The organism is Aeromonas eucrenophila (assembly GCF_000819865.1).
In the GTDB taxonomy this organism is placed as follows: Bacteria; Pseudomonadota; Gammaproteobacteria; order Enterobacterales; family Aeromonadaceae; genus Aeromonas; species Aeromonas eucrenophila.
Genome location: NZ_CDDF01000011.1, coordinates 1 through 53,457, shown reverse-complemented (window position 1 = coordinate 53,457; position 53,457 = coordinate 1). Strand labels below are relative to the sequence as shown.

Annotated in this window: 49 protein-coding genes and 1 pseudogene; 18 read left to right on the top strand and 32 right to left on the bottom strand. The window is 61.7% G+C overall.

Going from position 1 to position 53,457, the window contains the following annotated elements:
- Together BN1124_RS10575 and pbpC are read left to right on the top strand one after the other, a co-directional pair.
- A partial coding sequence (locus BN1124_RS10575; RefSeq protein ID WP_042641697.1) for an alpha-2-macroglobulin family protein occupies positions 1–2,773 on the top strand: 2,773 nt, incomplete at its 5' end.
- 37 nt (positions 2,774–2,810) lie between these two features.
- Positions 2,811–5,135 carry a penicillin-binding protein 1C gene (gene pbpC, locus BN1124_RS10570; protein WP_407921197.1) on the top strand — a complete coding sequence of 775 codons (2,325 nt, stop codon included), beginning with the start codon at positions 2,811–2,813 and terminating at the stop codon, positions 5,133–5,135.
- Positions 5,136–5,238: 103 nt separating this feature from the next.
- On the opposite strand, the gene BN1124_RS10565 is transcribed toward pbpC, so the two are convergent.
- On the bottom strand, positions 5,239–6,198 hold the full coding sequence (locus BN1124_RS10565; protein ID WP_042641693.1) for a hypothetical protein: 960 nt from the start codon (positions 6,196–6,198) through the stop codon (positions 5,239–5,241).
- A 190-nt stretch (positions 6,199–6,388) separates the two neighbouring features.
- On the opposite strand from BN1124_RS10565, the gene thiI reads away from it, so the two are divergent.
- Positions 6,389–7,837, top strand: coding sequence for a tRNA uracil 4-sulfurtransferase ThiI (thiI, locus tag BN1124_RS10560; RefSeq protein WP_042641691.1), 1,449 nt, complete (start codon positions 6,389–6,391; stop codon positions 7,835–7,837).
- Positions 7,838–7,938: 101 nt separating this feature from the next.
- On the opposite strand, the gene BN1124_RS10555 is transcribed toward thiI, so the two are convergent.
- Together BN1124_RS10555 and BN1124_RS10550 are read right to left on the bottom strand one after the other, a co-directional pair.
- Positions 7,939–8,331: a hypothetical protein gene (locus tag BN1124_RS10555; protein ID WP_042641689.1), complete on the bottom strand. Its 393-nt coding sequence runs from the start codon at positions 8,329–8,331 to the stop codon at positions 7,939–7,941.
- A gap of 101 nt (positions 8,332–8,432) precedes the next feature.
- A complete protein-coding gene (locus BN1124_RS10550; protein WP_042641687.1) occupies positions 8,433–9,065 on the bottom strand; it encodes a trimeric intracellular cation channel family protein in 633 nt (210 codons plus the stop codon).
- 404 nt (positions 9,066–9,469) lie between these two features.
- Here BN1124_RS10550 and BN1124_RS10545 point away from each other — a divergent pair, with 404 nt between their 5' ends.
- Both BN1124_RS10545 and BN1124_RS10535 read left to right on the top strand, forming a co-directional pair.
- Positions 9,470–10,369, top strand: a complete 900-nt coding sequence (locus BN1124_RS10545; RefSeq protein WP_042641685.1) for a flagellin N-terminal helical domain-containing protein — start codon at positions 9,470–9,472, stop codon at positions 10,367–10,369.
- Positions 10,370–10,989: 620 nt separating this feature from the next.
- Positions 10,990–11,889: a flagellin N-terminal helical domain-containing protein gene (locus tag BN1124_RS10535; RefSeq protein ID WP_042641680.1), complete on the top strand. Its 900-nt coding sequence runs from the start codon at positions 10,990–10,992 to the stop codon at positions 11,887–11,889.
- Here the strand turns inward: BN1124_RS10535 and BN1124_RS10530 are convergent.
- Positions 11,886–12,488, bottom strand: a complete 603-nt coding sequence (locus tag BN1124_RS10530; protein WP_042641678.1) for a hypothetical protein — start codon at positions 12,486–12,488, stop codon at positions 11,886–11,888. The genes BN1124_RS10535 and BN1124_RS10530 overlap by 4 nt on opposite strands.
- Positions 12,489–12,503: 15 nt before the next feature.
- Between BN1124_RS10530 and BN1124_RS10525 the strand changes: the two genes are divergently transcribed.
- Genes BN1124_RS10525 through BN1124_RS10500 form a run of 6 tightly spaced genes read left to right on the top strand, consistent with a single transcriptional unit; the run spans position 12,504 to position 18,190 of the window.
- Positions 12,504–13,388 carry a flagellin N-terminal helical domain-containing protein gene (locus BN1124_RS10525; RefSeq protein WP_042641676.1) on the top strand — a complete coding sequence of 295 codons (885 nt, stop codon included), beginning with the start codon at positions 12,504–12,506 and terminating at the stop codon, positions 13,386–13,388.
- A 39-nt stretch (positions 13,389–13,427) separates the two neighbouring features.
- A complete protein-coding gene (locus BN1124_RS10520; RefSeq protein WP_231553628.1) occupies positions 13,428–13,877 on the top strand; it encodes a flagellar protein FlaG in 450 nt (149 codons plus the stop codon).
- Between the two features lie 35 nt (positions 13,878–13,912).
- Entirely contained in the window at positions 13,913–15,322 is a 1,410-nt protein-coding gene (gene fliD, locus BN1124_RS10515) for a flagellar filament capping protein FliD (RefSeq protein ID WP_042641675.1), read from the top strand.
- Positions 15,323–15,351: 29 nt separating this feature from the next.
- The gene (fliS, locus tag BN1124_RS10510; protein ID WP_042641673.1) at positions 15,352–15,774 is read left to right on the top strand and encodes a flagellar export chaperone FliS; all 423 of its coding nucleotides are present in this window, start codon (positions 15,352–15,354) and stop codon (positions 15,772–15,774) included.
- A complete protein-coding gene (locus BN1124_RS10505; RefSeq protein WP_231553627.1) occupies positions 15,771–16,097 on the top strand; it encodes a hypothetical protein in 327 nt (108 codons plus the stop codon). Before fliS ends, BN1124_RS10505 begins: the two co-directional genes overlap by 4 nt.
- On the top strand, positions 16,097–18,190 hold the full coding sequence (locus tag BN1124_RS10500) for a motility associated factor glycosyltransferase family protein (protein ID WP_042641672.1): 2,094 nt from the start codon (positions 16,097–16,099) through the stop codon (positions 18,188–18,190). The genes BN1124_RS10505 and BN1124_RS10500 overlap by 1 nt, the downstream gene beginning before the upstream one ends.
- 96 nt (positions 18,191–18,286) lie before the next feature.
- Here BN1124_RS10500 and BN1124_RS10495 read toward each other — a convergent pair whose 3' ends face one another.
- The 14 genes and pseudogenes from BN1124_RS10495 to BN1124_RS10435 all read right to left on the bottom strand — a co-directional run bounded on the left by BN1124_RS10495 (position 18,287) and on the right by BN1124_RS10435 (position 30,356).
- Entirely contained in the window at positions 18,287–18,952 is a 666-nt protein-coding gene (locus tag BN1124_RS10495; protein WP_042641671.1) for a class I SAM-dependent methyltransferase, read from the bottom strand.
- Between the two features lie 18 nt (positions 18,953–18,970).
- Positions 18,971–20,011 carry a pseudaminic acid synthase gene (pseI, locus tag BN1124_RS10490; RefSeq protein ID WP_042641670.1) on the bottom strand — a complete coding sequence of 347 codons (1,041 nt, stop codon included), beginning with the start codon at positions 20,009–20,011 and terminating at the stop codon, positions 18,971–18,973.
- The gene (gene pseH, locus BN1124_RS10485; RefSeq protein ID WP_042641669.1) at positions 20,008–20,571 is read right to left on the bottom strand and encodes a UDP-4-amino-4,6-dideoxy-N-acetyl-beta-L-altrosamine N-acetyltransferase; all 564 of its coding nucleotides are present in this window, start codon (positions 20,569–20,571) and stop codon (positions 20,008–20,010) included. The genes pseI and pseH overlap by 4 nt, the downstream gene beginning before the upstream one ends.
- Positions 20,553–21,497 carry a hypothetical protein gene (locus BN1124_RS10480; RefSeq protein WP_042641668.1) on the bottom strand — a complete coding sequence of 315 codons (945 nt, stop codon included), beginning with the start codon at positions 21,495–21,497 and terminating at the stop codon, positions 20,553–20,555. The genes pseH and BN1124_RS10480 overlap by 19 nt, the downstream gene beginning before the upstream one ends.
- A complete protein-coding gene (locus BN1124_RS10475; protein ID WP_042641667.1) occupies positions 21,498–22,787 on the bottom strand; it encodes an aminotransferase class III-fold pyridoxal phosphate-dependent enzyme in 1,290 nt (429 codons plus the stop codon).
- The gene (locus BN1124_RS10470; RefSeq protein WP_042641666.1) at positions 22,784–23,539 is read right to left on the bottom strand and encodes a cytidylyltransferase domain-containing protein; all 756 of its coding nucleotides are present in this window, start codon (positions 23,537–23,539) and stop codon (positions 22,784–22,786) included. The genes BN1124_RS10475 and BN1124_RS10470 overlap by 4 nt, the downstream gene beginning before the upstream one ends.
- A complete protein-coding gene (locus BN1124_RS10465; protein ID WP_042641665.1) occupies positions 23,536–24,381 on the bottom strand; it encodes an aldo/keto reductase in 846 nt (281 codons plus the stop codon). The genes BN1124_RS10470 and BN1124_RS10465 overlap by 4 nt, the downstream gene beginning before the upstream one ends.
- A complete protein-coding gene (gene pseC / locus BN1124_RS10460) occupies positions 24,372–25,514 on the bottom strand; it encodes a UDP-4-amino-4,6-dideoxy-N-acetyl-beta-L-altrosamine transaminase (RefSeq protein WP_042641664.1) in 1,143 nt (380 codons plus the stop codon). The genes BN1124_RS10465 and pseC overlap by 10 nt, the downstream gene beginning before the upstream one ends.
- Positions 25,511–26,515, bottom strand: a complete 1,005-nt coding sequence (gene pseB, locus BN1124_RS10455) for a UDP-N-acetylglucosamine 4,6-dehydratase (inverting) (protein WP_042641663.1) — start codon at positions 26,513–26,515, stop codon at positions 25,511–25,513. The genes pseC and pseB overlap by 4 nt, the downstream gene beginning before the upstream one ends.
- A gap of 106 nt (positions 26,516–26,621) precedes the next feature.
- Positions 26,622–27,458, bottom strand: a complete 837-nt coding sequence (locus tag BN1124_RS10450) for an ABC transporter substrate-binding protein (RefSeq protein WP_082041546.1) — start codon at positions 27,456–27,458, stop codon at positions 26,622–26,624.
- A complete protein-coding gene (locus BN1124_RS10445) occupies positions 27,451–28,386 on the bottom strand; it encodes a cobalamin biosynthesis protein (protein WP_156128308.1) in 936 nt (311 codons plus the stop codon). The genes BN1124_RS10450 and BN1124_RS10445 overlap by 8 nt, the downstream gene beginning before the upstream one ends.
- Before the next feature lie 23 nt (positions 28,387–28,409).
- Complete coding sequence (gene mtnN, locus BN1124_RS10440) at positions 28,410–29,102, bottom strand: 5'-methylthioadenosine/S-adenosylhomocysteine nucleosidase (RefSeq protein ID WP_042641661.1); 693 nt, start codon at positions 29,100–29,102, stop codon at positions 28,410–28,412.
- Positions 29,103–29,277: 175 nt separating this feature from the next.
- A pseudogene (locus BN1124_RS21265) lies at positions 29,278–29,403 on the bottom strand (ZIP family metal transporter); the annotation flags it as partial.
- A 23-nt stretch (positions 29,404–29,426) separates the two neighbouring features.
- Entirely contained in the window at positions 29,427–30,356 is a 930-nt protein-coding gene (locus BN1124_RS10435) for a ZIP family metal transporter (RefSeq protein ID WP_042642325.1), read from the bottom strand.
- 334 nt (positions 30,357–30,690) lie between these two features.
- Here BN1124_RS10435 and BN1124_RS10430 point away from each other — a divergent pair, with 334 nt between their 5' ends.
- Positions 30,691–32,322, top strand: coding sequence for a methyl-accepting chemotaxis protein (locus BN1124_RS10430; protein WP_042641660.1), 1,632 nt, complete (start codon positions 30,691–30,693; stop codon positions 32,320–32,322).
- 121 nt (positions 32,323–32,443) lie between these two features.
- Here BN1124_RS10430 and gloA read toward each other — a convergent pair whose 3' ends face one another.
- From gloA to rsxA, 8 genes are all read right to left on the bottom strand, one after another.
- On the bottom strand, positions 32,444–32,857 hold the full coding sequence (gene gloA, locus BN1124_RS10425; RefSeq protein WP_033131567.1) for a lactoylglutathione lyase: 414 nt from the start codon (positions 32,855–32,857) through the stop codon (positions 32,444–32,446).
- Positions 32,858–32,954: 97 nt separating this feature from the next.
- A complete protein-coding gene (nth, locus tag BN1124_RS10420) occupies positions 32,955–33,596 on the bottom strand; it encodes an endonuclease III (RefSeq protein WP_033131568.1) in 642 nt (213 codons plus the stop codon).
- Positions 33,597–33,617: 21 nt separating this feature from the next.
- Positions 33,618–34,376: an electron transport complex subunit E gene (locus BN1124_RS10415; protein WP_042641658.1), complete on the bottom strand. Its 759-nt coding sequence runs from the start codon at positions 34,374–34,376 to the stop codon at positions 33,618–33,620.
- Positions 34,377–34,451: 75 nt separating this feature from the next.
- Positions 34,452–35,084: an electron transport complex subunit RsxG gene (rsxG, locus tag BN1124_RS10410; RefSeq protein ID WP_042641656.1), complete on the bottom strand. Its 633-nt coding sequence runs from the start codon at positions 35,082–35,084 to the stop codon at positions 34,452–34,454.
- Between the two features lie 34 nt (positions 35,085–35,118).
- Positions 35,119–36,171, bottom strand: a complete 1,053-nt coding sequence (rsxD, locus tag BN1124_RS10405) for an electron transport complex subunit RsxD (protein WP_042641654.1) — start codon at positions 36,169–36,171, stop codon at positions 35,119–35,121.
- A 3-nt stretch (positions 36,172–36,174) separates the two neighbouring features.
- Positions 36,175–38,448 (bottom strand): electron transport complex subunit RsxC, encoded by a 2,274-nt coding sequence (gene rsxC / locus BN1124_RS10400; protein WP_042641653.1) that lies wholly within the window; start codon positions 38,446–38,448, stop codon positions 36,175–36,177.
- Between the two features lie 2 nt (positions 38,449–38,450).
- A complete protein-coding gene (gene rsxB / locus BN1124_RS10395) occupies positions 38,451–39,014 on the bottom strand; it encodes an electron transport complex subunit RsxB (protein WP_042641652.1) in 564 nt (187 codons plus the stop codon).
- Between the two features lie 4 nt (positions 39,015–39,018).
- Positions 39,019–39,600 (bottom strand): electron transport complex subunit RsxA, encoded by a 582-nt coding sequence (rsxA, locus tag BN1124_RS10390; RefSeq protein ID WP_042641651.1) that lies wholly within the window; start codon positions 39,598–39,600, stop codon positions 39,019–39,021.
- 111 nt (positions 39,601–39,711) lie between these two features.
- Between rsxA and BN1124_RS10385 the strand changes: the two genes are divergently transcribed.
- Complete coding sequence (locus BN1124_RS10385) at positions 39,712–40,608, top strand: DMT family transporter (RefSeq protein WP_042641650.1); 897 nt, start codon at positions 39,712–39,714, stop codon at positions 40,606–40,608.
- Between the two features lie 60 nt (positions 40,609–40,668).
- Positions 40,669–40,866 carry a hypothetical protein gene (locus tag BN1124_RS10380; protein ID WP_042641648.1) on the top strand — a complete coding sequence of 66 codons (198 nt, stop codon included), beginning with the start codon at positions 40,669–40,671 and terminating at the stop codon, positions 40,864–40,866.
- Positions 40,867–40,951: 85 nt separating this feature from the next.
- On the opposite strand, the gene BN1124_RS21755 is transcribed toward BN1124_RS10380, so the two are convergent.
- Together BN1124_RS21755 and BN1124_RS10370 are read right to left on the bottom strand one after the other, a co-directional pair.
- Positions 40,952–42,250, bottom strand: coding sequence for a methyl-accepting chemotaxis protein (locus BN1124_RS21755; protein ID WP_052445584.1), 1,299 nt, complete (start codon positions 42,248–42,250; stop codon positions 40,952–40,954).
- A 305-nt stretch (positions 42,251–42,555) separates the two neighbouring features.
- Positions 42,556–43,584, bottom strand: a complete 1,029-nt coding sequence (locus tag BN1124_RS10370; protein ID WP_082041544.1) for a helix-turn-helix domain-containing protein — start codon at positions 43,582–43,584, stop codon at positions 42,556–42,558.
- 292 nt (positions 43,585–43,876) lie between these two features.
- On the opposite strand from BN1124_RS10370, the gene BN1124_RS10365 reads away from it, so the two are divergent.
- Positions 43,877–46,297 (top strand): beta-glucosidase, encoded by a 2,421-nt coding sequence (locus BN1124_RS10365; protein WP_042641644.1) that lies wholly within the window; start codon positions 43,877–43,879, stop codon positions 46,295–46,297.
- A gap of 84 nt (positions 46,298–46,381) precedes the next feature.
- Here the strand turns inward: BN1124_RS10365 and BN1124_RS10360 are convergent, their stop codons facing one another.
- Positions 46,382–46,840 (bottom strand): DUF4124 domain-containing protein, encoded by a 459-nt coding sequence (locus BN1124_RS10360; protein WP_042641643.1) that lies wholly within the window; start codon positions 46,838–46,840, stop codon positions 46,382–46,384.
- Between the two features lie 288 nt (positions 46,841–47,128).
- Between BN1124_RS10360 and fabV the strand changes: the two genes are divergently transcribed.
- Both fabV and BN1124_RS10350 read left to right on the top strand, forming a co-directional pair.
- A complete protein-coding gene (gene fabV / locus BN1124_RS10355) occupies positions 47,129–48,322 on the top strand; it encodes an enoyl-ACP reductase FabV (RefSeq protein WP_042641641.1) in 1,194 nt (397 codons plus the stop codon).
- 162 nt (positions 48,323–48,484) lie between these two features.
- Positions 48,485–49,960 carry a YfcC family protein gene (locus BN1124_RS10350; protein ID WP_042641639.1) on the top strand — a complete coding sequence of 492 codons (1,476 nt, stop codon included), beginning with the start codon at positions 48,485–48,487 and terminating at the stop codon, positions 49,958–49,960.
- 70 nt (positions 49,961–50,030) lie between these two features.
- Here the strand turns inward: BN1124_RS10350 and BN1124_RS10345 are convergent, their stop codons facing one another.
- Positions 50,031–51,245 (bottom strand): pyridoxal phosphate-dependent aminotransferase, encoded by a 1,215-nt coding sequence (locus tag BN1124_RS10345; protein ID WP_042641637.1) that lies wholly within the window; start codon positions 51,243–51,245, stop codon positions 50,031–50,033.
- Positions 51,246–51,602: 357 nt separating this feature from the next.
- Between BN1124_RS10345 and BN1124_RS10340 the strand changes: the two genes are divergently transcribed.
- Positions 51,603–51,815 (top strand): DUF1653 domain-containing protein, encoded by a 213-nt coding sequence (locus BN1124_RS10340; protein WP_042641635.1) that lies wholly within the window; start codon positions 51,603–51,605, stop codon positions 51,813–51,815.
- 70 nt (positions 51,816–51,885) lie between these two features.
- Here BN1124_RS10340 and BN1124_RS10335 read toward each other — a convergent pair whose 3' ends face one another.
- Both BN1124_RS10335 and dacB read right to left on the bottom strand, forming a co-directional pair.
- Complete coding sequence (locus BN1124_RS10335; RefSeq protein WP_033131583.1) at positions 51,886–52,143, bottom strand: GrxA family glutaredoxin; 258 nt, start codon at positions 52,141–52,143, stop codon at positions 51,886–51,888.
- Positions 52,144–52,371: 228 nt separating this feature from the next.
- A partial coding sequence (gene dacB / locus BN1124_RS10330; protein ID WP_042641633.1) for a D-alanyl-D-alanine carboxypeptidase/D-alanyl-D-alanine endopeptidase occupies positions 52,372–53,457 on the bottom strand: 1,086 nt, incomplete at its 5' end.

The following is a 53,457-nucleotide window of genomic DNA, read 5'->3' as shown; positions in this document are numbered from 1 at the left end:
CAGTCAGGGCCACCAATCCAGCCTGAGGGTAGAGATAGGCAGCTACGCCTGGGGCGGCGGTGGCGAGCAGGCGCGCCCGGACAAGATAGCCATCAGCCTCGACAAGCGCGCTTATCAGGCCGGCGACAAGGCCAAGGTGACCCTGGTCTCTCCCCGTGCGGGCAAGGGGCTGCTGATGGTGGAAGATGGCGACGGCCTGCGCTGGTGGCAGCGCATCGAGCTCAAAGCCGAAGGCGGCGCGGCGGCAGAGGGGCGCGGGGAGTTCGAGATCCCGGTCAGCCCCGACTGGCAGCGCCACGACGTGCATATCTCGGCCCAGATAGCGGCGCCGGACAGCGACGCCCAGCCGGTGAGCCAGCAGCGGGTGCAGGGTCTGCGCTCGGTCGGGCTGGTGCCGCTGGTGCTCGACCGGGAGGCGCGTCGGTTGCCACTCAGTCTGAGTGCACCGGACAAGGCGGTGCCGCTCAGCCGGCTCGAGGTGGCGGTCAGCGCGACCCCGAACAGCCGGGGCCGGGTGGTGCTGGCGGCGGTGGACAGAGGGGTGCTCAATATCAGCGACTACCAGCCGCTGGATCCCTTCGAGATCTTCTTCGGTCGCAAGCGCTTCGCTCAGGATTTGTTCGATAACTACGGTCAGGTGATCCCGCCCCAGGATGGCAAGCTGGCACGGCTCAACTACGGCGGCGACGCGCCGGCCCTCAAGAAGGGCGGGGCGCTGGAGAGCCGGGTCGAGGTGGCCGCGCTCTGGAGCGGCGAGGTGAGCTTCGATGAGAGCGGCAAGGCGGTGATACCGCTGGATCTGCCGAACTTCAATGGTGAGCTGGCGCTGATGGCGCTGGCCTGGAATGAGCAGCAAGTCGGTCAGGCCGAGCGGGCCATCAAGGTGGTGTCTCCCCTGGTGGCCGAGATAGGCTGGCCACGCTTCGGTGCGCGCGGGGATGAGACCCGCGCCCTGGTGCAGCTGCGCAACATGAGCGGCGAGGATCAGACCCTGTCGCTGGCCTGGACCCTGAGTGGCGGCCTGCAGGCGGGCGCCGAGCTGCCAACCACCCTGGCGCTGAAGCAGGGTGAGGAGCATTGGCTCACTCTGCCGCTGCACGTCAGCGGGGCGAGCGGGGTGGCCCGCCTGCAGCTGGCGGCCAGCGGCAAAGGCTTTGAGGTGAACCGCGAGTGGTCGCTGCCCCTGCGATCACCCTGGCCGGCCGAGACTCGCCAGCGTTATCAGATGCTGGCGCCAAACCAGCAGATGAGCTTCGCACCGGACGAGTTGGCGGGGCTGGATCCTGCCAACCTGCAGGGGCTGCTCAGCTTCTCCGGCACCCCGCCCTGGGATCCGGCGGCCCAGTGGCAGGCGCTGGCTCAATACCCTTATGCCTGCCTGGAGCAGACCCTCTCCCGCGCCTGGCCTTATGAGCTCACCACGGCCGCCGAGCGCGAGGCCTGGTCTCAGTCTCTGCCCAGGCAGGACAAGGCGACGAGTGAGGCCGAGGTGCAGCGGGCCTTGCTGCAGCGCCTGCAACGGTTGCAGCTGCCGAGCGGCGGCTTCGGCCTCTGGGATGGGCGTTCCGACGAGGAGCAGTGGCTCACCGTCTACGCCGCCGACTACCTGTTGACTCGCAAGGAGGCCGGGGAAGCCGTGCCCGAGGCCATGCTGAGCCAGGCGCTGGGTCGCCTGCAGAGCTATCTCACCGATGGTCAGTACGGCGAGCGCTGGAGCAGTGCCCCCGAGCACAGCCGGCTGGCCTATCAGGCCTACAGTGCTTATGTACTGGCACGGGTGGGCAAGGCGCCGCTCTCCACCCTGCGGCTCATCTGGGAGCAGCAGGCGGATCATGCCCGCTCCGGTCTGCCGCTGCTGCACCTTTCCCTGGCCCTGTCGGCCATGGGGGACGAACAGAACGGCGCCCTGGCCCTCGACCGGGCGCTGGCGACCCCGCGCGGGGAGGATTATCTGGCAGATTACGGCTCGCCGCTGCGGGACGGTGCCCTCGAGCTTGCCCTGCTGCGCCAGCACAAGCTGGCACAGGCGAGCTGGCCCGAGTTGAGCGCCAAGCTGGCCGACACCCTGGCCCATCGCCAGTGGCTCAGTACCCAGGAGCGGCTCGCCCTGCTGCGCCTGGCCCAGGTCGACCCCGCCGTCGACTGGTTGGCCAGGGTGGAGAGCGCCGCGGGTGAACAGCGTCTGGCCGGTCAGATGAGCCGGCAGCTAGGGGCTCCGGATTCGCTGGCCGTCACCGGTGTCGACAATCAGGGCGAGGGCTCCCTCTATGTGCAGCGCACCCTGATAGGCTACCCGACACAGGCGCCAGCCCGCATCAGCCAGGGCATGAGCGTGACCCGCAGCTGGTTCAATGCCGATGGGCAGCGCTTCGATCCCGCCAAGGCACGGGTCGGCGATCTGGTGGTGGTGCGGCTCAACGTATCGAGCGAACAGGCGGTGCCCGACGCCCTGCTGGTGGAGATGCTGCCGGCGGGCTTCGAGCTGGAGAACCCGGCCCTTGGCAACAGCATCAAGCTCGAGGAGCTGAAGATTGAAGGCAAACCGGCCTGGCAGAGCGACTGGAACGACTACCTCAAGCATCAGGAGTTCAGGGACGATCGCTACACGGCGGCGCTGGATCTGAGCGCGGGAGGCAATCAGCAACTGGTCTACCTGATGCGGGCGGTGACGCCGGGTCGCTATCAGGTGCCGCCGACCCAGGTGGAGGATATGTATCGCCCCGAGCTGAGGGCGGTCGGGCAGGATATTCACGAGGTGATCATCTCTGAATAAGTCGTCCTTGCCGGACCCCTCACGCCCGGCCAGCTACTTGGCGCTATGCCGGGCAGGCGCTCGCAAGCTAGGGTCCGCCTGGCGGAGGGGGCCCCCTTGGCTGCGCCTGACGGGGCTGTTATTGGGTGGCACTGTCCTGTTATTGCTGGCGCTGGACAGGGTCTTCCCGCCGCCGCCGCTGGATCCTGCCTATGCGCGGGTGGTGCTGGACCGGCAGGGCAAGCCGCTGCGGGCCTTCGCCGACACCAGCGGGGTCTGGCGCTATCCGGTGACCCTGGAGCAGGTCTCCCCACGCTACATAGAGGCGCTGCTTGGCTACGAGGATCGCCACTTCTGGCAACACCCCGGGGTCAACCCGCTGGCCATGGCACGCGGCGTCTGGCAGTGGCTGCGCTATGGCCGGGCTGTTTCCGGTGGCTCCACCCTCACCATGCAGGTGGCGCGTCTCATCGAACCCTACCAGCGATCCATTCCGGGCAAGCTGCGCCAGATGGCGCGGGCACTGCAGCTGGAGTGGCACTATGACAAGCGCACCCTGCTCACCGTCTACCTCAACCGGGCGCCCTTTGGCGGCAATCTGGAGGGGGTGCAGGCGGCGAGCTTCGCCTATCTGGGCAAGAGTGCGGCCAAACTCACCCATGCGGAGGCGGCCCTGCTGGCGGTGTTGCCCCAGGCGCCCAGCCGTTACCGGCCAGACAGGCACCCCGAGCTGGCCCGCGCCGCCCGCGACAAGGTGATGCAGCGGCTGGTCAAACAGGGGGCCTGGCCTGCGTCTGTCTGGGAGCAGGGGCGCATCGAGCCGGTGCTGGCCCGGGGGCACTTCACCCCCATGGAGGCGCCGCTGTTTGCCCGCCTCGCCGCCGACAGCCAGCCGGGGGCGCTGGTGCACACCACCATAGACGGGGATCTGCAACGCTGGCTGGAGGCGCGGGTGGCGAGCTACATCCGCCGCTTCCCGGAGCAGACCTCCGCCGCCCTGCTGCTGGTGGACAACCAGACCATGGCGGTGCGCGCCTACGTGGGCAGCGCCGAGTATGGCAACCTGCGGCGCCACGGCTACCTCGACATGGTGCAGGCCATTCGCTCGCCGGGATCTACCCTCAAGCCTTTCATCTATGGCTTGGCGCTGGATGCGGGCTTGGTGCATTCGGCCTCCCTGCTCTCCGATGCGCCACGCCTCGGCGCTGACTACCGCCCCGCGAACTTCAGCGGCGCCTTTCAGGGGCCTGTGACCCTGGCCCAGGCGCTGCAGCAGTCCCTCAACGTGCCGGCGGTGCAGGTACTGGAGGCGCTGGGGCCCGATACCCTGGTCAACCGGCTGGACAATGCGGGGGTGCGGCTGGCGCTGTCAGACAAACCCAATCCCGCCATCGCGCTCGGGGCCGCAGGCATTCGGCTGGAGCAGCTGGTGGCGCTCTACAGTGCGCTCACCCGCCGGGGGCAGGTGGCGATGCCGGTCTGGCTCGCAGGGCAGCAGGCGGTGTCTCGCCCCTTGCTGAGCCCGGGGGCCGCCTGGATCGTCTGGCACATGCTGAGCACGCAGGGGAGGGCGGATCAACCCTTCGACAGCGAGGCGACCGGGCGAGTCAACCGGCTGGCCTGGAAGACCGGCACCAGTTACGGCTACCGCGACAGCTGGGCGCTCGGGGTCTCGGGCCGCTGGACCCTGGGGGTCTGGCTCGGACGCCCCGATGGCACCCCCTTGCCCGGCTTCTACGGCCAGAGTGCGGCGGTGCCGCTGCTGCTCTCGGTGTATTCCCGCCTCAGCGATAACAGCCCCTTGCCGGTACAACCCAATACCGTGAGTGAGGCCGACATCTGCTGGCCACTGGGGCGGCGGGCGAGCGCCACCCTGCCAGGCACCTGCCAGCAGCACCAGAGCGCCTGGCTGCTCGATGAGCGGGATCCCCCGACTCTGCCCGATCCCATGGACTGGCCCTCACCGCTGCGCAAGGTGGCGCTGACGGCGCAGGGCACACCGACCCTGGCGCGCTGTCTCGAGGCCAGCGACTCGACCTGGCGGGCCTTGTGGCCGTTGGCGCTCGAGCCCTGGCGTGCCCCCGGCGAGCGGCGCGGGGCACTGCTGGCCAGTGGTTGCGAGGGGGAGGGACGTGGGGCGGATCTGCAGGCGCCAATTCGCATAGTGGCGTTGGGGGAGGGCAACCTCATCCGCAGCCAGCGTTACCGCCTGCAACCCAGGGTGCTGGGCGGGATCGGCAAGCCGTTCTGGTTTCTCAACGGTCAGCGCCTGCGCTGGGACGGGGATCAGGTACTTAGCGAGGCGGGCCTATATCAGCTGGTAGTGGTTGATGAGGCGGGCAACAGCGATCGTATAGAGTTTCGACTGGAAAATCCCTCCTGAGCAGGAGAGGGTTCGGTTTTGGCCCACCATAATGTGACAAAATATTGACGATCGCCCTGGTCAGGAGCCTGTGAAGGGCGAGAGGGGCCTTGCCTTCAGCGGCTCAGGGCTTGACCTGCCCCAGCCGAGTAAAGAAGTGCTGACTCTTGCGCTGATGGAAGTGGCTCTTCTTGATGGGATGGAAGATGAGCGTCGTGTCCGGGTGGCTCGCCTTGAGCCGATGGATCATTGCCATGGCCGGCAGGCCAGTACTGACCAGGGTGGTGAGCGGCAGACTCTGGGTCTCTGCCCCCAGCAGCAGATTGAGCCCTTGCTGGGCCTGCTCGAAGCGGGTCATGACGGCGGGATCGGCGTAGCCGCTGCCCAGCATGGTGAGCAGGGCATCGAGGGCCTGATGAAAGGCCGCCAGCTGCTGACGAAAACCGCTGCGGGCCCGCAGGGAGATCAGCTCCTCGAAGGGGATGGCGGAGAGGTGAGTGGGTACTCGCAACGGGATCTCGAGGTGGAAGCAGTCCTGACCGCCCCGGTTGTGGTAGCGGGATTCGAGCAGGTGCAGCAACCTGTCCAGATAGTCGTGATCCGTGATGAGGGCCCCCTCATTGGCGAGCGCCCACTCACGGGCGAGGCGCATGGAGAGCAGGTTCGCGAAGCGCCGCGCCATCCTGATCCCCCCCTCGTCCTGGCTGGCAAAGCCGGTGGCGAGACAATAGCCGTGCAGCCGCTCGAGACCGGCCTGGGCCGGGCAGAAACAGTCGTGATTGCTGGCCTGACGCCAGCGGCCGATGAGCTCCTTGTTGCCAAACACCTTGTGGCGGACGAAGTCGGGAGCGATAAGGCCGGCGATCTGATTTTCTATTTGGGGAGTGATGGCCGCAAAGAAGTCGGCATCGGGCCGCTCGGCCAGCAGATCGGTCTGCTGGCGCAGGGTTTCCAGCAGGGCGGTCAGGCCGCTCTTCTCGCTGACGGTAAAGACGAAGGCGAGCCGCTCCAGGTAGATCAGGGCAAACTTGAGCCAGAGTTCATCCCGCACTTCCATGCCGGGGTAGTAGATATAGGTCTTCATCGAATCGATCTGTTATCAAGACTGTTGCCAGGTCGCAGGCTGGGGAATATACGCAAGATCGCCGTCTGGCGGCAAACATTGCGTGGGGAATTGTGCGGGGGAATGTGAGCGGGCGCTCAGCCAGTAGGCGCTGGCCCCAAACTTCTGATATAATTCGCGCCCTTAAATCGAGGCCACCCGAGTCATCATCATGAAGTTCATTATCAAGCTGTTCCCGGAAATCACCATCAAGAGCAAGTCAGTGCGTCAGCGCTTCACCAAGATGCTGCAGGGCAACATCCGCAACGTGTTGCGCCGCTTTGACGAAGATGCCCGCGTGCGGATGGACTGGGACAAGCTGATCGTGAGCTCGCGCAATGACCAGTTCCACGCCCAGTATCTGGAGACCCTGGCCTGTATCCCGGGCATCCAGTATTTCCTCGAGGTGAAGCTGAGCAACTTCACCGACCTGCACGACATCTTCGAGCAGACTCGCGCCGTCTGGGGTGATCGTCTGAAAGGCAAGACCTTCTGCGTGCGTGCGCGCCGGGTCGGCAAGCACGACTTCAGCTCCCTGGAGCTGGAGCGCTACGTGGGTGGTGGCCTGAACCAGCATTGCGAAACCGCCGGTGTGCGCCTGAAAAAACCCGATATCCAGGTCAACCTGGAAGTGGAAAATGATGAGCTCTACATCATCAGCGCCGTGCACCACGGCATGGGTGGCTTCCCCATGGCGACCCAGGAAGACGTGCTGAGCCTGCTCTCCGGTGGCTTCGACTCTGGCGTCGCCTCCTACCAGTTCATCAAGCGCGGCTGCCGGGTGCACTACTGCTTCTTCAATCTGGGCGGGGCTGCCCACGAGATAGGCGTCAAGCAGGTTGCTTACTACCTCTGGAGCAAGTTCGGTGCCTCCCACAAGGTGCGCTTCACCGCCATCGACTTCGAGCCGGTGGTGGCCGAGATCCTCGAGAAGATCGACAACGGCCAGATGGGCGTGGTGCTCAAGCGCATGATGATGCGTGCCGCCGGCCAGGTGGCAGAAACCTTCCAGATCCCGGCGCTGGTGACCGGCGAATGCGTGGGGCAGGTCTCCAGCCAGACCCTCACCAATCTGAACGTCATCGACCGGGTGACCGACAAGGTGATCCTGCGCCCCCTCATCACCTGGGACAAGCCGGACATCATCGCCGAGGCCCGCCGTATCGGTACTCTGGAATTCGCCGAGACCATGCCGGAATATTGCGGCGTCATCTCCAAGAAGCCGACCATCAAGGCCGTGCTGTCCAACATCGAGGCGGAAGAGGGCAACTTCGACTTCGCCATCCTGGACAAGGTGGTGAGCGAGGCCCGTTATCTCGACATCCGCCGCATCGGCGAGGAGACGTCCGCCCAGGTGCAGGAGGTCGAGACGACCGAGGTGCTGGCCGCCGATGAGGTTGTGCTGGATATCCGCTCCAGTGATGAGCGTGACGAGAAGCCGCTGGTGGTGGAGGGACGCGAGGTGCTGCACATCCCGTTCTTCAAGCTGGCGACCACCTTTGGCGACCTGCCCAAGGAGCAGACCTATCTGCTGTATTGCGATCGCGGCGTGATGAGCAAGCTGCAGGCGCTCTATCTGAAAGAGCAGGGCTTTGACAACGTGAAGGTGTATCGCCCGTAACCAACGCGCCTCCCATAAAAAAATCCGGCCATAGCGCCGGATTTTTTTATTTCACCTCGGAAGGTCAGCCCAGGCTGATCCCTCTATCTTCTGCCATGGGATCAGGGGCAAGGCACGGGGGTAAAGGTCTCCTGGCCCTGACAGCGCCAGCCCATCTCGGCCTGACGCATCTGCCACAGGTTGTCACTGCGAAACATCGTCAGGATATAGATCATGTCGCTCTTGCGGCCATCAAGCGCCACCGAGAGCACCAGATCGTTATCCAGTTGCTGGGCGTGGATGCGGCTGGGCACGTCTTCATGGCCCACGAAGCGGCGCGCCACTTCGCGGTAGTCGTTGACCCAACCCTGCTGACTGCTGCTCGCCTGACGGATCTGCTGGTTGAACTGTTGCACCGGGGTCGATGCCAGGCGTCCGAACAGGGCCTGTGCGCCGGCATGAGCCGCCGCAACCGTCATCAGTAGGAGAGTGGTAATGAGCCCAAGTTTTTGCATGAGGTAGTCCGGCTTAAAACGACCACTCTATGACAACAGAAAAGTGTGCTTGGTTCAATGTTGCCTCTCCTGGGATGGGAGCCAGCCCATTCAGAGCCAGTTCAGTGTCGCTGCAGCGAGAAGGTCGGCAGTGACAGATGCCAGTAGATGGCCGCCACCCGCAGGCCAAACACCCCCAGCATGCTGATCAGCATGGCGACTACCTTGTCCACATTGCACTCCAGCGCCAGGGTATAGAGGATGCCCCCCAGGATACAGGCGGTGGCGTAGATCTCCTTTTGCAGCACCATGGGCACTTCACGGGCCAGCACATCCCGGATCATGCCACCGGCGACGCCGGTCATGGTGCCCATGATCACCGCAATCAGGCCCGGCGTGCCGAAGTTGAGCGCCTTTTGCGCCCCGATCACGGTAAACAGGGCCAAGCCGAAGGCATCCGCCACCGGCAGCACGTACCAGGGCATGCGTCTTGGCAGCTTGACCATCCACATGCCGATCAGTGCGGTGGCGATGATCACCCAGATATAGAGGGGATCCCGTACCCAGAACACCGGGGTGGCGCCCAGGATCATGTCGCGGATGGTGCCCCCGCCGATGGCGGTCACCGCGGCCAGCACCATGACACCGAAGCCGTCCATCCGCAGCCGACCGGCGACCAGCACGCCGGAGAACGCGAAGACCGCAGTACCAAACATGTCGCTGATGTAAACAATTTGCTCAACCAGTGTCTGCATGGAGAACAACTCACGTCCGATAAATGGTGGGGCGGCGATTTTAGGGGCAAGGGGCGCCGGTGAGCAATCCTGACGTGCAAAAGTGAGAGCCAGAGCCGGTTTCCTTGGCACCAGTCGTCGGGGGAGGCGGGCGAGAGCGGCGCTCCCTGCACATCGGCGGTAACAAGGAAGGAGCCATGCTGATGAGGGGCAGTCTGAACATATCGGTAAAAAATTTCGAATTTTTTCTCAAGGCTGGTGGATATGGGCCGATATATAGGGTAGGCGGCGATTAAAGCGACAAGCGCTTTAAAAAACAAATTAAAGTATCTGAAAAAGGCGCCGTTAACTAAACATATCAGGCACAAAACAAAACAAAGCCTGAGTGAATTAAAGATAAAATTTAATAGCTTAGGAGAATGGTTATGAGTCTGTTTATTAATACTAACGTTTCATCGCTCAACGCTCAGCGTAACATGATGAATAGCACCAAATCTCTGGATACCTCCTACACTCGTCTGGCCTCCGGCCTGCGCATCAACAGCGCCAAAGACGATGCGGCGGGTCTGCAGATCTCCAACCGCCTGACCTCTCAGGTCAATGGCCTGGATCAAGGCAACCGCAACGCCAACGACGGCATCTCCCTGGCACAGACTGCAGAAGGGGCCATGGACGAAGTGACCGGCATGCTGCAGCGCATGCGTACACTGGCCCAACAGTCAGCCAACGGCTCCAACTCCGCCAAAGATCGTGAAGCCCTGCAAAAAGAAGTGGATCAACTGGGCGCCGAGATCAACCGTATCTCCACCGCGACCACCTTCGCGGGCACCAAGCTGCTGGATGGCTCTTTCGGTGGCACCTTCCAGGTTGGTGCCGATGCCAACCAGACCATCAGTTTCAGCCTGTCTCAGGCAGATGGCTTCAGTATCTCCGGGATTGCGGCAGCAGCGGCAACCACCATTGCTGGTACAGCGGCTGCGGTTGGTATCTCCACAGTCTTTGTTGGCGGTAGTGCCGGTGGTATCAGCATCAGCAGCCAGAGCAACGCTCAGAACGTGCTGGCAGCAGTCGACTCCATGCTGACCGTAGTGGATGGCAAGCGTGCCGAGCTGGGTGCGGTACAGAACCGGCTGGACTCAACCATTCGTAACCAGTCCAACATCTCAGAAAACGTCAGTGCCGCGCGCTCCCGTATTCGCGATGCAGACTTCGCCACCGAGACCGCCAACATGACCAAGCAGAACATCTTGCAACAGGCAGCGTCCAGCATCCTGGCTCAGGCGAATCAGCGTCCGCAGTCTGCGCTCTCTCTGCTGCAAAACTAAGCGTTATTTCAAGAATAAGAAAAGGGCGGTTGTTCGGGCCGCCCTGGTAAGAAAGATGGAACAACGGGGTGTTCGGATTTACGCCTTGTCCTATCGAAAGAGAGATTCTTTTATTGGTATACCCCTCGAGTGTTGCGCAGATCGTTCACTCTGTCACCCTCGAGGTTGTTCTCCTGAGCGTAAGCTCTTCTTTGGCCGACATTGTCGGCCTTTTTTATGGCGCCGAAATACCGACGCACCCAATTCCAAGCACAAAGTGCGCCAGTTTAATCCAGCCTAATGTTCAAGACTCGCATCCATCTCCTGTGATCAGGAGACTCATGATCACATTCTTTCCCCTTTGCTATTTCGCATTAACAGCTACACCGGAGTTTTATTTGTTGATGAGGGTGGCAATAAATTACTTAAAGCTTCTGATGGAGCGGCCGTTACAGAATGTGAAGCAAATTGAGGGGTGTTCGGAAATCCAACATTTGCGCAACTGCGGGTCCTATGTCCGTTCAAACAGAGGACCCGCCAGGTGGAACAGACCCGTTCAAGCTGTCCACCTGAACGGTGGGATCCTGACTGTGTGACACAAGCAGAGCCCGCAGTTTCTTGTTCATCAGGAGAAATCTTTTATGGCCATGTTTATCAATACCAACACTTCATCATTGAACGCTCAGCGTAACTTGATGAACACCACCAAATCGTTGGATACCTCATACACCCGCCTGGCCTCCGGCCTGCGTATCAACAGCGCCAAGGACGATGCGGCGGGTCTGCAGATCTCCAACCGTCTGACCTCCCAGGTCAACGGTCTGGATCAGGGCAACCGCAACGCCAACGATGGCATCTCCCTGGCGCAGACCGCGGAAGGTGCCATGGATGAAGTAACCGGCATGCTGCAGCGTATGCGTACCCTGGCTCAGCAATCCGCCAACGGCTCCAACTCAGCCAAGGATCGCGAGGCCCTGCAAAAAGAAGTGGATCAGCTGGGGTCCGAAATCAACCGTATTTCTACCGATACCACCTTCGCAGGTACCAAGTTGCTGGATGGCAACTACAACGGTAGCTTCCAGGTAGGGGCTGACGCTAACCAGACCATCGGCTTTAGTCTTTCCCAAGCAGGAGGGTTTAGCATTTCCGGTATTTCTGCTGCGGCGAACACGACTGTGACCGCAGCAAGTGGGGGTGCCCTTGCCGTGAGCACCATCTTCTTGAGTGGTAGTGCTGGTGGCATCAGTATCAGTACTCAGACTAATGCGCAAAATGTTCTGGCCGCAGTTGATTCTATGCTGGGGATCGTTGATGGCAAACGTGCCGAGCTGGGTGCGGTGCAGAACCGTCTGGATTCGACCATTCGCAACCAGTCCAACATTTCCGAGAACGTCAGTGCTGCGCGCTCCCGTATCCGGGATGCGGACTTCGCGACCGAAACCGCCAACATGACCAAGCAGAACATTCTGCAACAGGCGGCTTCCAGTATCCTGGCTCAGGCCAACCAGCGCCCGCAGTCCGCGCTGTCACTGCTGGGTTAAGCGGAAAAAAGAAAAGGGCGGTTGTTCAGGCCGCCCTGGTAAGAAAGATGGAACAACGGGGTGTTCGGATTTACGCCTTGTTCTATCGAAAGAGAAATTCTCTTATTGTGGTATACCGCCTCGAGGGTTGAGCAGTCGTTCACTCTGCCCACTATCAAGGCTGTTCTCCTGAGCATAAGCTCTTCTTTGGCCGACATCGTCGGCTTTCTTATGGGCGCCATAAAGTCGGCGACCCATAGTTTCAAGCATGAACCATGCCACTCCTCATCCAAGCCATAGGATTCATCACAGGGCTGGTTCTCTGCGTCTGAATCGGGATTGAATGGCCGATCCTTGCCTGCAATCTCATACAGGCGGAGGAGTCTTGCCTCCCTGCTGATGAAAGCGGCAATAAATTTCCTAAAGCTTCTGATGGGACTGCCGTTACAGGATATGAAGCAAATTGAGGGGTGTTCGGAAATCCAACATTTGCGCAACTGCGGGTTTGATGTCCGTTCAAACAGAGGACCCGCCAGATGAAACAGCCTGTTCAAGCTGTCCATCTGAACGGTGGGATCCTGACTGTGTGACACAAGCAGAGCCCGCAGTTTCTTGTTCATCAGGAGAAATTTTTTATGGCCATGTTTATCAATACCAACACTTCATCACTGAACGCCCAGCGTAACTTGATGAACACCACCAAATCGTTGGATACCTCATATACCCGTTTGGCATCCGGTCTGCGCATCAACAGTGCAAAAGACGATGCCGCAGGCCTGCAGATCTCCAATCGTCTGACCTCCCAGGTCAATGGGCTGGATCAGGGTAACCGCAACGCCAACGATGGCATCTCCTTGGCGCAGACCGCAGAAGGGGCCATGGATGAAGTGACCGGCATGCTGCAGCGCATGCGCACCCTGGCTCAGCAATCCGCCAACGGCTCCAACTCAGCCAAGGATCGCGAGGCCCTGCAGAAAGAAGTGGATCAGCTGGGTTCAGAGATCAACCGTATCTCCAAAGACACCACCTTCGCGGGCACCAAGCTGCTGGATGGTTCTTATGCTGGGAACTTCCAGGTGGGTGCAGATGCCAACCAGACCATCGGCTTCAGCCTGTCTCAAACCGATGGCTTCAGCATTTCCGGTATTGCGGCAGCAGTATCTGCATCAGGTGGTGCCGCAGTCGGCAGTATTTTCACCAGCGGTTCTACTGTCGGTGGGATCAGCATCAGTAGCCAGAGCAATGCCCAAGATGTGCTGGGGGCAGTCGACGCCATGCTGGGCGTGGTCGATGGCAAGCGTGCCGAGCTGGGTGCGGTGCAAAACCGGCTGGATTCGACCATTCGCAACCAGTCCAATATCTCGGAAAACGTCAGCGCCGCGCGCTCCCGTATCCGCGATGCGGACTTTGCGACCGAGACCGCCAACATGACCAAGCAGAACATCCTGCAACAGGCGGCCTCCAGCATCCTGGCCCAGGCCAACCAGCGCCCACAGTCGGCTCTGTCGCTGCTGGGTTAAGTCGGTTACACCGTCAAACACTGACATGAGGAGCAGCAGATGGCCACTGAATCGATAGTCATGCCTTCTGTTACTTCGACGCTAACTCAACATGGCGGCCCTCAGGCCGCCATGCCTGTTTCACCGTCCACATCCGGCGGGGACAATGCAGTCGAACAGGCGAGTGTCGAGCCGACAGCCAAGGCATCGCAGGCGCATACCAAGGCATCAGAGTCGCGTATCAAAGAGGCCCAGATAGAAAAACAGGCCCAGGAATTGCAAGAAAGGTTGGACAGTTTGAGTCGATTGAAGGGATGGACCATCAACTTCAGTCTGGTACCCGAGCTCGATCAACCCGTGATCAAGGTGATAGACGCGGATACCAAGCAAGTTATCCGCCAGATCCCGAGCGAAGAAATGCTCTTGATGAACAAGAGACTGCAGGCGATGGAGCAGGCGAGTGGCAATCTGGCCAGCCTCCCAGGACTGCTGTTTGATGGTCAGGTGTGACCCTATTTTTTTAAGCGGATAGACAGGAGGATAGGATGGCAATTACCTCTGCAGGGGCGGGTTCTGGACTCGATCTTGAGAGTGTGATCGCGGCAAGTGTGGCGGCCAAGAAGGCCCAGTTGCAGCAGCCGATCGTCACCAAGCAAAACAGCACTCAGATCACCTTGTCTGGCATAGGTCAGCTCAAATCCTCCATCTCTGCCTTCACCGACATTCTGGACAAGTTGAGTGCCCCCGGTGCCTTCAACAAACGCGCCATCAACATTACCCAGAGCAAAGACGATCCCATCTTGAAGGTGGAGAGCAAGTCGGGTGCCTCCAACGGCCAGTACAACATCACCGTCAATAAGTTGGCACAAACGAGCCGTCAGGAGGGGGTCTTCGATAGCTCCACTACCCCGATGGTGACTCAGGATGGCCAGCTGACGTTCAAGGCCGGTGACAAGACGTTCAAGGTAGATGTCAAGGCGGGCTATACCCTGCAAGACATCCGCAAGACCATCAACAGCAACGGGGACAACTTCGGGCTCAGTGTCAACATCGTCAACACGGCGGATGGCAAGGCCAAGCTGATGATCGACTCCGGTGTCTCGGGGGATGGCAAGGATCTGACCATAACCGGGAGCACTCCTGAGCTCGAGGTTTTCGATGTGAGGACGTCGGGTAGCGTGATGAGCCAGACGCGCAGCGCCGGCAGCGCCGAGATCAACGTGGATGGCAACGTCCTCAAGAGCGACACCAATACCTTTGACGACTCCGTTCAGGATCTCAAGATAACCGTACTGCGGTTGTCGGATGCGGACAAAGATAGCGCCGTCCCGGATGCGAGAAAGTCAAACAAGGTGGATATCACCACCGACAAGACCTCTATCCAGGAGCTGGTCCAGCAGTTTGTAGATGGCTACAACACGCTGCAAGACAAGATGAATACCCTGGACAAACGTGGCACCTTCGTGGGGGGGGTGAAGCAGGACGATGGTGGTGCCCTGGCCGGTGATGCGACCACACGCGCCATCAGCTCTTTCATGAGCAATCTGCTGGTCAGCCCTTCCAAGAACAGCGGCACCTATTCCACCATCTTCGAGATCGGTATGAAGATGGATAACAAGGGCAAGCTGTCTCTGGACAAGACAAAGTTCAGTGAGGCTATTGACAAGAATTTCGATCAGGTGGTGGCGTTGTTCGGTGGGGATGATGGTTTAGCATCCACCTTGAACAAGGGTCTGAAGGAATACACCAAGAGTGGCGGCATGCTGGCGCAGCGGGAAGATGTCCTGAATTCGGATCTGCGCAGCCTCACTCAAAAAGCATCGACGGCCAATGCACAGCTGACAAAGTATGAAGCCTCCTTGCGCGCACAATACGGCAGTCTGGATGCCCTGTTGGTCAAGATGAACAACTCGGCATCCGCCCTGACGTCGCTACAAATAAACAATAAGAATTGATTGATCGTGATGTTACGAGGACTCATACCATGTACAACCGTAATCTGAAGGCATATAAGGCAACCAGCATCGCGGCTGATTTGACGGTTGCCGATCCTCATCGTGTCATTCAGCTTATGATGCAAGGCTTTCTCGAGCGGCTGGCTCAGGCCAAGGGCGCCATCGATCGTAATGACATGGAGGCGAAATCGGTCGCTATCTCCAAGGCTCAGGGGTTGTTGCACGGCCTGCAGGATGCGCTCGACCTGAGTCAGGGAACCATGGCCGAGGATCTGTATGGACTCTACGTCTATATGGATGAGCGTATCTGGGATGCCAGTCTGGCACGGGATATTGCGCCCCTCGAGGAGGTCATGGGTCTGATGGTGACCATCAAATCCGGATGGGATCAGCTGCCAGAGGCAGAAAAACAACAAGGTTATCAGATGAGACAACAGCTGGGTGAGTTGTGAGCGTCACTCTCGTCTCCCTCGAAGAGGCATTGACGGACAACGCCTGCCTGATGGAGTCGCTGTTGCAACAACAGCAATATGACGAGGCCTTGCTGTGCATGGATGACCGGCTGGCGTTGATAGACAGCCTGGTGCAGCTGGTCAGAGAGGAACCTGCTCAGCAACAAGCCGCAGCGGCCCTGGCCGGCGCTCTGTCCATTCAGGAAGAGAGCATGAAGACCCTGGCCGCCAGTCATCATCACGCCATTTTCGAACAGCTGGCTCGCGTTGGGAGAGGCAACAGGGCCGGGCAAGCTTATCGTGTGAACAGCAAGGAGTTCTGATGTCACTCAATATCGACGCGACCCTGGTCAAAGCCGAACAAGACGCACTGCGACTCCAACAGCAGGCAGAGCAGGAAGCGGCCATGGCGATGGCCTTGCCGCTGCGCTTCGAACAAAATATGGCGGCGTTTCGCCAATATATCCCCCATATCGCCGATATGTACGAAGCCTACCAACCCGCGCGCCCGTTCCGCTTCTTCTGTAACGAGAATGGTCAGCCCAACCTGGCCTGGCTCGACGATGACGTCGCCGTCTATGGAGCCGAACCCTACCTCATCTGCGAGACGCTGGTAACCGAGTTTATGGAGAAGGGGGGGTTATCCAAGTTCTCCTTCAGCCAGGAGGCAAATCCGCTCGGCTTCATGCATGTGGAGTACCTCAACAAGCTCAATGCCTATCTCGACGACATCTCGGCCCGGGAGGCGATGCTGGATCGGGTGCCCCATGAGGTGCCCAGCGCCCTGATCTTCGGGGTGGGGCTGGGTTACCATCTTGGCTACCTCTATGAGCAGTGCAAGGTAGGCACCCTGTTCCTGTTCGAGCCGGATCTGGATCTGTTTTACGGGTCGCTGTTCTGCTTCGACTGGGCTCCCTTGCTGGCCTATCTGCATCAGGAGAATCTGGGGCTGCACATCCTGCTGGGGCAGGATGAAGAGACCATAGTGAAGGACTTCGCGTCGGCCATTCACAGTCGGGGCTCTTTCCTCATCGCCAACGCCTTCATCATGTGGGGATACCAGGGCGACAAGATAAAGAAACTGATAGAGAAGGTGCAGCAGGAATATTATCTGCTGGTGATGGGTTGGGGCTTCTTTGACGACAACCTGATCGCCTTGTCCCACACCATCAACAATATTGAGCGTGCCGTTCCCTTCTTGGGAAATAACGCCAAGATCTCGCCCCAATATCAGCGCACCCCCGTTTTTATCGTTGCCAATGGCCCCTCGCTGGATGAGTCCATCGCCGTCATCAGGAAGAATCAAGACAAGGCCATCATCATATCCTGCGGCAGTGCCATCTCGGCCCTGCACAAGGTGGGCATCAAGCCGGATATCCATGTCGAGACCGAGCGCACCAAGATCGTCTATGACTTCCTGGTGAATCTGGATGACCCTGACTACCTGCGTGATGTGCTGTTCCTGAGCACAGACGTCATCCATCCGGATTGTGCCACCTTGTTCAACCATTCAGCACTCGCCTTCAAGCTTGGCGAGCCCGGTGTCGTGCTCTATCGCAACTATTTCTCGGGCTTGCAATCTTGTGCTGCCCTAGGTGGAGTCAACCCACTGGTGGGCAATATCGGTATCAGTGCTCCCGTCCACCTCGGGTTCAAGCATCTCTATCTGTTCGGCCTGGACAATGGCTACAAGCACAAGGGACACCATCACTCCAAGCTCAGCTCCTATTACAACGATGAGGAGAATGCCGGGGCTCTGGGGGAGATGATGTATGGCGACAGTCTGTGGCAGCGTGAGGGGAACTTCGGTGGCATGGTCATCAGCAACGCCATGTTCGATACCTCCCGCCGCGTGATGGAGCAGGTGTTGGTCACCAATGACGAGGTGCGCTGCGTCAATTGCAGCGATGGCGCCAAAATTGAGAAGGCCAGGGCCTTGCCGAGCACGGAGATAAGCCTCTCCCTGACGATCGACAAGGCCGCCCTGCTGGGAGGGATTCTGGCACTCTGCGCGCCCATTCCCTTGTCCAAGCAAGACTTTTCCCCATTGCTCGACGTCGAGTTCTTCAATGTGTTCATCGACAAGATGATGGACGAATGGCAACAGCCATTCTCGTCTCGCAACGAGCTGAACCAACTGATGCTGCGCAACTTTGGTTACCTTGCCCAGATCGCCGCCACCCGTCAGCAGCATATTTCCCAGACCATGGTGGGGTCGATGAACTATGTGTTCACTCTGCTGAGCTCCATTCTCTATTCGTTCGAGGGGGAAGAGGAGACCCTGGTGCTGATGCAACCCGCTATCGAGCTGTGGCTGGAATTCCTGGGGAAGGTGAGAGAGATGTATCCGAAGGCCCTCGACAGCGTCGACATGATCGATAACGAAGTGATGGCCCTCTTCAGGAAGAAAGCGTAGGAAACAGGCCGCGAGGCCTGTTCAGAATATCAGCGTAAAAAATGGGCCTGGAACCGGGCCCGAAAAGAACAATGCCGACCCAGGGGTCGGCATTTTTTATCGCTTCGGATAGGGATTCTGCGCCGCGAGCAGCCTGGCGTCTTTACGCATTATCTGCACCGAGATCAGCGCATCGGGCTCGAGCTCCTGACCGCCGTCATGGTGCTGTACATGTTCGAACAGACGGTGGTAGCCGGGGTGCCAGCCAAACAAGTCACCGTAATTCATCTTGTAGCTGAACAGATTGGCGTGATGCTGATAGTCGTTGCGATAGTGGCCCACCGGAGGATTGAAATCCAGTATGGTCATCAGGCCTCCATCGGCTAGCAGGGCATCGCTGCCGGCGGCAATTTTGAACAGATCCTGAGGATCGCACAGGTAGAGGCAGAAGCCGAAGATGATGAGATCGACGGGTTCTATCTCGGGCAGGCAGTCGGCCGTGCCCACGCTGAGCTGCAAGCCGGGGTAACGGGCAAGGCCATCCTGGATGGCACTGGCCGAGGGGTCCACCCCATAGCAGCGGGCGCCGTAGTGGTCTGCCAACTGCGCCAGCCGCCAGCCGTTGGCACAGCCTATCTCCAGGATCCGACCGGGCTTTCTCCCCAGGTATTGCAGTGCCTTGAAGATGGGATCACTCGCCAGCGACTTGTCGAGGATGGCGGCCTTGTTGCGCTCATACCATTCGTTCCCTTCCTGCGCCATGAAGACGTTTTTCTGTTGCATCTCGTGCTCCTCGGTGGTTCAGGAAACCAGTGACCAGCTCATGGGCGTGCCGGCCTGAATATCCTGGCTGGCGTGGCGGCCGAGCAGGGATGGCAGGTGGACAGGCGCCAAGCCGTGGGCGGGGCGAATGGATCTCAGATTTTGCGGGGTGAACGCCTCACCCGCCTTCATCGCCTCGCAGACGAAGAGGGAGCGCGAGAATTGCCGACTCAGCATGGCCTTCTCGTTGAGGTGGTAGCTAACCTCGCCCAGCGCCGCTTCCGCTTGCCGTATTCCTTCAACCATTGAGCCGAACTCGCTGGGTGTCATCGAAAAAGAGGCATCGGGCCCACCGATGGTGCGATCCAGAATAAAGTGCTTCTCGATCACTTTGGCACCGAGGGCGGTGGCGGCGATGGCCACGGCATGACCCAGGGTATGGTCCGACAGCCCGGCCTTGACCCCGAAGGTCTGTGCCAGGTTGGGCATGGTGAGCAGGTTTGCCTCCTCGGCCGGGGCCGGGTAGGAGGAGGTGCACTTGAGCAGGGTGATGTCCTGGTTGCCCATGCGCCGACAGGCCTGCACGGCCGCATCTATGTCGGCAAGGGTGGCGATGCCGGTCGAGATGATCATCGGCTTGCCCTTGCTGGCGGCGTATTCGATCAGGGGTATGTCGGTGATCTCGAACGAGGCGATCTTGTAGAGCGGCACCTCGAGGCTCTCCAGGAAATCGACGGCAGTGAAATCAAAGGGGGTCGAGAAGAAGACCAGCCCCTCCCTGTGTGCCTCGGCCTGGATGGCGGCATGCCATTCCCAGGGGGTAAAGGCTTGCTGATACAGCTTATGGAGGGTGGTGCCATCCCAGATGGTTCCCTGCTTGATCTGGAAATAGTCGTTGTCACAATCCAGGGTGATGGTGTCCGCGGTATAGGTCTGGATCTTGATGGCGTCGGCGCCGCACGCCTTGGCGGCGCGCACGGTCGCCAGCGCCGTCTCCAGGGAGTGGCCATGATTGGCCGACAGTTCGGCGATGACGAAGCATCGGTTCGGATTGATGGCTTGAGCCAGGGCTAGTGTCATGGGTGTCTCCACTCCTGTTCGGTGATCCCCATGAGCAGGAGATCGATAAAGCGGTGTTGATCCGGGCGGCAGACGGCTTCCCGCCAGGCGCCTTCGTGGCGAAAGCCGGCTCTTTGATAGGCCTGGATGGCTCGCTCGTTGTCGGCGGCCACCTCCAGTTTGAGGGTGTGCAGCCGGGCAATATCGAATGCCAGCTGACCGACGGCCGCCAGCAGGCGCGCACCCAGGCTCTCCCCGTACCGGGAGGGGTTGCGATAGATGCCGAGCCTGGCGATACGGTTGTGCCAGTCCAGCTGGTGCAGGGAAACGACCCCGGCGGGGCCCTGGCTATCTAGGCAGAGGTAGTTGAAGTTGCGGGTCTCGTGCTGCTGGCGTGCCATGAAGGCCAGGTGAGCCTCCAGCGGGATCTCGCCTCCCGAGCTCATCCAGTGGGCGACATCCGGGTGGTTGCGCATCTGCCAAACCATCAGTGTCTGCGGCTCACTCAGGGTGGAGAAGGGGAGGAGTGTCAGCCCGGCCAGCTCGACGCTTCGTTGCAGATCTAGCGCTGGTTGAGCCATGCGAGGGCCTCCAGGGTGCCATTTCCGCTCATCCGCGCCTGCAGCCCCCGGGCTCGTCTGGCCCGTTCATCCTGGCTACCGAGCAAGGTCAGGCCTTGCGCCAGCTGGGTATATAATGCCTCCTCATGCCACCAACCACCCGAGACGAAGCCGTCCGGGCCGCACCAGCCGGCGAGCTGATCGGCCTGATTGTCGGCGACCCCGATGAGAAGGCCGGGCAGGCCACAGCGGGCCAGCTCGTAGCTAACCTGGCCGGCAGCGCTGATGGTGAGATCGCAGCGGGACATGAGTTCAACCATCTGCCCGGCGTCGAGGCGATGGTGCTGTCTGTATTCCAGGAGCCGTGGGTCATGTTTCTGGGTGATGATCTCCAGCTCGACCTCGGGGTGATGACGATGCAGCCAGGCCACCAGCCCCGGGGTCAGATCCCGGATATCTGTCCCTCCCATGATGATCAGGATGCGTTCGATACGGGCGGAGATCCGAGTGCGGGCGGGCACCGACCAGAATGGCGGGCGCAGCGGCTGCCAGCTCGGTCCCCACTGCCAGATGGCGGCGCCCGGCTGAGGGTCGGGCGCGCCGGGACTGGCATGGATCACCAGCCCCTCGGGGTAGGCCAACCGCCTGGTGTCATCGAGGTAGATGACTCGCACAAAGCCGGCCGAGATACTCTCCAGGGTGGCCAGGCTCGCCGAATAGGAGTCGACGATGGCGACTGCGTTCTGTGGGGGGACGTTTTTATCCTGCCACGCCTCCCAGCTGACACTTTCGCCCTCGAGCAGGGAACCGGCGAACTCATCCCCGTCCACTACCCAATGGACTGCGCCCCCCTGGGCTTGCCAGGCGGCGGCGTAGGCGCTGCAGCGGCTGAGATGACCCAGACCCCGCGCTTTGTCCCCTTCACAGAAGATCCAGAGTGGCAGCACTCAGCGCACCTTGAAGACGGGCTGGATCGGCTCGCCATCCAGGGCCTCGTGGATGGCGTGCTCGGCATCCAGACGGATCAGCGCGGGCAGCACCTCGGCATAGACCTCGAGCAACCGTGCGACCTCGGCTTCACCGTGCGCCAGGTTGATGTTGTGGCTGCCGAGGCTCAGGATCCCGCGCTTGCACAGCTCCTGAATGAAGTAGCTCTTGAGCAGCCAGCTGGAGTGGTTGGGGGAATCGGCGATGAGCAGGAAGCTCCAGCTCGGGTGGCCGGCGCTTTTCAGCCAGCTCGGGGCATCCAGCCTCTGCAGCAAGGCATCGAGCTCGCTAAGCAATTGTTGTCCACGTTCGGCCAGTCGGGCGGGCACATCCAGTCGACGCATCTTCTTGATCACGGCGTTGGCGGCCGCCAGGGCGATGGCATCGCCGCCGAAGGTGCCTGAGAAGAAGATATCCTCCATGCGCCTCATGTGCTCGCGGCGGCCCACCACGGCCGAGATGGGGAAGCCGTTTGCCATCCCCTTGCCGAAGGCGGCGAGATCCGGGGTCACGCCGAACAGGGTCTGGGCACCACCAAGGTGGAAGCGAAAACCCGTGATGGTCTCATCGAAGATGAGCAGGGCACCGTGCTCATCGCACAGCTGGCGCAGGCCGGGCAGAAACTCCGGCGTGGGCCAGGCGACGTTCATGGGCTCCAGGATCACGGCGGCAAATTCGCCGGGGTGAGCCTCGAGCTGGGCCCGCAGGGAGGCCAGATCGTTGTAGTCAAAGCGATGAGTGAGCTCGCGCACGCACTCGGGCACCCCCAGGTGGCGGGTGGTGGAGCCTATGTACCAGTCCTGCCAGCCGTGGTAGCCACAGACGGCGACTCGCTCACGGCCGGTCACGGCGCGGGAGAGGCGGATACAGGCGGAGGTGGCGTCGGTGCCGTTCTTGCCAAAGCGCACCATCTCGGCGCAGGGGATGAGCTCGATAAGCTGCTCCGCCACTTCGGTCTCCAGCCGGTGAGGCAGCGAGAAGATGGAGCCCAGGTTGAGCTGCTCCAGCACGGCCTGGTTCACGTCCGGGTCACAGTAGCCCAGGCTGATGGCCAGCAGGCCGCTGGCAAAATCCAGGTACTGGTTGCCATCCACGTCCCAGACCGTTGCGCCTTCACCGCGCTCGATAAACAGGGGGGCGGCGCCGTAGGGGAAGCAGAGACGGCTCTTGGAGAAGGTCTGGGAGCCCAGGGGAATGCTCTGCTCTGCCCGGGCGGAGAGTGCCAGTGAATGCTGATAACGTGAGGTCATGGGTGCTTCTCCTTGGCCAGCGAGCTTGCCAGCCCTTCATTGCGCTGATGCCGGGTATTCAGGGTCGCGAGATATGGCGCCCGAGCCAGCAAATTGAGGATGTCGTTAGTGGTAAATGCTGGGTTTGCAGGGTAAAGCTGTCCGTAAATCTGTTCAATCAGCTCAAAATCGGCGGGTTCATCTACCGTCCAGCGCAGATGAGACAGGCTCGGCTGGCGTGCCAGCTTGCCTATGTTGAACTGCGTTTCATGTTGCCGGATGTAGTAGGTGACGTGTTCACGCTGAACCTGGCTATGGGCCTGCTCGGCCAGCAGGTTGAGGGTGCCGGCACTCAGGATCTCGGCGTCCAGCCCATCCGGGTAGCTGGGGTCCCAGCAGTTGCTGCTGTAGTCATAGCCGCCAGCCAGATGCAGTTCGATGAGCTCGTCGATGAGCTCGGGATCCGCCAGCGGGCAGTCGCCAGTCAGCCTGACGACATGGCTGGGCGCAAAGGGCTGGGCCGCCAGGTGGAAACGTGCCAGCACATCGTCCAGGGGACCGCGAAAACAGGGAACACCGAGTCGCTCACAAAGCAGGGCGATGGCCTCATCGTCGGCCTGATCGCTGGTGGCGACCATCAACTGATCCAACCGTGTCGCGCGTTTGAGCCGCTCAATCTGACGTGCGAGCATGGGTTCGCCCAGCAAGGGTTTGAGCACCTTGCCGGGCAGCCGGCTGGAGCCCGCCCTGGCTTGCAAGATTCCGAGGATCATGATGATGTCCACATGGCCGGATTGATGAGGGCGGGATCGTCGCAGGCGAGGCCGGCGAGCTCGGTGTCGGGCCACTGAGGCAGATGACCATGGGCCGCGCCTATGGCCGCCAGCTCATGAGCATGGCAGACCCCCACTACGAAGCGGCTGACCTGCGGCAGGGCCGCTATCAGCGAGAGCGCCTTGACGAGGGGGGAGAGATGGGGATGCCAATTGTCCAGCCGCGCCAGCGGCTCGGCGAAGGCCTCGAAATAAGCCGGGCGCAGCGCCGGCTGCATCAGCAGCAGTCCCTGCAGGAAGAGGGAACGGACGTGGATCTCGCAGTCCATATCCTGCAACCGATCGAGCCAGCCCGCGCGCAGGAAGCGCTGATCCAGCAGGTTGGCGGGCAGTTGCACCAGTTGCAGGGGATGACCCTCTTCGAGCCAGTGTTCGAGCTCTTGCGGTGAATAGACGGAGACGCCGAGCTTGCCCACCTTGCCTTGTCGCTGCAGATCCTTGAGCCGCTCGAACAGCGCCGGGCCGGCATCCTGGCTGCGGTGCAGCAGCAGGCCATCCAGCCTGGCGCGGCCGAGCCGCTGCAGGCTGTCATCGACGCAGGCCACGACATTGGTGGCCGAGGTGCCTGGGGCCAGCTTGCTCACCATAGTGAAGTCGGCGGTCTGCCGACTGCCGAGCCGTGACTCCGCATTACCATAGGCTTGCGCCGTGTCCAGGGTATCTATCCCGAGGCGACGGGCCAGGGCCAGTATGCTGTCGAGCCCGCCATCCGCGACCTCGCCTGCCCGATTGCTGATGCCGTAATCGAGCCCAAATTGCACCGTGCCCAGGGCTAGGCGCATAGCACCCGCTCCAGGGCCTGGATGACCCTGTCCTGATCGGCCAGAGAGAGCGTGGGGAACAGGGGCAGGCTGATGGCCTGACGGTAGTAAGCCTGGGCGCCGGGGTAATTGGCGGGATCCTGCCCTAGCTCACGGTAGTAGGGTTGGGCCGGGATGGGCATGTAATGCACATTGACCCCTATGCCTGCGTCTCGCAGGCGGGCAAATACCTGGTCGCGGTCGGCAACCTGGATCACGTAGAGGTGGTAGCCGGAGCGACGATCCTCGCATTGACGCAGTGGCGTTACCGGCAGCCGGGTCAGCAGCTCGTCGTAACGGGCTGCCAGCTGCTGGCGCTGGTCGATAAAGTGGGACAAGCGGCTCATCTGGCTCAGACCCAGCGCGGCCTGGATGTCGGTCAGACGATAGTTGAAGCCAAGCACCTGCTGCTCGTAGTACCAGCCACCCGGGCTGGGCGAGCTCAGTTGCTCGGGATCCCGGGTGATGCCGTGGCTGCGATAGAGCCGCAGTTTGGCGGCCAGCGCGGCATCGCGGGTGGTGACGGCGCCCCCTTCCCCCGTGGTGATGGGTTTCACCGGATGGAAGCTGAAGACGGTCATGTCGCTGTGGGTGCAACTGCCGATGGGGCTGTCTTGATAGCTGGCGCCCAGGGCGTGGCAGGCATCCTCAATCAGGTGAACGTCATATTGCCGACACAGGGCGCCAATTTCCGCCAGATCGCAGGGCTGACCCGCCAGGTGCACGGCGACCAGCGCCTTGGGCCGGGCCGGGGTGCCCTGAACGGCCTGCAGCTTGGCGCGCAGCGCCGCCACGCTGAGATTGCCGGTATCGGGCTCCACGTCAACAAAATCCACCTGGGCGCCGCAGTAACGGGCGCAATTGGCGGAGGCGACGAAGCTGATGGCAGAGACCCAAACCCAGTCATCGGGCCCAAGGTCCAGTACGGCGCAGGCGAGGTGCAGAGCCGTGGTGCCATTGTTGCAAGCGACCACATGGGGAACCTGGCAATAATCGGCCAGCCCCTGCTCGAAGGCGGGGACCGCCTCACCCTGTGTGAGATAGTCCGACTTCAGGACGGCAACAACGGCATCGATGTCATCATCTGTGATGGATTGGCGTCCATAGGGGATCATTCGGCTAGCACCTGCTGGTTCATCATCTGTAATTCGTCTATCGACAGAAAGTGCTGATTGTTTAGGGAATTGTATTCAAAACCGGGTTCGACCAGGGTGGACGTTTCCCCAACGGCATTGGTGGTGAAGTCGTTGTTGCGACTGCTGAAACTGATGCTCGGGGAGATCACGTAATAGTCCTTGAACTCGAAGGTGTGATAGGAATCGTCGGCCGGGCACATGACCTCGTGCAGCTTCTCGCCGGGGCGAATGCCGATGATCTCCTGCGGCAGTTCCGGCGCCATGGCGCTGGCCAGATCCGTGATGCGCACGGACGGGATCTTGGGAATGAAGAGTTCCCCTCCCTTCATCCGCTGGAAATTGGTCAGCACGAAGTCGACCCCCTGTTGCAGGGTGAGCCAGAAGCGGGTCATCTCCGCATGGGTGATCGGCAGATGGCTGGCGCCCTCTCTGATCAGCTTGTCGAAGAAGGGCACCACAGAGCCACGAGAACCCACCACGTTGCCATAGCGGACGACGGAGAAGATGGTCGGGTTCTTGCCCGCCATATTATTGGCGGCGACAAACAGCTTGTCGGAGCAGAGTTTGGTGGCGCCATAGAGGTTGACCGGGTTGGCGGCCTTGTCGGTGGAGAGGGCAATGACCTTCTCGACCCCGTTGTTGAGCGCCGCCTTAATGACGTTTTCCGCGCCCCCCACGTTGGTCTTGATGCACTCCATGGGGTTGTATTCGGCGGCGGGCACCTGTTTGAGGGCGGCGGCATGGACCACGAAGTCCACGCCGTGCATGGCCATGTTAAGCCGCTCTGCGTCTCGCACATCACCGATGAAATACCGCATGCAGGGGTGGTTGAAACGCTGCTGCATCTCGAATTGCTTGAGCTCATCACGGGAATAAACGATCAGGCGGCTGGGGGTATAGCGGGAGAGGACGGTCTCGATGAATTTCTTGCCGAAGGAGCCGGAACCCCCGGTGACCAGGATCGTTTTTCCGTTGAACATGTTGGTGTCCCATGATGAAGGTGTGTGTCTGCGAAAATTAAAAGCATATTCTGTGCCAGAACCCGTTTTCGGCATCCTGGCGGCAGACTCGCGATAGGAATGTGGCTCAGGGGGCCGGGTTGGCCTGCGCTATGGCCTCACACACCTTTTCCACCGCGTTGAGGGCTCTGGGGGTGAAGCGGTGCAGCTCATCGGGGTTGATGAGCTTGAGTTGGCTGTGTTTGACGGCGTCCAGCATGGGCCACTGCTGCCAGTGGGTCAGCACGGCGGGATCCTGACTGCCGGCCAGGATGAGCCGGGGGTTGGCCTTGATCACCTGCTCCAGTCCGATCTGGGGGTAGGGGGTCTTGGCACCGGCGGTCACATTGGTGCCACCGCAGAGGTGAATGGCCTGACCCGGCCAGGTCGAATCGTTGACGCTGGTCAGCGGCGGGGTCCAGAGCTGGTAGAACACCGATACCGGCTTGGGTTGGCCATAACGGCTCTTCAGGGCATTGAGCCGCGCCAGATAGGCATCGGCCCGGGCATCGGCGGTTTGCTCGACACCGAGCAACTTGCCCAGGCGGCGCATCTCGTCGGCAAGGGAGGCAAAGTCGGTCGGCTCCGAGTAGAAGACCGGAATGCCGAGCTGCTCTATGGGGGCCAGCATGCGGGACTGGGCCGAGCGCCAGGCCACCACCAGATCCGGCTTCTGGGCCAGCAGGGCTTCCAGGTTGATGCTGCGGTAGTTGGCAACCTGTGGCCGGGTTTTCACCTCGGGGGGAAAATCGGAGGCATCGTCGGTGGCGACGATGCGATCCCCGGCGCCTATGTCGAACAGCAGCTCGGTCAGGTGGGGGGTGAGGCTGATGATCCGCTGCGGCGGTTGGGCCAAGCCCGAGAGCGGCCAGCAGAGCAGGCAAAGCAGAACGCCAAGGGCGCGCAGGTCGAAGCGGCTAGCCACGAGACAACTCCAGCAGGGTGAGCAGCAGTGCCAGCGCCAGCCAGCCCCAACCTATCAGCAACAGGCGATGGAGCAGGCGCTGTGGTGAGTCGGCGACGGGGTCGGCGCCGGCGTCAAACACCGGGAAGCGCACGAGCTGTCCCTGATAATAACGAGGCCCCCCCAACCGGTTGCCCGTGGCTTGCGCCAGCAGGCTGAGCAGGCAGCCCATGGCCGGATAGGGCCAATGCAGGGCCGCGCGCAGTCGGCTGCCCAGTTGGCGCAGCTGGCTCAAACACAGCGGCAGCGTCAGCAGCAAGATGGCGGGCGCACAGAGCCCCTGATAGAGCGCGGCGGCGGGGCGGCCGAAATGGGCAAACTCGGGCCGTTTCGGGCTCCAGCCCTGATTCATCAGATGGGCGAGGCGCCAGAGCAGGGCACCCTGTACCCCGGCCAGGGCGAAGCCCAGCAAGGGACCGCCCCATTGGCCCACCAGTCGCAGCACACAGCTTTCGCTCACCGCCTTGTTCAATCCCATCACCGACAGGGTACCCGTCTCGCGCTTGAGCCAAGGCGCCACCTGCAGCCTTGCCACCACCAGGGTCTCTTGCGTCGCTAGGGCCCGGGTCGCCTTGGCGAGCTCGCGCAGGGGTCGTGATTCCAGCATCAGCAGCAGGAACAGGAGATCGAACAGGGGTTCGGATAGGGAGAGGTTGCGCAGCGCCCAGAGCCCGGCGGCGCAGGGCAGCCAGACCACCAGCAGCGCCAGCAGGCCGGCCTGCAGCTGTTGACGGGGCGAGCCATCGGGGCGATGCACCTTGCGACCGAGTCGGGTCAGCAGGGGCAGGGTCGCGCCGAGCCGGAAACGGGCAGGCCAGGGCAGGAGCGCTTCCAGCAGGGCGGCACCCACTAAAATGGCCGCCGTCGTTGAAGCCAGCGAGGCGGCCATCTGTGCCAGGTTGGCGGTGTCGATCACAGCTTGCCGAGCAGCGCGATGATCATCTCGGCCGAGTGCTGGCCCGCCACTTCGATGAAGGCATCGAAGGATTCCACCTGCTCCTTGCCGGCGATGTCAGACATGGCGCGCACCACCAGGTAGGGCACCTTGAACATGTGGCACACCTGGCCGATGGCGGCCCCTTCCATCTCCACCGCCAGCATCTGCGGGAAGTCGGCGCGGGCCTTGGCGATGGCGTCCGGCTTGCACATGAATTGATCGCCGGTGCAGATGAGGCCGACCTTGGTCTGGTGCTTGCCTTGCTCGGCGATGCAGCTCTGGGCGAGGGCGATCAGCTTCTCGTCACAGGGGAAGGCGGCGGGCTGTTGGGCCATCTGGCCCATCTCGTAACCGAAGGCGGTCACGTCCACGTCGTGGAAGCGCATTTCGCTGGCGATCACCACGTCACCTATGTGCAGGTCTTGAGCGAAACCGCCGGCGGAGCCGGTGTTGATGACGCAATCCGGGGCAAACTTCTCCAGCAGCAGGCTGGTGGCGACGCTGGCGGCGACCTTGCCGATACCGGAGCGGGTCAGGATCACCTCTTTACCGGCCAGGCGGCCCTGATAGAATTCGCAGCCACCCAGTTGCAGGGTGGTCAGTTCGCTCAGCTGGCTGCGCAGCAGGGCAACTTCCTGCTCCATGGCGCCGATAATACCTACTTTCATCCTCTACCTCGTCTATCTGGTCTTGCGCGGGGTCGGCCGCTTGGCCGAAATAAGTTGGCGCGGATCATAGCAAAAGATAAGGGCGGCGCCGAGTGCCGCCCGTCGAATGGGTCGTTAAAGGAGGAGGCCGGTGCAGAAATATGCCAGCGCCATGGGCTGTGCGCCTGACCGGGGATCAACCCAGGGCGGTATCCAGGGTCATCATCAGGGCAAAGCCCGCCATCAGGCCCAGGGTGGCAAGAGTGGCATAGGTCTGGTGACCGTTGCGGTGGGTCTCGGGGATCACCTCGTGGGAGATCACTGGTTGCATGGGGCTCCGGCGTCTCAACCCAGGGCGGTATCCAGGGTCATCATCAGGGCGAAACCTGCCATCAGCCCTAGGGTGGCATAGGTCTGGTGGCCGTTGCGGTGGGTCTCCGGGATCACCTCGTGGGAGACCACGAACAACATGGCGCCGGCGGCGAGGCCCAGGCCAATGGGGTAGGCGATGGCCATGCCGCTGGCGAGCCCGACCCCGAGCAGGGCGCCGAGCGGTTCCAGCAGACCGCTGCCGATGGCCACCAGCACGGCGACCGAGGGACGAAAACCGGCGGCGCACATGGCCAGCGCCACCGCCAGCCCTTCCGGAATGTCCTGCAGGGCGATGGCGGTGGTCAGCGGCAGGCCGACCCCCATGTCCCCCTGGGAGAAGCTGACCCCGATGGCCATGCCCTCCGGCAGGTTGTGGAGCGCAATGGCAAACACGAACAGCCAGACCCGGGAGCAGCTCTCGTGGCCGGGGCCGCAGGGGCCCGTCTTGTCGTGCTCGTGGGGGGTGAACTGATCCAGTCCCAGCATCAGCAGGACGCCGAGGGTCATGCCCACGACCACCACGGCGGCGGCGAGAAAGCCGTCGCCAGTGATCCCCTCGGCGGCTTCCAGCCCCGGCAGCAGCAGGGAGAAGGCGCTGGCGGCCAGCATCATGCCGGCGGCGAAGCCCAGCATGCCGTCCTCCACCCGTTGCGGCACTGAGCGCAGGAACAGGGCCGGCAGGGCACCGAGCGCCGTGGCGGCGAAACCGGCGACCCCACCGATGAGGCCATAGCGCACCCCCGGGCTGATGTCACCGGCCGCCAGCATGACGAGGCTCTGCAGCAGGAGCAGCAAGACGGCGATCAGGGCGACGAGCAGCCCCAGGGCGGTGAGGGGGCGAGCCTGGATCTGCTCGCGCAGTTGAGCAGACCAGGGGGATGGTAGGGTCGATGCGTTATCCATGAACAAGACCTCGGGGGCAGTGAGAGTGAAGAGACGAGGACGCCATTACATAACCTGACCCGCGGTTTGTCCACGAGGACGGGTCGATTGTGACAATCGGCTCAAGTTTGCCGTCTCCCGGTCGCTATTGTGCCTGGCGCAGAGCGCCGATTGATATCGATAAAGGCGATGAGGCCGTGGGGGGATTGTGGTAAGGTGCCGCCCCTTGCGAGGTCTCCTCCCTTTGATCTTTCGCGATTTTTTGCATTTCCCGTCAGGACTCTCGGGTCATCGCTCACAGGGATGTGATCGTCACAGCACCGCTGCTCATCAGCAGTTGAGGATCACCGCCACCATGTCTTACAAGAATCTCTCCATCGGCAAGAAGATTGCCGTGGTCTTTTCGGTCATTGCCGTCATCAACGTGATATTCGGTCTGTTTCTCGCGAACGAATTGCGCGACATACGGTCTCGGGTGCTGAATTTCACCGACTCCACCCTGCCCAGCGTGATCTCGGTGGAGAACCTGCTCTATGACGTATCCTATGTGCGCCGCGCCCAGTTTGCCCTATTGATGATCGAGGACGCCGCCGATCTGCAGGCGCGCCGTGGCCGCATCCAGGACAACATCAACAAGGTCGAGCGCGCCCTCAGTGCCTATGAGGCGACGGTGGGGGACGATAACGAGCGGCGGGTGTTCATGGGCGCCAAGCAGCACTGGCAACAGTACCTGAGCGCGGTCAACCGGGTCGACAGCCTGCTGGCACAAGGCAACATGGCGCAGGCCAAGGATGAGCTGTTTCAGTCCAATGGGGCTTATGCCGAGCTGGAGCGCTCGGTCAACGGTCTGGTGGACGTCAACCTCGGCTTCGTGCAGGAGAACCGTGGCAGCCTGCTCGGCAGCGTCAGCATGGTGATCAACTCCGCCACCCTAGGGATAGGTGCCCTGCTGCTGTTCATGGGGTTCATGACCTGGTTCCTCACCCGCCAGATCTGCCTGCCGCTGCAGGCGGTGGTGGCCCAGGCCAACGCCATCGCGGCCGGCGATCTGACCCACCAGCTGGATCGCCAGCACATCGGCCAGGATGAACTCGGCATGCTGGCCAGGGCCTCCCTCAAGATGCAGGACAACCTGCGCGGCCTCATCGAAGAGGTGGTGGCCGCGGTGACCCAGCTCGGCGCCGCCATCGAGGAGGTGAGCGCCGTCTCCGAGCAGTCGGCGCAAGGGATCCAGAGCCAGCAGCAGGAGATCTCCATGGTGGCGACCGCCATGGCCCAGATGAAGGCGACCGTGGCCGATGTGGCGGGCAATACCGAGGTTGCCTCGGAATCTGCCAGCTCCGCCAATGCCCTGGCTAGACGGGGCAATCAGGATGTGCAGGGGGCTCTGGTGGCCATCACCCGGGTCGCCGAAGAGATAGAGCAGGCGGGCACCCTGGTGACCGAGCTGGAGCGGGAATCCGCCCAGATCAACCTGGTGGTGGACGTGATCCGCGGCATCGCCGATCAGACCAACCTGCTGGCACTGAACGCCGCCATCGAGGCGGCCCGCGCCGGTGAGCAGGGCCGTGGTTTCGCCGTGGTGGCCGACGAGGTGCGCACCCTGGCGGGCCGTACCCAGGCCTCCACCGGCGAAATAGTCGCCATCATCGAGACCCTGCAGGCCCGCGCCAACCAGGCGAAGGCGGTGACCGGCCAGAGCTGCGAGATGATCCGTCAGTGCGTGGTGCAAAGCGAGCAGACCAGCTCGGGCATCCAGCAGATCGAAGAGGCGGTGGCCCAGATAGCCGACATGGCGATCCAGATCGCCAGCGCCTGCGGTGAGCAGGATGCGGTCTCCGACGAGCTTGGCCGCAACGTGGAGCGGATCAACGACTCCTCCAACGAGGTGGCGATCGGTGCCGATCACACCGCCCGCGCCTGCCTGGAGCTGAGCCAGCTGGCGGCCGGCCTGCGCCAGACCATAGGGCGGTTCCGCCTGGCCTGATGCTGACAGTTCGCTGCCGATATTCAGTGCACCCTGTTGCGGGGCGCACTGAACCGTCGGGCACAGACAAAAAAAACGGGGCCCATGGCCCCGTTTTTTTTATTGCTCGCAAGCGGCTGGCTTAGGCGCTTTGGCCCAGACCCGCGCCCGCATCTTTCTTGGCGATCAGCTCAATCTTGTAACCGTCCGGGTCTTCCACGAAGGCGATGACGGTGGTGCCACCTTTCACGGGGCCCGGCTCGCGGGTGATCTTGGCGCCGGCGGCGCGCAGGGCATCGCAGGTGCCATAGATGTCGTCCGCTTCCAGGGCGATGTGGCCGTAAGCCGAGCCTAGCTCGTACTCGCTCACGCCCCAGTTGTAGGTCAGCTCGATGACGGCTTCGTCCTTCTCGTCGCCGTAACCGACGAAGGCCAGGGTGTACTTGTACTCGCTGTTCTCGCTCTTGCGCAGCAGCTTCATGCCGAGCACCCGGGTGTAGAAGTCGATGGAGCGTTGCAGATCGCCGACGCGCAGCATGGTGTGCAGAATTCTCATTGCTTGCTTCTCCAGGTTGGTTGTTTGTACTGCTTATCGATAATTCAGTAGAAGAAAATAGTAAAAATGGCTGCGGTAGGTGCAAAAGTCCCGGTGCCTAGCTCTCCGGGTAGACTTTTTCTTTGTACTCGCACAAGTCTTCGATGATACAGGAGCCGCAGCGGGGTTTACGAGCGAGACAGGTGTAGCGCCCGTGCAGGATCAGCCAGTGGTGCACATCCAGCTTGAACTCGGCGGGCACCACCTTGAGGAGTTTTTCTTCCACCTGATCCACGTTCTTGCCCACCGCGAAGCCGGTGCGGTTGGAGACGCGAAAGATGTGGGTGTCGACGGCGATGGTGGGCCAGCCGAAGGCGGTGTTGAGCACCACGTTGGCGGTCTTGCGGCCGACCCCGGGCAGGGCTTCCAGCGCTTCGCGGTCCTCCGGCACTTCACCGCCGTGGCGCTCCAGCAGGATGGCGCAGGTCTTGATGACGTTCTCGGCCTTGGTGTTGAACAGGCCAATGGTCTTGATGTACTGCTTCACCCCGTCCACCCCGAGTGCCAGCATGGCGGCCGGGGTATTGGCCACCGGATAGAGCAGGGCGGTGGCCTTGTTGACGCTGACATCGGTGGCCTGGGCTGACAGCAAGACGGCGATCAAGAGCTCGAACGGCGAGTTGAAGTTGAGCTCGGTGGTGGGGTGCGGGTTGTTGTCCCGCAGCCGCTCCAGAATTTGTCTGCGTTTTTGGTTATTCATCGAGTCTCGAGTCTGGTTCTTTTAAAGCTGAGTCGCGCGGGCTCCGGGGGCCGGCACGGCGCAGTGGGCCTTGTCGGCGGCCTGCTTGCGGCCCATCCGATCGTTGATGGCATTCTTGGCGGCGATGAGCAGCCCAAGCCCGATGAAGCCACCGGGCGGCAGGATCGCGATCAACAGGCTGGCATCGGCGTGGAACAGCTCGATGCGCAGGGACTTGGCCCAGTCTCCCAGCAGCAGATCGGCGCCGTCGAACAGGGTACCCATGCCGATGATCTCGCGCAGGCCACCCAGCACCAACAGTACCAGAGTGAAGCCCAGCCCCATCATGAAGCCGTCGACGGCCGCCAGCAGGGGCGGGTTCTTGGAGGCATAAGCCTCGGCCCGGCCGATGATGATGCAGTTGGTGACGATCAGCGCGATGAAGATGCCGAGGGACTGATAGAGGCCATAGGTGTAGGCGTTCATCAGCAGCTGCACGCTGGTCACCAGGGCGGCGATGATCATCACGTAGATCGGGATGCGGATATCCTTGGGCGCCAGGTTGCGCACCAGGGAGATGGCGAGGTTGGAGCTCACCAGTACCACCAGGGTCGCCAGACCCAGCCCGAGGGCATTGGTGAAGGTGGAGGAGACCGCCAGGGTCGGACAGAGTCCCAGCACCTGCACCAGGGAGGGGTTGTTCTTCCACAGCCCCTGCAACATCAGCTCCTTGAGCTCTTCGCGGCGGCTATTGCCTTCATTGGCGAGGCTCTGGCCGTCAATCACATCAATCTGTTCCATCTGTTGGCTCCGCTGTTCTCGAGTAGCCCGTGCCGGCCATCAATCTGTTCTGGTTCATTGTATGCGCCGCCATGGTTAGGGCGCGGCCTCACAGGGGGGGGCATCACGCAGCAACTCCGGGTGCTGTTGTTGCAACAGCAGCAGGTTCTTCACCGCCTTGACCACGGCGCGAGGGGTGATGGTCGCGCCGGTGAAGGCGTCAAATTCGCCCCCGTCTTTTTTCACCGCCCAACTGGCGTCGTTGTCGGCGGTGAGGGTGCGGCCGACGAAGCTGTCGATCCAGTTGGACTTTTTCAGCTCTATCTTGTCCCCAAGGCCCGGGGTTTCCTTGTGGGTCAGCACCCGTACCGCGCTGACCGCCCCCTTGGCATCGGTGCCGACCACCATGCGAATGGCCCCACTGTAGCCGTCGGGGGCTATGGTTTCCAGTGCATAGCCGGTCGGCACGCCGTTGAGGGTGGCGCTATAGAGCGGCATGGCCTGATCGCTGCCCAGGAACTCGCGGCTGGTGACCAGCCGGCAACTGGCCACCAGATCGTTGTCATAGCTGCCCTCCGGCAACAGGGCCGAGAGGGTCCGCAGCTTCTCCAGCTGTTGCTGGTGGGCGATCCTGTCCTGGGTCAGCTCGTTGGTCAGCACCACTATGGCGGTGCAGCCCAGGGCGAACAGGGCCAGGGTCACGCCGTTCTTACGCATGCTGTTTAACATGGGAGGATTCCTGAGAGTGAGGTGCGAGCGGCGATCATTTACGACGATCCCCATAGACCTTGGGCCGGGTCAGGCTGTCGATGAGCGGTACGCAGAGGTTGGCCAGCAACACCGCGAAGGCGAAGGCATCCGGGTAGCCACCGAAGCGGCGGATGAGGTAGACCAGCACGCCGATCAACACCCCGTACACCAGACGGCCGCGGGGGGTGGTGCTGGCGCTCACCGGATCGGTGGCGATGAAGAAGGCCCCCAGCATGGTCGCGCCGCTGAACAGGTGCAGCATGGGGGTGGCGGTGGAATCCGGCGTGGCCAGATAGCCCAGCAAGGCCGAGAACAGCAGGGCTCCCAGCACCGCTACCGGAATGCGCCAGTGGATCACTTTTTGCTGCAACAGGAAGAGGCCGCCCAGCAGATAGCCGAGGTTGACCCAGCTCCAGCCTATCCCACCCCATCCTTCGAACACCTTGTGAGTCATCACCTCGCTCGCGGTGAGCCCCTGGGTCAGCCCCGTCTTCAGGGTGTCGAGCGGCGTCGCCATGGTCAGCCCATCCACCCCCTGCTTGAGTTGCAGCATGCTGTAACCGTCGAGACTGAAACCGGTGAAGATCACCGACAGCGCATCCCCAAAGCCGATGTCATAGGCGGCGATGCTGGACGGCGGCAGCCAGCTGGTCATCTGCACCGGGAAGGAGACCAGCAGCAGCACATAGGCCACCATGGCCGGGTTGAACAGGTTCTGCCCCAGCCCGCCGTAGAGCTGCTTGGCGATGATGATGGCAAAGGCGGTGCCCAGCACCAGCATCCACCAGGGCAGCAAGGGTGGCAGGGAGACACCGATCAGCACGGCGGTGAGGGCCGCACTGCCATCCAGCAGTGCCGGTTTGACCGGACGATTGCGCAGGCGGAGCACCAGCGCCTCGCAGCCGAGCGCCGTCACCAGCGCCAGCAGGACCTGAATGAGGGTGCCCCAGCCGAAGAACCAGGTCTGGGCCAGCAGGCCCGGCAGGCAAGCCAGGATCACCAGCAACATCAGGGTCTGGGTCTGTTTGCGGTTATGGGCAAAGGGCGCCATCGCGATATTGAACATGGATCAGTGACTCTTGTCTGAAAGTGGGTCTGACTCGCGCTGGTCGAGTTTGGCTGCTTCGGCGGCCGCCTTCTTGGCCTTGGCGCGAGCGATGGCGGCGGCAATGGCAGCCTTCTTGGGATCGACTTCGCCGGCGGGCGCTGGCTCGCTGGCTGCGGGGGTCACAACCTCGTTGACGGTGGCGGGCTCGCCATCGGCATTACCTTCCCCGGTCGCCTGAGCGGCTTTTTTAGCCTTGGCACGGGCGATGGCGGCGGCAATGGCGGCCTTCTTGGGATCGACCTCGCCGGCGGGCGCTGGTTCGCTGGCTGCGGGGGTCACAACCTCGCTGACGGCGGTGGGCTCGTTATCGGCATTGCCTTCCGCCGTCGCCTGAGCGGCTTTTTTAGCCTTGGCGCGAGCGATGGCAGCGGCGATGGCCGCTTTCTTGGGATCGACCTCGTCGGTGGGTGCTGGCTCGCTGGCTGCTGGGGTGAAAACTTCGCTGACGGCGGCGGGTTCGCTCTCGGCATTGCCTTCATCGGTGGCCTGCGCCGCCTTCTTGGCCTTGGCGCGGGCCAAGGCAGCGGCGATGGCGGCCTTCTTGAGATCGACCTCGCCGGTCGCCGTCTCTGCCGCGACCGTCTCTGCGGCCGGGGCATCGGTCGCCTTGGCGGCGCGGCGGGCCAGCGCCTCCTGCTTGCGCGCCTCGCGGGCGGCGGCCATGGCGGCGTTATCGGGTTGCGCGGCGGTGCCGCTGGCCGTTGCCTCCTGCTTGGCCTTGAGACGGGCCAGGGCGGCGGCCACCGGGTCTTCGCCACCGGCGGCTGTCATGGCCTGACGACGCTGGGCGGCGGCTTCGGCGTGGCGAGCCTCACGTGCGGCTTTGTCGCGCTCGAAGCGGGCCTGTTTGGCCTCGAAACGCTGCTTGGCGCGCTCGGCCTTCTCGGCCTCGGCACGGGCCTCGCGGATATCGTCCTTGGCGACCTTGTAATACTGCACCAAGGGAATAGTGCTCGGGCAGACCCAGGCACAGGCGCCGCACTCGATGCAGTCAAAGAGGTTGAGCTTCTCGGTCTTCTCGTAGTCCTTGGCGCGGCTGTACCAGTACAGCTCCTGGGGCAACAGCTTGACCGGGCAGACGTCGGAGCAGGCACTGCAACGGATGCAAGACTGCTCGGGGGCGGGCACGGGCAGCTCGGCTCTGGTGGGGGAGAGCAGGCAGTTGGTGGCCTTGACCACGGGCACCATGGCGTGGGGCAGGGTGAAGCCCATCATGGGGCCCCCCATGATGACCCGCTGATCCGCCTCTGGTTGCAGTTCGAAGCGCTGCAGCAGCCAGCGTACCGGCGTGCCGAGCCGCACCCAGGCGTTGCCCGGTTGCTTGAAGGCGTCACCGGTGAGGGTGACGATGCGCTCGATCAAGGGCTCGCCGTCGATGATGGCGCGCTTGATGGCAAACACGGTGGCGACGTTGAGCACCATGATGCCCATGTCCACCGCCCGGCCGCCTTTGGGGACCTGGCGACCGGTGAGCAGCTCTATGGTCTGCTTGGCACCGCCCGAGGGATACTTGGTCGGTACCGACTTGACCAGCACGTCCTCATCGGTGGCATGACGGGTCAACGCCTCGATGGCGGCCGGCTTGTTGTCTTCCACCCCGACGAGGGTGAGTTTCGGCTTGAGCAGGTGCTTGAGCACCCGGACGCCGTCCATGATCTCGTCCGCGTACTCCTGCATCAGCCGGTCATCGGTGGTGATGTAGGGTTCGCACTCCAGGCCGTTGACGATCAGGATCTCGGTGAGCTGGCCACGGCCGTCGAGCTTGCTGTGGGTCGGGAACACGGCGCCGCCGAGGCCCGCAATGCCGGCCTGCTGGATGCGCTCGAGCAACTCGCCCCGATCCAGATTCCAGTAATCGGGTCTGGCGTCGCGCGGCCCCCAGGCATCCTCGCCGTCCGGGGTGAGCAGGACGCAGAGATCCTCGAGGCCGGAGGGGTGCGCCACCGTATGCTGTTCGATGGCGGTAATGACGCCGGAGGTGGAGGCATGGACCGGCACTATGCGGCCCTTGTCATAGCGGGTCAGGGGTTGGCCCTTCTTGACCCTGTCGCCGACCTGCACCAGCAGATCGCCGGCGGGGCCCGCGTGCTGGCGCACCGGAATGATGAGCTGGGGCGGCAGGCCCGCGTCCACCACCGGGGTCAGGCTGGATTGATCTTTATTCTCGGGAGGGTGAATGCCGCCGTGGAAATCCCACAGGTTGCCGGCTTTGATACGTTCGAGCAGGTGCTGCATGGTTACTCCACTATCTTGACCGGAATGGCGACCTTGGCCAGATCCCATTTCCAGTTATCGACCGTGGTCGGAACCGGGATCATTTCGATACAGTCTGTCGGGCAGGGGTCGACACAGAGATCGCAACCCGTGCACTCGTCGGCGATGACGGTGTGCATCGCCTTGGTGGCGCCGAGGATGGCATCGACCGGGCAGGCCTGGATGCACTTGGTGCAACCTATGCACATGTCCTCGTGAATGAAGGCGACTTTCTTGACGGGCACGGCGGCCTCATCGCCGCCGAGCGGTTGGGGTTCGACCCCCATCAGATCGGCTATCTTGCGCATGGTGGCCTCGCCACCGGGCACGCATTTGTTGATCTGATCGCCGTTGGCGAGGGCCTCCGCATAGGGCTTGCAGCCCGGGTAGCCGCACTGGCCGCATTGGGTCTGGGGCAGCAGGGCATCGAGCTGATCGACGATGGGATCGGCTTCCACATGAAACTTGACGGCGGCAAAACCCAGGATGAGGCCGAAGACCAGGGCCAGCAGGGCCAGCACCAGGATGGCAAAGAAGATGTGAGTCATAGCGCTATATCTTGATGAGGCCGGTAAAGCCCATGAAGGCCAGCGACATCAGGCCGGCGGTGACCATGGCGATGGAGACGCCGCGAAAGGGCGTAGGCACATCGGCGGCCACCAGACGCTCGCGCATGGCGGCGAACAGGATCAGCACCAGCGAGAAGCCGCACGCGGCCCCGAAGCCATAGATGATGCTCTGGATGAAGTTGTGGTGCTCGTTGATGCTCAGCAGCGCCACGCCGAGCACTGCGCAGTTGGTGGTGATGAGCGGCAGGAAGATGCCGAGCAGGCGATACAGGGTCGGGCTGCTCTTGCGGATCACCATCTCGGTGAACTGCACCACCACGGCGATCACCAGAATGAAGCCGAGGGTACGCAAGTAGGCGATATCCAGCGGGATCAGGATATAGTGCTCCATCAGATAGGAGCAGGCGCTGGCCAGCGTCATCACGAAGGTGGTGGCCAGTCCCATGCCGATGGCGGTTTCAAGCTTGCCAGAGACCCCCATGAAGGGGCAGAGGCCGAGAAACTTCACCAGCACGAAGTTGTTGATCAGTACTGTGCTGATCAGTAAAAGCAGGTACTCAGTCATTGACGATGGGTTATCCGGTGTGAAGGCGGCCGTATTATCTGATGTTAGGTGCCTTTCTACAACCGCAAGGCAGTATGGTTATTATTCGAATGGCCAATTCATGGAGGAGTTGTGCGTCCCTTACCCATTTTTACCCTGACCCTGGCCATGTTGCTCTGGTCCAGTTCCTTTATCGCCCTCAAGTATGTGCTGGAAGTCTGGTCCTTCGGCCAGGTGCTGTTCATGCGAATGCTGGTGGCCTCTGGCTGTTGGCTACTGTGCTACCGCCAGCTTGGCAACTTCCGTTATCAGCGGGGGGATTGGCGCTGGCTGGCCCTGATGGGGGCGCTGGAGCCCTGTCTCTATTTCCTGCTGGAGGTGAACGCCCTGCGCTACACCAGCGCCGGTCAGGCGGGCATGGTCTGCGCCCTGCTGCCCCTGATGGTGGCCCTGGTGGCCTTCGTGCTGCTCAAAGAGCGGGTGAGCCGCCGTCAGCTGCTCGGCTTTGCCATCGCCATCTTCGGCATCGCCCTGCTGGGATTGGGCGGTGGGACAGATGAATTCGCACCCAATGCGCTGCTTGGCAACAGTCTTGAGATGGGCGCCATGCTCTGCGCCGCCACTTATTCCGTGGTGTTCAAGAAGCTCTCCAGCCGTTACGGCGTCATGACCCTGACCGCCCTGCAGGCCTTCGTCGGCACGCTGTTCTTCGCCCCCTTCGCCTTCAGCGCACCCTGGCCCAGCGCCTGGCGCTGGCAGGACATGGCGGTGATCGTCTTCCTCGGCGCCTTCGTGACCCTGGGGGCCTACCTGCTCTACAACTGGTCGGTGACCCAGGTGAAGGTGACCCTGGCGGCGGCCTACGTGAATCTCATCCCGGTGTTTACCCTGCTGCTCGCCTACCTGTTGTTGGGGGAGACCCTGAACAGCCTGCAGTGGCTCGCCTGCGCCGCGGTGCTGGCCGGGATCGGGGTGGGCCAGCTGCCGACGAGACGCCGCAGGGAGCGGGCCACCGCCACCGAGAGTTGATTCCTTGCTTATCGGCTACCCTCTGGACAGAGGGTATCCCGGCCATGAAGGAGCCAAGTGATGAACGACATGATGTTACTGGCAAGGGCGCAGACGCTGCTGACCCATCAACCTTTCACCCTGGGCGATGCCCGGGCACTGGAGGCGCTGGAAGAAGAGGCCGTGGGGGAGGAGGGGCTGCGCATCGCCGAGTTATGGGAGTCTGCCCTGCGTCTGGCCGACGAGGATGCCAGGCGCTACTTGATGGGGGAGGATTGAGCGCGCCGCGTCTCTCGGATCATCCAGATTGCCAACGAAAACACGGGGCCAGGCCCCGTGTTGTTTTTTCTGGTCGTCTATCGCCTCAGATGGACAGGCTCTTGACGGTGTCCGACACCGAGTTGGCGTCTTCGATGATCTCCTTGATGACGCCGGAGATGATGTTGGCCTGATCCTGTCCCGCCATCGCCTTGTCGGAGACGATGGAGACGGTCTGGGTGATCTGGGAGGTGATGCTGGAGTTGTGCTTGATGACGGAGACGATCTCGCTGGTGGAGGTCGAGGTTCTGGCGGCAAGCTGCCGCACCTCGTCCGCCACCACCGCGAAGCCGCGCCCCTGCTCCCCGGCCCGGGCGGCCTCGATGGCGGCATTGAGCGCCAGCAGGTTGGTCTGATCCGCGATGCCACTGATGGTGGAGATGATGGACTCGATGCTCTTGGACTGCTGGTTGAGCTGATCGATCTGCTTGCTGACCTCGTTGACCGAGGTGTTGATGTGGCGGGAGGTATCCAGCACCTTGTCGATGACCTCGCGCCCCTTGGCCGCGCTGGCGACGGTTTCGCTGGCGATGGCGCAGGCCTTCTGGGCCGCCTCCCGGGTGGAGATGGATTTCTCGACCCGCTCTGTGATGTCGCTCGCCAGCTTGATGATCTTCACCACCTTGCCTTCGTGATTGAAGATGGGGTTGTAGGTCGCCTCCAGCCAGATCTTCTCGCCACGATGGCCGAGGCGCATGAAGAGCCCGGACTTGATGTCACCGGAGCCCAGATCTCGCCAGAAGTTCGGGTTTTTCTGATAAAACTCGGGATCGCAGAACTGGCGGTGGTGCTTGCCGACCACCTCCTCCAGCCGGTAGCCGAAGCAGCGCAGGAAATTCTGGTTGGCGGTGATGACGGTGCCATCCGGCTGGAAGTCGATCACCGCAAGGGACTTGTCCAGCGCCGCCAGCAGGGCCTGGGTACGCTCCAGAGAGGATTGCTGCTGGGTCACGTCGGAGGCAACCTTGGCGACCTTGGCCACCTTGCCATCGATCATGATGGGGAAATAGGTGGCCTCCAGCCAGATGGGCTTGCCCGACTTCGACTGACGGATGAAGCGGCCGTTGCGAGAGGTGCCGCCGCGCAGATCCTGCCACAGATTCTCATACTCGCGGGTCTTGACGTCCTCGGGGAAGCAGAGCGCGCTGTGGTGCTTGCCGATCACCTCCTCCCGCCCAAAGCCCACAATGTTGAGGAACAGATCGTTGACGAAGGTGACTATGCCCGCCGGGGTAAACTGAATGAAGGGCACCTGGGACTGGATGGCCTGCTCGAAGGCACTCAATGCCACCACCCTTGCCGCCTGCTCACTCGCTTCCTTGCTGGTCGTATTGTTCCAGAACATATCGGCACTCCTCCATGAGACCTTGAATGACATGCTCAATGCTATCTGAGCAATTTAACAATAGTAACGATCTTCTATGAACCTTAATCGACTCCGGGTTAACTTTTGGTATTTTTTAATTATCACTGTCGATTAATTTAGGGCGCTATCGCCGGTCACCGGGGTAAAGCAGATTTGTTCGGATACGAATGTCAATGACATACACCTCATGATACTGACATGAATGAGTGCCCACTGGCACTGCTTATAAGCACGCCATTTGGGGGGCTCGATAATAAAGTTGTTCGTATGAGGCCTTATGCCCGCTAGCCGAGCCGGCGACGATAATGCAGTGGAGAAGATCCCATATGGGTAGAAAAAAACCGTGAAAATACCGAGAGGGAGGAGAAACGAAGGCGCTCGCTGATATCCTGAACACTCAGGTTGGTTTCGGCCAACCAGAGACAGGCTTTTTTCAGACGCACATTTTTCAATAACTGACTGAGGTTGGTATTTTCCTGATTGAGACGAATATTCAACGTCCAGCGACTCATGCCGACCAGGGTGCAAATATGTTCCATAAAGCTGGCTTCGTCGGCAATGTTATTTTGCTCGATGGCCTCATCGAGCAGGGAATATATCAATGATGAGAACCCTTGCTCATATTCCAGTGCCGCCACCGTTTTCGTTATTTGCCGGTGCTGATTCTGATGGAGCAGCGGTAGATAGCTGTCCACCGGGGCCAGCAGATCGGCCTCCTTGAAGTAGATGACATTGGCATTCTGGCCGAACTGGCAGCGACAGCCGAAGGCATCATCGAGCCGCCTGCTGTCCTTGTCGTCGCTGCCACGCAGGCTCACCGCCGTGCTGGCGGTGGGGGCGTAGAGGCGCACGAGCTCCCTGATCATCCTCAAATTGCCGATGGCGGAGTGATCGCGCAGCAAGGTGTCGGCGTCCTCGACATAGTGGATGGCAAGCTGTCCATCCTCCTGGTGCAGGGTGAACCGATCGCAGTTGCCTATGATGATCCTGTTGCGGATATAGCCGAGCACGGCGTCGCTGGCCGTCTTCTGATTGAGGCAATAACCCACGAGCTCGGGAAACAGTGCATAGGCCTGGTTGATAAGCTGGTCTGGCGAATCATCCTGTGACATCTGTTCCTGCCACAAGTGGTGGTATGCCGCTGTCTCCTTGATGAAGCGCAGGTGTTGTTTATCCGAGAGCCGACCATCGCGCTTATTTATTTCATATTGACTGAGATGACACTGCGATATGATGGCGTCGGTATTGACTCCCTGTTCTTTCAGGAAATAAAGCGTCGATCTGGCGATGATATTTGAAACGCTCTTTCCCATATATGATCCCTCACATCAAGCCTGTTTTTATTGTGCAGACGGCATCCTGCCGCGCTGCGGGATTAAGGCATTTTCCGGGCCTGATATCTGCGCGTCAGGTCAAATGCAGTGAAACTTAACGTCCGTTGTTGTAACCAAATGTAACGCTGTGATGACGGCGGTGATATTGCATGCCGGCACCGCAATGCAAAATAGCCGCACCCCCATGCAAAGCGGGTTCCCTTGCCTTCGCGTTAAGCTGCGCAGGCTATTTCGGCTTGTCCATTCGAATAACGGAATGAAAGGGAATCACATGAAACATAACAATAAGGGCCACCACTGGAGTGGTGTGGCGGTCGCCATCGCGCTGGCGCTGGGCGTGCAGGGGTGTAACGACAACAGTTCAACGGCGAAGACCGAGGTGGTCAAGGACAACGCCTACTACCGGGCGCTGGCGGAAGGCATGGTCCAGAAGATGACCCAGGACGAGCGGCTGGGATTGCTGGTGGGGCCGGGATATGTGTTTGCCAACGGCGCCTTCGTGACCAACCTGGATGCCCTGAACAACCTCAAGGGGGATGTGCCGGGCAGCGTGGGCTACATCAACGGCGTCTATAACGCGGAATCCGGGTTGGACATCGCCGCCAGCAAGCTGGCAGATGGCGCCGCCGGGGTGCGGATAGCGCCGACCCGGGAGGGGGAGTCCGGCACCTTCCACGGCACCGCCTTCCCGGTGGGCACCCTGCTGGCCTCGACCTGGGATGCGGATCTGGTCAAACGGGTGGGGGCGGCCATCGGCAACGAGATCAAGGAGTACGGGTTGGATGTCTGGCTCGCCCCCGGCATGAACATCCAGCGCGACCCGCTCAACGGGCGCAGCTTCGAATACTTCTCGGAAGATCCTTTGGTCTCCGGGGTGATGGGGGCCGCCGAGGTGGCGGGGGCCCAGGCCCAGGGGGTGGGTACCACCATCAAGCACTTCATCGCCAACAACGCCGAGACCTCGCGCTCCATCGTGGACAACATCATCTCGCCGCGGGCCATCCGTGAGATCTACCTGCGGGGCTTCCAGTACGCCGAGGAGCACGCCAATCCCTGGGCGGTGATGACCGCCATGAACAAGGTCAACGGCACCTATACCGGGCAGTGGGCGGATCTCAATACCCGGGTGCTGCGCGATGAGTGGGGCTTCGAAGGCTTCGTGATGAGCGACTGGTGGTCGGGGGATGGTCACTATGCGGACATGATCAACTCCGGCAACGATCTGATTGAGCCGGGTGGCCCGGCGCTGCCCTATGGCTACGGTGACGCCCTGACCGGTTTGCAGGAGGCCTATGCCGCCGGCAGCCTGAGCGCCGATACCATCACTCAGGGGGCGGTGCGGATCCTGACCCAGGTGCTGAAGATGCCCTCGAATCAGGGCTATGTGGCGACCAATGCCCCGGATCTGGCGAGCCATGCGATCCTGTCCCGCCAGGCAGCCAGCGACGGCATGGTGCTGCTGAAGAACCATCAGGCCAGTTTGCCGTTGGCCGGGGGCAGCAAGGTCGCCTCCTTCGGGATCACCCAGATCAATACCTTGAAGGGCGGCGCCGGCAGCGGGGACGTGAACGCGGCCTACACCGTCAACGTGGCGGACGGGTTGGCCAAGCAGTTCAGCCTGGATACCGGGCTTGCGGACTTCTATCGCACCTTCTTCGAGCAGAACAAGACGTCGAGCGACTTTGGTGGCATTTCCACCGTCGTCAGTTGCCCGGAGCCGGCGCTGAGCCAGAGCGAGATCGCGGCCTATGCCGCCAGCAATGACGTCGCCGTCATCACCCTGGGGCGCATCTCGGCCCAGGGGCAGGATCGCCAGAATGCGAAGGGGGACTATCTGCTCTCCGATGTGGAGCAGAGCCTCATCGACAACGTCAGCACCGCCTTCCACGGGCTGGGCAAGAAGGTGGTGGTGGTGCTCAACACCGGCGGCGTGATGGACACCAGCGCCTGGCAGGACAAGGTGGATGCCATCCTGCTCGCCTACATGCCGGGGCAGGAGGCGGGCCATGCGGTGGCGGACTTGCTGTCCGGGGTCGTCAACCCCAGCGGCAAGCTGACCCAGACCTTCCCGGCCAGCTACCAGGATGTGCCCTCGTCTGCGGGCTTCCCGGGCACGGATACCGACGGGGATGGCAAGGTCGACACCCACTACTACAACGAGGGCATCTATGTCGGCTATCGCTACTACGCGACCTTCGGCAAGGGGGTGAATTATCCCTTCGGCCACGGCCTCTCCTACACCCAGTTCGACTACAAAAATACGGCGATACAGAGTAATACGCTGGCTTCAGCAGGCGGGAAAGTGACCCTGACTACCACCGTCTATAACAGTGGCAGCGTCTCTGGCAGAGAGGTGGCCCAGGTCTATGTGGCGGCCCCGGCGGGAACCCTGGGCAAACCGGCCATCGAGCTCAAGGCCTTTGCCAAGACCAAGCTGTTGCCGGCGGGGGCCAGCGAGACCCTGAGCTTCGAGATCCCGGCCAGCTGGCTCGCCAGCTTCGACAACGCCAACAACGAGTGGATCATCGAGCCCGGTACCTACAAGCTCTATGTCGCCCCCTCTTCCGAGGTGGCGGCCATAGCGCCGCAGAGCTTTACGGTGAGCAGCAAGTTGGTGGTCAGCAAGACCACGCCGGGGGCGCTGGCGCTGCCGGCCGGGGTGACGGAGGCCTCTTTCGAAACGCAGTATTGAGCGGAAAATAGTGGGGGAGCCTTGGCTCCCCCTTTTCATGTCAGCTTGATCGTCACAATCCCGGCGTCTGGTCGGCGGGTGAGCCTATTTCTTCTGCTGCAGGGTCGAGATCTGCTTGTTCAAGGCCTCCACGTCGCTTTGATACTGGCGGGTGGCGGCCTTCATCTCGGCGGCGGAGCGCGGTCCTTTGCCATCGCCAGTCTGGGATGGGGTGACGCCCGTCAACTGGTCGTTGTATCTGGTTATCTCGCCGTTCATCTTCTGCTTTTTGGCCTCCACCTCGGCGTGAAGGGCGGCCAGCTCGCGCTGTTTCAGACTGGTGGCGAGATCTTTTTCAATCGCCTGGGTCTGCTTGCTGGCCTCTGCCACCGCCTCTGCCGGTGGGGTGTAGATCCGCAAGTCCATGGGCTTGGCGTCGCCGGTACAGGGGATATCGCTGAAGGTGACCTTGCCATTGACGGTGCATTGGTAGACACCGGCCTGGAGTGACAAAGGGGTGGCGACGATCAGGGTACCAAGGCAGAGGGCCAGGGCGCGTGACATAGATTCCTCCTTGAATCCTATTCCTGCACGGGAGTTCGAGGGGCCGAAAGCTTCCTCGAAGACTGCCAACAAGGTGGGGTCTTTGAAACAATAGTCTCTTCATCGAGCCACTTCATTTCAAATCGCGCATTGGGCCGCTGCGCCGTCATTCAGGGTCGCCACTTAGGCCCCGGAGGCGGGATCCCCCGCCGGTTTTCCCCGCGCCTCAACACATCAGAGCACCAAACTGGGCCACAATGAGGTATCTTATGCCCCGATTTCATCCATTAAACGGTGTCGAGACCCAAAATGATTATAAAACCCAAGGTTCGCGGCTTTATCTGCACCACCACTCACCCGGTCGGTTGTGAAGCCAATGTTCGTCGCCAGATTGCGTACACCCAGGCTCAGGGCACCATAGATAATGGTCCCAAGAAGGTACTGGTGATCGGCGCCTCCACCGGCTACGGCCTGGCCTCGCGCATTGCCACCGCCTTTGGCTCAGGTGCTGCCACCATAGGTGTCTTCTTCGAGAAGCCGAGCTCCGAGACCAAGACGGGCTCTGCCGGCTGGTACAACTCCGCCGCCTTCGACAAGGCCGCCAAAGAGGCCGGCCTGTACGCGAAAAGCGTCAACGGCGATGCCTTCTCCAACGAATGCCGTGCCAAGGTGATCGAGCTCATCAAGGCCGATCTGGGACAAATCGATCTGGTGGTCTACTCCCTGGCCTCCCCGGTGCGCAAGATGCCGGATACCGGTGAAGTGGTGCGCTCCGCTCTGAAGCCCATCGGCGAGACCTACACCACCACCGCCATCGATACCAACAAGGATCAGATCATCACCGCCACCGTCGAGCCGGCGAATGAAGAAGAGATCGCGAACACCATCACTGTCATGGGCGGTCAGGACTGGGAGCTGTGGATGGCGGCCCTGCGTGATGCGGGCGTGCTGGCAGACGGCGCCAAGTCCGTTGCCTACTCCTACATCGGCACCGATCTGACCTGGCCCATCTACTGGCATGGCACCCTGGGCCGCGCCAAGGAAGACCTGGACCGCGCCGCCAGCGCCATCCGTGGCGACCTGGCCGGCAAGGGCGGTACCGCTCACGTGGCCGTGCTGAAATCCGTGGTGACCCAGGCCTCCAGCGCCATCCCGGTGATGCCGCTCTACATCTCCATGGCGTTCAAGATCATGAAGGAGAAGGGCATCCACGAGGGTTGCATGGAGCAGGTCTATCGCATGCTGCGCACCCGCCTCTATGGCGAGGAGCTGGCGCTGGACGAGCAGGCCCGCATCCGCATGGACGACTGGGAGCTGCGTGACGACGTGCAGCAGACCTGCCGCGATCTCTGGCCCTCCATCACCACCGAGAACCTGTCCGAGCTCACCGACTACACCGGCTACAAGCAGGAGTTCCTGCGCCTGTTCGGTTTCGGTCTGGACGAGGTGGACTACGATGCGGACGTGAATCCGGACGTGCGCTTCGACGTGGTCGAGCTCTGATCCTGACTCAAATGAAAAAGGGCCCCGCGGGGCCCTGTTTTTTTATCCAGAATTCTGCCTTATCAAGAAATTTTATTATCCGCGATCACCTTTTTCCGATATCAAAACCGCTAGTCTTGCGCTGATCGGATCACATGACGGCCTTGCCGAGGAACGGACACTATGACCAGCCCACATGCGGCGCCCAAGAAGCGCCAACTCCCCACCGTATACACCCTGCTGTTTATCATCATCGCCCTGATGGCCACCCTCACCTGGGTGCTGCCGGCGGGCAAGTACAACTATGTCACCGCCAAGAGCCAGCAGCCGATCGCGGCGGCGGCCGTGGCCGACTACAGCGGCGACGAGCGGCTGTTGCCGGTGCCCGGCAGCTATACCGAGCTGCCTTCTCACCCGCAGGGGGTGTTCGATGTGCTCAAGGCTCCCATTCAGGGCTTCCACAAGGCGGCCGACGTGGCGCTGTTCGTGCTCATCATCGGCGGCTTCCTGGCGGTGACCATGCACAGCGGCGCGCTGGATGCCGGGGTCGGGGCCATAGTCCGTGCCTTCGCCGGCCGTGAGCGGCTGTTGATCCCGGTGCTGATCGCGCTCTTTGCCCTCGGTGGCTCCACCTTCGGCATGGCGGAGGAGACGGTGGCCTTCTGGGCGCTGATCGTGCCGGTCATGATGGCGGCGGGCTTCGATCGCATGGTGGCGGCGGGGATCATACTGCTCGGCTCCGGGGTCGGGGTGCTGGCCTCCACCGTCAACCCCTTCGCCACCGGCATCGCCTCCGGTTTTGCCGGCATCCCCATCGGTGAGGGGATTGGGCTGCGGGTCATCCAGTGGCTGCTGCTGGTGATCTTCGCCTCCTGGTTCGTGATGCGTTATGCCAAGCAGGTGCAGCAGGACAGGGGGAATTCTGTGTTGGCCGACATCCAGTACGACGACGAATTCTCCCAGATGAAGCGCAGCGACTCGGCCTTCAGCGGTAAACAGAAACTCACCATGCTGGTGTTCTTCGGCACCTTCCTGCTGATGATCTATGCGGTGGTGCCCTGGGCGGATCTGGGGATCGATTTTCTGCCGACCCTGGGCTGGTGGTTCGATGAGCTCTCCACCCTGTTCTTCAGCGCCTCCATCCTGATCGCCCTCATCAACCGGATGCCGGAGTCCAACTATGTGGCTACCTTCCTGGAAGGGGCGCGGGATCTCATCGGGGTGGCGCTGGTGGTGGCGGTGGCGCGCGGCATCTATGTGGTGATGGAGCAGGGCGTCATCATCGACAGCATACTGCACTGGGCCGAGGGACTGGTGACCGGGCTCTCCTCCTCGGTGTTCATCCTGATGGCCTATCTGGTGCACATCATCCTGAGCTTCTTCATCCCCTCGACCTCGGGGCTGGCGACCGTTTCCATGCCGCTGATGGGGCCCCTCGCGGACTTCTCCGGCATCTCCCGGGATCTGGTGATCACCGCCTATCAGTCGGCTTCCGGCTGGATCAACCTGTTCGCCCCCACCGCCGCTCATCTGGTGGCCGGGTTGGCGCTGGCCAAGATCCCCTACGAGCGCTTCGTGCGCTGGGTGCTGCCCTTCATCATCGGGGTGGTGCTCATCACCATGGGGGTGCTGGTGGTTGGCGCCCTGCTGCACGGCTGATGGCTCAAGAAACAAACGACAGGCAACAAAAAGGCTCCCGCGGGAGCCTTTTTCATGGTGTTGGCAGTGCTTACTGCTTGTAGTTCTTGAGGAAGCGGGCGAGGCGGCCGATGGCATCCTCCAGCTCCTCCTCCCTGGGCAGGAATGCCAGGCGGAAGTGGTCCGGCGCGGGCCAGTTGAAGCCGGTGCCCTGCACCAGCAGCAGTTTCTCTTGCTGCAGCAGATCGAACACCATCTTCTGATCGTCGCGAATGTCGTACACCTTGGGATCCAGGCGCGGGAACAGGTAGAGCGCCCCCTTGGGCTTGACGCAGGAGACACCGGGGATGGCGTTGATAAGCTCCCAGGCCTTGTCTCGCTGGCGCCGCAACCGGCCGCCCGGCAGGATCAGTTCGTTGATGCTCTGGTAGCCACCGAGCGCCGCCTGAATGGCGTGCTGCATCGGCACGTTGGAGCAGAGCCGCATGGAGGCCAGCATCTCCAGCCCCTCGATATAGCCTTTGGCGCGGCCCTTGGGCCCGGTGATGACCATCCAGCCCTGGCGGAAGCCACAGGCACGGTACGCCTTGGAGAGGCCGTTGAAGGTCACCACCATGACGTCGTCGCACTGGGTGCAGACGCTGGTGTGGGCGATGTCGTCGTAGAGGATCTTGTCGTAGATCTCGTCGGCGAAGATGATGAGGTTGTGCTGGCGGGCGATCTCGATCAGCTCCAGCTGGAATTCGCTGCCGTAGACGGCGCCGGTCGGGTTGTTCGGGTTGATCAGCACCAGGCCGCGGGTGCGCGGGGTGATGCGGGCGCGGATATCGTCCAGATCCGGATACCAGTCGGCCCCTTCGTCGCAGCGATAATGCACAGCATGACCACCGGAGAGGGTGATGGCCGCAGTCCACAGCGGGTAGTCGGGGGAGGGCACCAGCATCTCGTCGCCGTTGTTGAGCAGCGCCTGCATGGCCATGACGATGAGTTCGCTCGCGCCGTTGCCGATGTAGATGTCATCGATATCGACCTTGCGCATCCCCTTCTGCTGGTAATACTGCATCACCGCCTTGCGGGCGGAGAAGAGCCCCTTGGAGTCGCAGTAGCCCTGGCTCTGGGGCATGTTGAGGATCACATCCTTGATGAGTTCCTCGGGGGCATCGAAACCGAATGGCGCCAGATTGCCGATGTTGAGCTTGAGAATGCGGTGGCCTTCGTCTTCGAGACGGCGGGCCTCTTTATGCACCGGGCCGCGAATGTCATAGCAGACATCGTCGAGCTTGTGCGACTTGTCGATAGTGAACATGGTGAGCGTGATTCCTTCCCCTGGGGGCGCGTTGGCAAAAAGCGTTTTTTAGTATCAAATTTCTCTACCCCTATTCTTCACAGAATTGAATGCTAGAACAATCTAATTTATGGAATAAATCCCTGATATTAACCCCTAAAACAGGGTTGCCAATCTGTTAAATTCAGCAGGATCGTTTGCCTGTTTCGCAAGAAACCAGTGAAAGATGAGGGTCAGCTTCATAAAGCCGCAGGAGTGTATTGAAATACTCCCCCCATCTGGCACGATTGGCTGGGCTGAGAAACGCCCGCCAGCCCCCCTTATCGGCCCGGCCAGCTCCGCGTCCGGTGGTCTTTCATCCCGTTTCGAGGCTTTGTCATGCACGCACCCACACCCGGTCGCTATCGCCACTTCAAGGGAGGGCACTATCGAGTGCTCACCCTGGCCCTTCACACCGAAACCCAGGAGCAACTGGTCATCTATCAGTCCGAGCAGGACGACATCGTCTATGCCAGGCCCGTCGCCATGTTCATGGAGTGGATTGAGCATCAGGGGGCCGTGGTGAGCCGCTTCACGCCGGTGGCAGACTGAGCCTGCTGCTGTGCTCACCATAAAAAAAGGCGCCATCAGGCGCCTTTTTTGTCTGCAACGAATGCCGGGATCAGAGACCCAGATTGGCCCTGGCATAGGCCTCGAAGTCGGTGCAGCCGCCGATGTGCTGCTCGTCCAGGAAGATCTGCGGCACAGTAGTGACCGGCTTGCCCGCCTTGACGGCCAGATCGTCCTTGGTCAGCCCTTCGGCGTTGATGTCCACGTAGCGGAATTCGAAGTCATCGCGCTCCTCGGTCAACTGCTCGGCGATCTGCTTGGCACGGACACAGTAGGGGCAACCCGGGCGACCAAAAATTTCTACAAACATCGTTTCTCTCCGTTAAATGAAGCCGTGATATGAAGCGCTGCAATGAGGCTGGCGACAGCATAGCCCCGCCTCAGGGTTCGTTAAAGTGGAAAATGGCGGGCACCCAGGCCCGAGTTTATTGTTCGGCGATCTGGATCGGCTGCTGCTGATAGATGCTCTCCAGCACGCCTTTCTCGAACACTGTCCTGGGTATGGAGGCCGCCTTGCGGGCAAGGCGGCAGTCTGTGGTTATTGTTCGGCGATCTGGATCGGCTGCTGCTGATAGATGCTCTCCAGCACCCCCTTCTCGAATACTGTCCAGGGCCAGGGGGCCTTGCTGGCGCGGAAGCGCTCGTGGGTGGCCGGATCCTGGGACAGGCCGCGCTGGAACATCACGAAGGCCTTGCGCTGGCCGCCCGCGGTGTCGATGAAGCCGGCGAGGTTGGAGGTGCCGGTGATGGTCCCCGTCTTGGCGTGTACCTTGTTCTTCATCATGGGGGCGGTGACGCTGCGGCGCCAGGCCAGGGTGCCGTCCACCTGGGAGCTTGGCAGCAGCTTGATGAAGTCGAGCTGGGCGTCGTTCTTCTGGATGAAGGTCAGCACGGAGAGCATCTGGCGGGCGCTGATGAGATTGTGGGCGGAGAGGCCGGAGCCGTCGGCCAGGGTGGCGTTGCCGAGATCGATGCCGTTCTTGGTCAGGATGGCGCGCACCGCCATGGTGCCGCTGCGATAGCTGCCCGGCTTGTTGTAGTAGTGACGGCCGACGGTCTTCAAGAAGGTATCGGCGTAGAGGTTGTCCGATTTCTTCAGCATCTTGGAGAGCATCACCGGCAGGGAGACGGAGTAGTGAGTCGCCAGGGTCTGTGCGCCCACCGGCGCCTGATGAGTGACCCGCAGCAGGCCGTCGTGGCTGATGCCGGCGCGGTTCATGGCCCAGCGGATGTTGTCCCAGCCCCAGGCTTCCACGTCGTGGATGGCGAAGCGCAGACCCTGCGGCTCCTTGTTCGGGGTGATGCAGCCCTTGAGCTCGTAGAAGTTGCCCTTGGCCATGTCCACTTCCAGGGCGCAGAACTGGCGCGCCATGTCGGCATAGCTCATCACCTCCACGTTGTCGGCGCCGATGCCGATGGGCACGCCGGTGGCCACGTTGCCCACCGCCGGTTTGCCAATCTGGGTGGCGGTGACGGTGCCGTAGGCGCAGTTCTTGTCGATGATGACCGAGGAGACCGGGGCCGCGAAGCAGAGGGTCTGATCCCCCCAGGACCAGCCGTTGCCGCGCTCGTAGCCGTTGTAGGCGCCGGTGTTGACGTAGACATTGCCCTTGATGCGGGTCAC

Bases quoted from the DNA above. Each gene is read 5' to 3' on its own strand.
- BN1124_RS10445 (WP_156128308.1), bottom strand. From the start codon at position 28,386: ATGGCCGCCTCGCTGGCTTCAACGACGGCGGCCATTTTAGTGGGTGCC.
- BN1124_RS10370 (WP_082041544.1), bottom strand. From the start codon at position 43,584: ATGGGAAAGAGCGTTTCAAATATCATCGCCAGATCGACGCTTTATTTC.
- fliS (WP_042641673.1), top strand. From the start codon at position 15,352: ATGTACAACCGTAATCTGAAGGCATATAAGGCAACCAGCATCGCGGCT.
- BN1124_RS21755 (WP_052445584.1), bottom strand. From the start codon at position 42,250: ATGTTCTGGAACAATACGACCAGCAAGGAAGCGAGTGAGCAGGCGGCA.
- BN1124_RS10530 (WP_042641678.1), bottom strand. From the start codon at position 12,488: ATGAACAAGAAACTGCGGGCTCTGCTTGTGTCACACAGTCAGGATCCC.
- BN1124_RS10565 (WP_042641693.1), bottom strand. From the start codon at position 6,198: ATGAAGACCTATATCTACTACCCCGGCATGGAAGTGCGGGATGAACTC.
- nth (WP_033131568.1), bottom strand. From the start codon at position 33,596: ATGAATAACCAAAAACGCAGACAAATTCTGGAGCGGCTGCGGGACAAC.
- BN1124_RS10500 (WP_042641672.1), top strand. From the start codon at position 16,097: ATGTCACTCAATATCGACGCGACCCTGGTCAAAGCCGAACAAGACGCA.
- BN1124_RS10380 (WP_042641648.1), top strand. From the start codon at position 40,669: ATGAACGACATGATGTTACTGGCAAGGGCGCAGACGCTGCTGACCCAT.
- rsxB (WP_042641652.1), bottom strand. From the start codon at position 39,014: ATGACTCACATCTTCTTTGCCATCCTGGTGCTGGCCCTGCTGGCCCTG.
- BN1124_RS10545 (WP_042641685.1), top strand. From the start codon at position 9,470: ATGAGTCTGTTTATTAATACTAACGTTTCATCGCTCAACGCTCAGCGT.
- fabV (WP_042641641.1), top strand. From the start codon at position 47,129: ATGATTATAAAACCCAAGGTTCGCGGCTTTATCTGCACCACCACTCAC.
- BN1124_RS10525 (WP_042641676.1), top strand. From the start codon at position 12,504: ATGGCCATGTTTATCAATACCAACACTTCATCACTGAACGCCCAGCGT.
- gloA (WP_033131567.1), bottom strand. From the start codon at position 32,857: ATGAGAATTCTGCACACCATGCTGCGCGTCGGCGATCTGCAACGCTCC.
- BN1124_RS10555 (WP_042641689.1), bottom strand. From the start codon at position 8,331: ATGCAAAAACTTGGGCTCATTACCACTCTCCTACTGATGACGGTTGCG.
- BN1124_RS10335 (WP_033131583.1), bottom strand. From the start codon at position 52,143: ATGTTTGTAGAAATTTTTGGTCGCCCGGGTTGCCCCTACTGTGTCCGT.
- rsxD (WP_042641654.1), bottom strand. From the start codon at position 36,171: ATGTTCAATATCGCGATGGCGCCCTTTGCCCATAACCGCAAACAGACC.
- BN1124_RS10435 (WP_042642325.1), bottom strand. From the start codon at position 30,356: ATGGATAACGCATCGACCCTACCATCCCCCTGGTCTGCTCAACTGCGC.
- rsxG (WP_042641656.1), bottom strand. From the start codon at position 35,084: ATGTTAAACAGCATGCGTAAGAACGGCGTGACCCTGGCCCTGTTCGCC.
- BN1124_RS10470 (WP_042641666.1), bottom strand. From the start codon at position 23,539: ATGATCCTCGGAATCTTGCAAGCCAGGGCGGGCTCCAGCCGGCTGCCC.
- BN1124_RS10365 (WP_042641644.1), top strand. From the start codon at position 43,877: ATGAAACATAACAATAAGGGCCACCACTGGAGTGGTGTGGCGGTCGCC.
- fliD (WP_042641675.1), top strand. From the start codon at position 13,913: ATGGCAATTACCTCTGCAGGGGCGGGTTCTGGACTCGATCTTGAGAGT.
- pseB (WP_042641663.1), bottom strand. From the start codon at position 26,515: ATGTTCAACGGAAAAACGATCCTGGTCACCGGGGGTTCCGGCTCCTTC.
- rsxA (WP_042641651.1), bottom strand. From the start codon at position 39,600: ATGACTGAGTACCTGCTTTTACTGATCAGCACAGTACTGATCAACAAC.
- BN1124_RS10340 (WP_042641635.1), top strand. From the start codon at position 51,603: ATGCACGCACCCACACCCGGTCGCTATCGCCACTTCAAGGGAGGGCAC.
- mtnN (WP_042641661.1), bottom strand. From the start codon at position 29,102: ATGAAAGTAGGTATTATCGGCGCCATGGAGCAGGAAGTTGCCCTGCTG.
- pseI (WP_042641670.1), bottom strand. From the start codon at position 20,011: ATGACACTAGCCCTGGCTCAAGCCATCAATCCGAACCGATGCTTCGTC.
- BN1124_RS10550 (WP_042641687.1), bottom strand. From the start codon at position 9,065: ATGCAGACACTGGTTGAGCAAATTGTTTACATCAGCGACATGTTTGGT.
- BN1124_RS10475 (WP_042641667.1), bottom strand. From the start codon at position 22,787: ATGACCTCACGTTATCAGCATTCACTGGCACTCTCCGCCCGGGCAGAG.
- BN1124_RS10465 (WP_042641665.1), bottom strand. From the start codon at position 24,381: ATGCGCCTAGCCCTGGGCACGGTGCAATTTGGGCTCGATTACGGCATC.
- pseC (WP_042641664.1), bottom strand. From the start codon at position 25,514: ATGATCCCCTATGGACGCCAATCCATCACAGATGATGACATCGATGCC.
- BN1124_RS10345 (WP_042641637.1), bottom strand. From the start codon at position 51,245: ATGTTCACTATCGACAAGTCGCACAAGCTCGACGATGTCTGCTATGAC.
- BN1124_RS10360 (WP_042641643.1), bottom strand. From the start codon at position 46,840: ATGTCACGCGCCCTGGCCCTCTGCCTTGGTACCCTGATCGTCGCCACC.
- BN1124_RS10415 (WP_042641658.1), bottom strand. From the start codon at position 34,376: ATGGAACAGATTGATGTGATTGACGGCCAGAGCCTCGCCAATGAAGGC.
- rsxC (WP_042641653.1), bottom strand. From the start codon at position 38,448: ATGCAGCACCTGCTCGAACGTATCAAAGCCGGCAACCTGTGGGATTTC.
- BN1124_RS10430 (WP_042641660.1), top strand. From the start codon at position 30,691: ATGTCTTACAAGAATCTCTCCATCGGCAAGAAGATTGCCGTGGTCTTT.
- BN1124_RS10350 (WP_042641639.1), top strand. From the start codon at position 48,485: ATGACCAGCCCACATGCGGCGCCCAAGAAGCGCCAACTCCCCACCGTA.
- pseH (WP_042641669.1), bottom strand. From the start codon at position 20,571: ATGGCTCAACCAGCGCTAGATCTGCAACGAAGCGTCGAGCTGGCCGGG.
- thiI (WP_042641691.1), top strand. From the start codon at position 6,389: ATGAAGTTCATTATCAAGCTGTTCCCGGAAATCACCATCAAGAGCAAG.
- BN1124_RS10535 (WP_042641680.1), top strand. From the start codon at position 10,990: ATGGCCATGTTTATCAATACCAACACTTCATCATTGAACGCTCAGCGT.
- BN1124_RS10520 (WP_231553628.1), top strand. From the start codon at position 13,428: ATGGCCACTGAATCGATAGTCATGCCTTCTGTTACTTCGACGCTAACT.
- BN1124_RS10495 (WP_042641671.1), bottom strand. From the start codon at position 18,952: ATGCAACAGAAAAACGTCTTCATGGCGCAGGAAGGGAACGAATGGTAT.